59 protein-coding genes and 1 pseudogene (1 of these 60 cut by a window edge) are annotated in these 55,424 nt (G+C 62.8%); 34 read left to right on the top strand and 26 right to left on the bottom strand.

Features of this window, described 5'->3' with window-relative positions:
* The first annotated feature begins 106 nt into the window (after positions 1–106).
* From CQ13_RS30555 to CQ13_RS30545, 3 genes are read left to right on the top strand one after another with little or no spacing between them, the layout of a single operon-like run.
* On the top strand, positions 107–2,368 hold the full coding sequence (locus CQ13_RS30555) for a TonB-dependent siderophore receptor (RefSeq protein ID WP_057846510.1): 2,262 nt from the start codon (positions 107–109) through the stop codon (positions 2,366–2,368).
* A gap of 57 nt (positions 2,369–2,425) precedes the next feature.
* Positions 2,426–3,529: a PepSY-associated TM helix domain-containing protein gene (locus CQ13_RS30550; protein ID WP_245309411.1), complete on the top strand. Its 1,104-nt coding sequence runs from the start codon at positions 2,426–2,428 to the stop codon at positions 3,527–3,529.
* A complete protein-coding gene (locus tag CQ13_RS30545) occupies positions 3,526–3,726 on the top strand; it encodes a hypothetical protein (protein ID WP_057846508.1) in 201 nt (66 codons plus the stop codon). Before CQ13_RS30550 ends, CQ13_RS30545 begins: the two co-directional genes overlap by 4 nt.
* Here CQ13_RS30545 and CQ13_RS30540 read toward each other — a convergent pair.
* Both CQ13_RS30540 and CQ13_RS43570 read right to left on the bottom strand, forming a co-directional pair.
* Positions 3,723–4,427 carry a GrlR family regulatory protein gene (locus CQ13_RS30540; protein ID WP_057846507.1) on the bottom strand — a complete coding sequence of 235 codons (705 nt, stop codon included), beginning with the start codon at positions 4,425–4,427 and terminating at the stop codon, positions 3,723–3,725. The genes CQ13_RS30545 and CQ13_RS30540 overlap by 4 nt on opposite strands.
* Before the next feature lie 84 nt (positions 4,428–4,511).
* Positions 4,512–4,670, bottom strand: coding sequence for a hypothetical protein (locus tag CQ13_RS43570; protein ID WP_171579585.1), 159 nt, complete (start codon positions 4,668–4,670; stop codon positions 4,512–4,514).
* 128 nt (positions 4,671–4,798) lie between these two features.
* Between CQ13_RS43570 and CQ13_RS30535 the strand changes: the two genes are divergently transcribed.
* Positions 4,799–5,242 carry a DMT family transporter gene (locus CQ13_RS30535; protein WP_057846506.1) on the top strand — a complete coding sequence of 148 codons (444 nt, stop codon included), beginning with the start codon at positions 4,799–4,801 and terminating at the stop codon, positions 5,240–5,242.
* A gap of 3 nt (positions 5,243–5,245) precedes the next feature.
* Here the strand turns inward: CQ13_RS30535 and CQ13_RS30530 are convergent, their stop codons facing one another.
* The 3 genes from CQ13_RS30530 to CQ13_RS30520 all read right to left on the bottom strand — a co-directional run bounded on the left by CQ13_RS30530 (position 5,246) and on the right by CQ13_RS30520 (position 7,869).
* Positions 5,246–5,932: a substrate-binding domain-containing protein gene (locus tag CQ13_RS30530; protein WP_057846505.1), complete on the bottom strand. Its 687-nt coding sequence runs from the start codon at positions 5,930–5,932 to the stop codon at positions 5,246–5,248.
* Between the two features lie 6 nt (positions 5,933–5,938).
* Positions 5,939–6,643 (bottom strand): GrlR family regulatory protein, encoded by a 705-nt coding sequence (locus tag CQ13_RS30525; protein WP_057846504.1) that lies wholly within the window; start codon positions 6,641–6,643, stop codon positions 5,939–5,941.
* Between the two features lie 188 nt (positions 6,644–6,831).
* Positions 6,832–7,869, bottom strand: coding sequence for a glutamine synthetase beta-grasp domain-containing protein (locus CQ13_RS30520; RefSeq protein WP_057846503.1), 1,038 nt, complete (start codon positions 7,867–7,869; stop codon positions 6,832–6,834).
* A 569-nt stretch (positions 7,870–8,438) separates the two neighbouring features.
* Here CQ13_RS30520 and CQ13_RS30515 point away from each other — a divergent pair.
* The gene (locus CQ13_RS30515; RefSeq protein WP_057846502.1) at positions 8,439–8,639 is read left to right on the top strand and encodes a DUF2735 domain-containing protein; all 201 of its coding nucleotides are present in this window, start codon (positions 8,439–8,441) and stop codon (positions 8,637–8,639) included.
* 93 nt (positions 8,640–8,732) lie between these two features.
* Here the strand turns inward: CQ13_RS30515 and CQ13_RS30510 are convergent, their stop codons facing one another.
* The gene (locus tag CQ13_RS30510; RefSeq protein WP_057846552.1) at positions 8,733–9,050 is read right to left on the bottom strand and encodes an MliC family protein; all 318 of its coding nucleotides are present in this window, start codon (positions 9,048–9,050) and stop codon (positions 8,733–8,735) included.
* Positions 9,051–9,136: 86 nt separating this feature from the next.
* On the opposite strand from CQ13_RS30510, the pseudogene CQ13_RS30505 reads away from it, so the two are divergent.
* A pseudogene (locus tag CQ13_RS30505) lies at positions 9,137–9,883 on the top strand (tyrosine-protein phosphatase).
* 109 nt (positions 9,884–9,992) lie between these two features.
* Here the strand turns inward: CQ13_RS30505 and CQ13_RS43565 are convergent.
* The 3 genes from CQ13_RS43565 to CQ13_RS30495 all read right to left on the bottom strand — a co-directional run bounded on the left by CQ13_RS43565 (position 9,993) and on the right by CQ13_RS30495 (position 10,944).
* Positions 9,993–10,145 carry a hypothetical protein gene (locus CQ13_RS43565; protein WP_156433992.1) on the bottom strand — a complete coding sequence of 51 codons (153 nt, stop codon included), beginning with the start codon at positions 10,143–10,145 and terminating at the stop codon, positions 9,993–9,995.
* Between the two features lie 60 nt (positions 10,146–10,205).
* The gene (locus CQ13_RS30500) at positions 10,206–10,544 is read right to left on the bottom strand and encodes a hypothetical protein (protein WP_156433991.1); all 339 of its coding nucleotides are present in this window, start codon (positions 10,542–10,544) and stop codon (positions 10,206–10,208) included.
* A 199-nt stretch (positions 10,545–10,743) separates the two neighbouring features.
* A complete protein-coding gene (locus tag CQ13_RS30495; RefSeq protein ID WP_028346392.1) occupies positions 10,744–10,944 on the bottom strand; it encodes a hypothetical protein in 201 nt (66 codons plus the stop codon).
* Positions 10,945–11,194: 250 nt separating this feature from the next.
* Between CQ13_RS30495 and fabG the strand changes: the two genes are divergently transcribed.
* Positions 11,195–11,875 (top strand): 3-oxoacyl-ACP reductase FabG, encoded by a 681-nt coding sequence (gene fabG, locus CQ13_RS30490; protein ID WP_057846551.1) that lies wholly within the window; start codon positions 11,195–11,197, stop codon positions 11,873–11,875.
* Here fabG and CQ13_RS30485 read toward each other — a convergent pair.
* Complete coding sequence (locus tag CQ13_RS30485; protein WP_063800183.1) at positions 11,872–12,585, bottom strand: hypothetical protein; 714 nt, start codon at positions 12,583–12,585, stop codon at positions 11,872–11,874. The genes fabG and CQ13_RS30485 overlap by 4 nt on opposite strands.
* A 192-nt stretch (positions 12,586–12,777) precedes the next feature.
* Between CQ13_RS30485 and CQ13_RS30480 the strand changes: the two genes are divergently transcribed.
* On the top strand, positions 12,778–13,464 hold the full coding sequence (locus tag CQ13_RS30480; protein WP_057846499.1) for a DUF2161 domain-containing phosphodiesterase: 687 nt from the start codon (positions 12,778–12,780) through the stop codon (positions 13,462–13,464).
* Positions 13,465–13,606: 142 nt separating this feature from the next.
* The gene (locus CQ13_RS30475) at positions 13,607–13,909 is read left to right on the top strand and encodes a hypothetical protein (RefSeq protein ID WP_057846498.1); all 303 of its coding nucleotides are present in this window, start codon (positions 13,607–13,609) and stop codon (positions 13,907–13,909) included.
* A gap of 91 nt (positions 13,910–14,000) precedes the next feature.
* Here the strand turns inward: CQ13_RS30475 and CQ13_RS30470 are convergent, their stop codons facing one another.
* Positions 14,001–14,633, bottom strand: a complete 633-nt coding sequence (locus CQ13_RS30470) for a GNAT family N-acetyltransferase (protein ID WP_057846497.1) — start codon at positions 14,631–14,633, stop codon at positions 14,001–14,003.
* A gap of 260 nt (positions 14,634–14,893) precedes the next feature.
* Between CQ13_RS30470 and CQ13_RS30465 the strand changes: the two genes are divergently transcribed.
* The 3 genes from CQ13_RS30465 (at position 14,894) to CQ13_RS30455 (ending at position 18,107) form a co-directional block, all read left to right on the top strand.
* Entirely contained in the window at positions 14,894–15,841 is a 948-nt protein-coding gene (locus tag CQ13_RS30465; protein ID WP_430649723.1) for an AraC-like ligand-binding domain-containing protein, read from the top strand.
* A gap of 174 nt (positions 15,842–16,015) precedes the next feature.
* On the top strand, positions 16,016–17,029 hold the full coding sequence (locus tag CQ13_RS30460; protein WP_057846495.1) for a carbon-nitrogen hydrolase family protein: 1,014 nt from the start codon (positions 16,016–16,018) through the stop codon (positions 17,027–17,029).
* Between the two features lie 28 nt (positions 17,030–17,057).
* A complete protein-coding gene (locus CQ13_RS30455; protein WP_057846494.1) occupies positions 17,058–18,107 on the top strand; it encodes a phenylacetaldoxime dehydratase family protein in 1,050 nt (349 codons plus the stop codon).
* A 2-nt stretch (positions 18,108–18,109) separates the two neighbouring features.
* On the opposite strand, the gene CQ13_RS30450 is transcribed toward CQ13_RS30455, so the two are convergent.
* Positions 18,110–18,508 carry a PaaI family thioesterase gene (locus CQ13_RS30450; protein WP_057846493.1) on the bottom strand — a complete coding sequence of 133 codons (399 nt, stop codon included), beginning with the start codon at positions 18,506–18,508 and terminating at the stop codon, positions 18,110–18,112.
* Positions 18,509–18,632: 124 nt separating this feature from the next.
* Here CQ13_RS30450 and CQ13_RS30445 point away from each other — a divergent pair, with 124 nt between their 5' ends.
* Complete coding sequence (locus CQ13_RS30445; protein WP_057846550.1) at positions 18,633–19,421, top strand: cobalamin-binding protein; 789 nt, start codon at positions 18,633–18,635, stop codon at positions 19,419–19,421.
* 115 nt (positions 19,422–19,536) lie between these two features.
* On the opposite strand, the gene CQ13_RS30440 is transcribed toward CQ13_RS30445, so the two are convergent.
* Both CQ13_RS30440 and CQ13_RS30435 read right to left on the bottom strand, forming a co-directional pair.
* Positions 19,537–20,814, bottom strand: a complete 1,278-nt coding sequence (locus CQ13_RS30440; RefSeq protein WP_057846492.1) for an ArgE/DapE family deacylase — start codon at positions 20,812–20,814, stop codon at positions 19,537–19,539.
* 57 nt (positions 20,815–20,871) lie between these two features.
* On the bottom strand, positions 20,872–21,597 hold the full coding sequence (locus CQ13_RS30435) for a pyridoxamine 5'-phosphate oxidase family protein (RefSeq protein WP_057846491.1): 726 nt from the start codon (positions 21,595–21,597) through the stop codon (positions 20,872–20,874).
* Between the two features lie 75 nt (positions 21,598–21,672).
* Between CQ13_RS30435 and pdxR the strand changes: the two genes are divergently transcribed.
* Positions 21,673–23,178, top strand: a complete 1,506-nt coding sequence (gene pdxR / locus CQ13_RS30430) for a MocR-like pyridoxine biosynthesis transcription factor PdxR (protein WP_057846490.1) — start codon at positions 21,673–21,675, stop codon at positions 23,176–23,178.
* An 87-nt stretch (positions 23,179–23,265) separates the two neighbouring features.
* Positions 23,266–23,526, top strand: coding sequence for a DUF6719 family protein (locus tag CQ13_RS30425; protein ID WP_057846489.1), 261 nt, complete (start codon positions 23,266–23,268; stop codon positions 23,524–23,526).
* Between the two features lie 16 nt (positions 23,527–23,542).
* Here CQ13_RS30425 and CQ13_RS30420 read toward each other — a convergent pair whose 3' ends face one another.
* From CQ13_RS30420 to CQ13_RS44670, 3 genes are all read right to left on the bottom strand, one after another.
* A complete protein-coding gene (locus CQ13_RS30420) occupies positions 23,543–23,992 on the bottom strand; it encodes a nuclear transport factor 2 family protein (protein ID WP_082637720.1) in 450 nt (149 codons plus the stop codon).
* 185 nt (positions 23,993–24,177) lie between these two features.
* On the bottom strand, positions 24,178–24,573 hold the full coding sequence (locus CQ13_RS30415) for a hypothetical protein (protein ID WP_057846487.1): 396 nt from the start codon (positions 24,571–24,573) through the stop codon (positions 24,178–24,180).
* 44 nt (positions 24,574–24,617) lie between these two features.
* Positions 24,618–24,779, bottom strand: coding sequence for a hypothetical protein (locus CQ13_RS44670; protein ID WP_197427488.1), 162 nt, complete (start codon positions 24,777–24,779; stop codon positions 24,618–24,620).
* A 385-nt stretch (positions 24,780–25,164) separates the two neighbouring features.
* Between CQ13_RS44670 and CQ13_RS43560 the strand changes: the two genes are divergently transcribed.
* Positions 25,165–25,458 (top strand): hypothetical protein, encoded by a 294-nt coding sequence (locus CQ13_RS43560; RefSeq protein WP_156433990.1) that lies wholly within the window; start codon positions 25,165–25,167, stop codon positions 25,456–25,458.
* Between the two features lie 50 nt (positions 25,459–25,508).
* On the opposite strand, the gene CQ13_RS30410 is transcribed toward CQ13_RS43560, so the two are convergent.
* Complete coding sequence (locus CQ13_RS30410) at positions 25,509–26,057, bottom strand: CreA family protein (protein ID WP_057846486.1); 549 nt, start codon at positions 26,055–26,057, stop codon at positions 25,509–25,511.
* 400 nt (positions 26,058–26,457) lie between these two features.
* On the opposite strand from CQ13_RS30410, the gene CQ13_RS30405 reads away from it, so the two are divergent.
* From CQ13_RS30405 to CQ13_RS30375, 7 genes are all read left to right on the top strand, one after another.
* Entirely contained in the window at positions 26,458–27,855 is a 1,398-nt protein-coding gene (locus CQ13_RS30405) for a L,D-transpeptidase (protein ID WP_430649722.1), read from the top strand.
* Between the two features lie 73 nt (positions 27,856–27,928).
* Entirely contained in the window at positions 27,929–28,501 is a 573-nt protein-coding gene (locus tag CQ13_RS30400) for a glutathione peroxidase (protein ID WP_057846485.1), read from the top strand.
* Positions 28,502–28,656: 155 nt separating this feature from the next.
* Entirely contained in the window at positions 28,657–29,601 is a 945-nt protein-coding gene (locus tag CQ13_RS30395; protein WP_057846484.1) for a polysaccharide deacetylase family protein, read from the top strand.
* Positions 29,602–29,669: 68 nt separating this feature from the next.
* Positions 29,670–30,179, top strand: coding sequence for a dihydrofolate reductase family protein (locus CQ13_RS30390; protein WP_057846548.1), 510 nt, complete (start codon positions 29,670–29,672; stop codon positions 30,177–30,179).
* 227 nt (positions 30,180–30,406) lie between these two features.
* Positions 30,407–31,429 (top strand): TRAP transporter substrate-binding protein, encoded by a 1,023-nt coding sequence (locus CQ13_RS30385; protein WP_197427487.1) that lies wholly within the window; start codon positions 30,407–30,409, stop codon positions 31,427–31,429.
* 75 nt (positions 31,430–31,504) lie between these two features.
* Entirely contained in the window at positions 31,505–32,098 is a 594-nt protein-coding gene (locus CQ13_RS30380) for a TRAP transporter small permease subunit (protein WP_057846482.1), read from the top strand.
* A 26-nt stretch (positions 32,099–32,124) separates the two neighbouring features.
* A complete protein-coding gene (locus tag CQ13_RS30375) occupies positions 32,125–33,513 on the top strand; it encodes a TRAP transporter large permease (protein ID WP_245309409.1) in 1,389 nt (462 codons plus the stop codon).
* A gap of 6 nt (positions 33,514–33,519) precedes the next feature.
* On the opposite strand, the gene CQ13_RS30370 is transcribed toward CQ13_RS30375, so the two are convergent.
* Together CQ13_RS30370 and CQ13_RS30365 are read right to left on the bottom strand one after the other, a co-directional pair.
* On the bottom strand, positions 33,520–33,972 hold the full coding sequence (locus tag CQ13_RS30370) for a DoxX family protein (RefSeq protein WP_057846547.1): 453 nt from the start codon (positions 33,970–33,972) through the stop codon (positions 33,520–33,522).
* A 285-nt stretch (positions 33,973–34,257) separates the two neighbouring features.
* Positions 34,258–36,567 carry an NADP-dependent malic enzyme gene (locus CQ13_RS30365; RefSeq protein WP_057846481.1) on the bottom strand — a complete coding sequence of 770 codons (2,310 nt, stop codon included), beginning with the start codon at positions 36,565–36,567 and terminating at the stop codon, positions 34,258–34,260.
* Between the two features lie 256 nt (positions 36,568–36,823).
* Between CQ13_RS30365 and CQ13_RS30360 the strand changes: the two genes are divergently transcribed.
* Entirely contained in the window at positions 36,824–38,806 is a 1,983-nt protein-coding gene (locus tag CQ13_RS30360; protein ID WP_057846480.1) for a hypothetical protein, read from the top strand.
* Between the two features lie 12 nt (positions 38,807–38,818).
* On the opposite strand, the gene aspS is transcribed toward CQ13_RS30360, so the two are convergent.
* Positions 38,819–40,594: an aspartate--tRNA ligase gene (aspS, locus tag CQ13_RS30355; RefSeq protein WP_057846479.1), complete on the bottom strand. Its 1,776-nt coding sequence runs from the start codon at positions 40,592–40,594 to the stop codon at positions 38,819–38,821.
* A 193-nt stretch (positions 40,595–40,787) separates the two neighbouring features.
* Between aspS and CQ13_RS30350 the strand changes: the two genes are divergently transcribed.
* From CQ13_RS30350 to rnd, 3 genes are all read left to right on the top strand, one after another.
* A complete protein-coding gene (locus CQ13_RS30350; RefSeq protein ID WP_057846478.1) occupies positions 40,788–42,260 on the top strand; it encodes a protein adenylyltransferase SelO in 1,473 nt (490 codons plus the stop codon).
* A 99-nt stretch (positions 42,261–42,359) separates the two neighbouring features.
* Positions 42,360–42,668 (top strand): HigA family addiction module antitoxin, encoded by a 309-nt coding sequence (locus CQ13_RS30345; RefSeq protein ID WP_057846546.1) that lies wholly within the window; start codon positions 42,360–42,362, stop codon positions 42,666–42,668.
* A gap of 529 nt (positions 42,669–43,197) precedes the next feature.
* Complete coding sequence (gene rnd / locus CQ13_RS30340; protein WP_057846477.1) at positions 43,198–44,346, top strand: ribonuclease D; 1,149 nt, start codon at positions 43,198–43,200, stop codon at positions 44,344–44,346.
* Between the two features lie 166 nt (positions 44,347–44,512).
* Here the strand turns inward: rnd and CQ13_RS30335 are convergent, their stop codons facing one another.
* On the bottom strand, positions 44,513–45,544 hold the full coding sequence (locus CQ13_RS30335) for an AraC family transcriptional regulator (protein ID WP_057846476.1): 1,032 nt from the start codon (positions 45,542–45,544) through the stop codon (positions 44,513–44,515).
* Between the two features lie 236 nt (positions 45,545–45,780).
* On the opposite strand from CQ13_RS30335, the gene CQ13_RS30330 reads away from it, so the two are divergent.
* Together CQ13_RS30330 and CQ13_RS30325 are read left to right on the top strand one after the other, a co-directional pair.
* Positions 45,781–46,365: a carboxymuconolactone decarboxylase family protein gene (locus CQ13_RS30330; protein WP_057846475.1), complete on the top strand. Its 585-nt coding sequence runs from the start codon at positions 45,781–45,783 to the stop codon at positions 46,363–46,365.
* 53 nt (positions 46,366–46,418) lie between these two features.
* Positions 46,419–46,799, top strand: a complete 381-nt coding sequence (locus CQ13_RS30325; protein ID WP_057846474.1) for a rhodanese-like domain-containing protein — start codon at positions 46,419–46,421, stop codon at positions 46,797–46,799.
* A 106-nt stretch (positions 46,800–46,905) separates the two neighbouring features.
* Here the strand turns inward: CQ13_RS30325 and CQ13_RS30320 are convergent, their stop codons facing one another.
* Positions 46,906–47,865, bottom strand: coding sequence for an autotransporter outer membrane beta-barrel domain-containing protein (locus tag CQ13_RS30320; RefSeq protein WP_430649721.1), 960 nt, complete (start codon positions 47,863–47,865; stop codon positions 46,906–46,908).
* 540 nt (positions 47,866–48,405) lie between these two features.
* On the opposite strand from CQ13_RS30320, the gene CQ13_RS30315 reads away from it, so the two are divergent.
* Positions 48,406–48,609 (top strand): cold-shock protein, encoded by a 204-nt coding sequence (locus tag CQ13_RS30315; RefSeq protein WP_028346424.1) that lies wholly within the window; start codon positions 48,406–48,408, stop codon positions 48,607–48,609.
* Between the two features lie 62 nt (positions 48,610–48,671).
* Here the strand turns inward: CQ13_RS30315 and CQ13_RS30310 are convergent, their stop codons facing one another.
* From CQ13_RS30310 to purM, 3 genes are all read right to left on the bottom strand, one after another.
* A complete protein-coding gene (locus CQ13_RS30310; RefSeq protein WP_057846473.1) occupies positions 48,672–49,403 on the bottom strand; it encodes a glutathione S-transferase family protein in 732 nt (243 codons plus the stop codon).
* Between the two features lie 66 nt (positions 49,404–49,469).
* The gene (purN, locus tag CQ13_RS30305) at positions 49,470–50,123 is read right to left on the bottom strand and encodes a phosphoribosylglycinamide formyltransferase (protein WP_057846472.1); all 654 of its coding nucleotides are present in this window, start codon (positions 50,121–50,123) and stop codon (positions 49,470–49,472) included.
* Complete coding sequence (gene purM, locus CQ13_RS30300; protein WP_057846471.1) at positions 50,120–51,193, bottom strand: phosphoribosylformylglycinamidine cyclo-ligase; 1,074 nt, start codon at positions 51,191–51,193, stop codon at positions 50,120–50,122. Before purM ends, purN begins: the two co-directional genes overlap by 4 nt.
* Positions 51,194–51,342: 149 nt before the next feature.
* On the opposite strand from purM, the gene CQ13_RS30295 reads away from it, so the two are divergent.
* From CQ13_RS30295 to ppx, 4 genes are all read left to right on the top strand, one after another.
* On the top strand, positions 51,343–51,885 hold the full coding sequence (locus CQ13_RS30295; protein WP_057846470.1) for a CDP-alcohol phosphatidyltransferase family protein: 543 nt from the start codon (positions 51,343–51,345) through the stop codon (positions 51,883–51,885).
* 110 nt (positions 51,886–51,995) lie between these two features.
* The gene (locus CQ13_RS30290) at positions 51,996–52,673 is read left to right on the top strand and encodes a P-loop NTPase family protein (protein ID WP_057846469.1); all 678 of its coding nucleotides are present in this window, start codon (positions 51,996–51,998) and stop codon (positions 52,671–52,673) included.
* A 146-nt stretch (positions 52,674–52,819) separates the two neighbouring features.
* Positions 52,820–55,018: an RNA degradosome polyphosphate kinase gene (locus CQ13_RS30285; protein ID WP_057846468.1), complete on the top strand. Its 2,199-nt coding sequence runs from the start codon at positions 52,820–52,822 to the stop codon at positions 55,016–55,018.
* 12 nt (positions 55,019–55,030) lie between these two features.
* Positions 55,031–55,424, top strand: the 5' end (the start) of a protein-coding gene (gene ppx / locus CQ13_RS30280; RefSeq protein WP_057846467.1) for an exopolyphosphatase. Its footprint extends 1,109 nt past the window's final position; the window shows 394 of its 1,503 coding nt (coding positions 1–394); its start codon is at positions 55,031–55,033; its stop codon lies off the right edge, out of view.

Below are 55,424 nucleotides of genomic sequence, written 5' to 3'. Positions count from 1 at the left end.
AGGAATCGTAATACCTCGCGTATGCGTCACCGCGTTGCGCTGGCCGACTTCCTGAAGGCGCGGCGTGAGCGCTCGCAGGTTGGGGTGAACCTTGAAGTCTCGTGATTTGTTCCGGGTCGCCGCGTTGGCGACCGTGTCCGTATTGGCGCTGTGGCCGCAATCGACGTTCGCACAGTCAAGTTCTTCGTCGCAATCCGGGGCGCAGTCGTTACCTCCCGTCGTCGTCGCCTCGCCGGAGGCTCGCCGTCGCGCCGCAGCGCCGCAACGGCGCCAAACACGGCGTGCAACGCAGGCAGCTCAATCCAACAGACCGCAGCCGCAGCGCGGCGTCGGCTTCGTCGAAAACCCGCGCGGGGCCGTCCAGGGTTATGTCGCCGGCCGCTCGATGGCGGGCACCAAGACCAACACGCCGATCATGGAGACGCCGCAGTCGCTTTCGGTGATCGGCAGCGAACAGATTCGCGACCAGAAGCCCGGCAAGTTCGACGAGATCCTGCGCTACACGCCGGGCGTCGTCGCCGGGACGTTCGGCGCCGACACCCGCAACGACTGGTTCCTGATCCGCGGCTTCAAGTCGGAGGACGTCGGCCTGTTCCTCGACGGGCTGCAGCTCTTCTACACGTCGTATGCGAGCTGGAAGCTGCAGCCGTTCAACCTCGCACGCGTCGAGGTGCTACGCGGCCCCTCCGCCGTGCTCTATGGTGGCTCCAGCCCGAGCGGCATCGTCAATGCGGTCAGCAAGCTGCCGCCGGCGGAGCCGATCCGCTATCTCGAGACCGGCGTGAACAATTTAGGCAACGCCTATCTATCTTTCGATTTTGGCGGCCCGGTCGCAACGCAACCGGAGAACGGAAAACTGTTCTATCGTGTGGTCGGCCAAGTCCAGAACGGCGGCACGCAGGTCGATTTCACGCCCGATAACAACTACTTCATCGCGCCATCCGTCACCTACAAGCCGGATGCTGACACGACATTCACCGTGCTGGCTTCAGCGTCGAAGACGGATACGCGAGGCATTAATTTCCTGCCCTATGTCGGAACGGTGGTCGATGCACCCTTTGGGCGGATCCCGACAAAACTGTTCGTCGGCGACCCCGGCGTCGATACGTTCAAGCGCGAACAGGAGATGATCGGCTATCAGTTCGAGCGCAACCTCTCAGACAGCGTCACATTCCGGCAGAACGCCCGCTACGCGCACGTTGACATCACCTATCGCGGTTATGTCGGCAACAGCTATACCAACATCGCCACGGGCGACATTGGTCGCTACAATTGGTACGCAAAAAATACTGCCAACCAAGGCAATCTAGACAACCATTTGGAGTATCGTTTTGACACCGGCCCCGTGCAGCACACGATGCTGTTCGGACTCGACCTGAAAAGCTATCGGATCGACGACTATCAGATCTTTGCCTTTGGCGGCGTGCCCTCGATCAACGTGTTCAATCCGGTCTACGGTGTCGGCGACATACCGTTCACGGGCGCGCCGTTCCGCAATTTCCTCCTGACCCAGAATCAACTCGGCACCTATATTCAGGACCAGATCAAGTTCGGCGGCTTCACGCTGGTGTTGAGCGGCCGCAATGACTGGGTATCGACCAGCCAGGGCGATCGTCCGACCGGCGCCACGCTGACCAACCGCGAGGACAGCAAGTTCAGTGGCCGTGCCGGCTTGATCTACAATTTCGCCAACGGGCTCGCGCCCTATGTCGCCTACGCGACAAGCTACAATCCGATCATCGGCCTCAACGCGTCGAACCAACTGTTTCTGCCGGAAACCGGCGAGCAGGCCGAGATCGGATTGAAGTTTCAGCCCAACGGCTTCGACGGCCATTTCAGCATTGCCGTGTTCGATCTGAAGCGGCAAAACGTGCCGACGACAGTCCCGGGCATCACGCCGGTTCTTCAGAACCAGACCGGTGAGGTCACCTCGCGCGGTCTCGAGCTGGAGGCCGTAGCCGATCTCGCACCCGGCCTGAAGTTGGTTGGCGCGTTCACCACCTACGATCTCTTTATCAGCAAGGACGCAGATCCGGCGCTGCTCGGCCTGACGCCGACCAACACGCCACAACAAGTTGGATCCGTCTGGGCTGACTACACCTTCCAGGAGGGACCGTTGAGGGGCTTTGGCTTTGGTGGCGGCGTGCGCTACGTCGGCAAGTCCTTCGCCAATGCCGCGAATACGCTTGTGGTTCCTTCGGTCGTGCTCGGTGACGCGACGATCCATTACGAATGGCAGAACTGGCGCGCAGCGCTGAATTTCATCAACATCGCCGACAAGACTTACGTCGCAAGCTGCGCGTCCGATACGTCCTGCTTCTACGGCGATCGCCGCCGCGTAACGGCCAGCCTCGCCTACAAATGGTAGCGCGGGCGCAATCGGTAGGAGGCAGCCCTGAAAGCCAGAACCGTTCGCATCTGGTCGGTGGTCCACACCTGGAGCAGCCTGATATCGACGCTGTTCCTGCTGCTGCTGTGCATCACCGGCCTGCCCCTCATCTTCCATCATGAGATCGATGAGCTGCTCGGCTACGATCCGAAGCCCGAGATCGCACAGCCGGGCGCGGTGAAACGGAGCATCGACGAGATCGCCCGCACGGCGCTTGCGAACGATCCCGGTCGCGTCCTGCAATATATCTTGTGGGACAAGGACGAACCGAACACGGTGGTCGCCTTCACCAACAACAAGGTCGACGGCGATCCGGATGCCGCGACGCTCAGGGCGTATGATGCACACACCGCCAAGCCGCTCGGCTCGGTCGGTGGCGGGCCGATGCTGATCTTTCTGAAGCTCCACGTCGATATGTTTGCCGGCCAGCCTGGCAAGCTGTTCCTCGGCGCCATGGGATTCCTATTCCTGGTCGCCATCGTCTCCGGCGTGGTGTTGTACTGGCCGTTTACGCGGCGGCTGAGTTTCGGCACCCTCAGGGACAAGTCGCGCCGCATTGCCTGGTTCGATTGGCACAATCTTCTGGGCGCCGTAACCATCGCATGGGCGCTGGTGGTCGGCGCTACCGGCGTCATCAATACACTTGCGGAAGTGATGCTGAGCCAGTGGAAAGCCAACGAAATCGCCGACATGGTCAAGCCTTACGCGGGCAAGCCGCCGCCGGTTCATCGAGCTTCGCTCGATACAACGATCGAAAGAGCGCGGACGACGGCGCCGGGCATGAACATCTCCTTCATTGCCTTTCCCGGCACCCCATTCACGAGTTCGCATCATTTCGCGGTGTTCATGCGCGGCGACACGCCGTTGACATCGCGCCTGCTCAAACCAGTGCTGCTCGATGGCGAAACCGGAGAAGTCTCCGACGCGCGCGATCTTCCGGTCTATCTCAAGGTACTGCTCGTGTCGCAGCCGCTGCACTTCGGTGATTATGGCGGCATGCCGTTGAAGATCATCTGGGCCCTGCTCGACATCATGACCATCGTCGTCATCGTCAGCGGGCTCTATCTGTGGATCGTCAAACGCCGCAAGCATCGCAGCCACGCGATAGCGGGGCAGCCTTCCCTGCAGCCGTCGCGATGACCGTCGCCCGCAAATCGCGATCCAGCGGCAATTGGTGGACCGTATACGGCGGTCCGCTGCTGATCGGCGTGCTGTCGGTCGCTGGGCTATTAAGCGCGCTATTGTCCGAGGGACCCGGCCGCTATTTTTCCTGGCTCGCGCTCGGCGCGCCCGTTGCGCTCACCGTGTGGTTTTTCGCGCGACGCAAGCGTGACTAAGCGGGCCGCATCAGCTTGAGCGTCGCGGCCAGCCGCAAGCTGCGCTTTCCGGCCAACGCAATGGCTTCGAGTTCAGCCCCCGCTTCGTCGCAGGTGCCGGTAAAGCCGATGCCCACCTCATGGCCGCCGAACACAGGGTTTTCGCCCTTCGCCGGCGTATGCTCCTGGTTCAGGATCTCACCCTTCCAGCGGCCGTCGGCCGAAGCATAGGACCCAAGGTAATAGAAAAAAGCGTCGCCGCCGAGAATGCGGCCGTCCAGCAGCAGCATGACGCCGGACAGACCGGCCTCGATACCGTCGAGCGCGCGGAGCTGGAGGGAATAGAGGCCATTGACAATGCCGCCCGGCCCGACGGTGCCGACCGGCGGCAGCGCTTCGTCGTCGAGCCGGGTCAACTCGGCCCAGAACAAGGCGCCAGGCCGCGGCGCGGCGCTGCCTTCAAAACGAATCTTGTTGCCCTGCAGCCTGCCACGCACGCTGATGGCGGCGACGTCGGTGTCCATCAGCGGCTTGTAGTGAGGGTCGTCATTGTGACGCTGGGTGATGACCTCGCCGATAATTTCCCCAGCCGTCTCCTGATAAGTGCCGAGATGGGCAAAGGCGGAATTGCCGCCCAACAGCTTGCCATTGTGCATGCACATGACGCTGCGGCCGAACGCGTCGTTCACGCCGTACTCGACCTTGTAGAGCCCGTTCAGCAACGAAGATGTCCTGCACCTATCGAATCCGTCCGCCGGGCTTAGCACCGCCGCCGCAATGGAACCAGCGCGCGTTTTATCGCAGTTTCAATGCCGTTTGAAATACTGCACGGCGCGTTCGTGCTTTTCCGCCGCCGCACGCGATTTGAAGGTTCCGAGGTTACGGCGCTTGCCGGTTTTCGGATTGATTTTGCGGGAATAGAGCCGGTATTCGCCCGATTGCAGTTTTCGGATCATGGCCAGCACCACTTTTCCTGCGAGCCTCGTCCGCAATAATGACGCCACCGGTCCCCTTGTTCCGCTCCGGCTATTCGCGTTGTCTGGCCCTGCAATGCCGGGATCGTTCGGCTGGATGGAATGAACGGGGGGATCACGTGCAACATTTCTTCCTCTATCTCCTTGCGCTCGGGGCTGGCGTCAGCGTCGCGACCCAGCAGGTGCTCAATGGCAGTCTGCGCACGGCGCTGGGCTCGCCGGCCTGGGCGGGGCTGATCAGCTATGCGGGCGGCCTCATCACCATGATCGTCGCGGTGATCGCGCTCGGCGAGCGCGTGCCGTCCTGGAAAACAATGGTCGATGTGCCGTGGTATGCGTGGTCCGGCGGCGTGTTCGGCGCTGCCTTCATCCTGCTGGCGATCCTGTTGTTGCCCTCGCTCGGCGCAGCGACGCTGTTTGCGCTGGTCATTGCCGGCCAGGTGCTCGCTGCGGTCACGCTCGACCATTTCGGCGCGTTCGGGCTGACGCCGCATCCCGTGAGCGCCGCGCGGTTCGCAGGCGCAGTGCTGTTGATCGCCGGTGTCGTCTTGATCCGGGATTGAAATTCAGGGCTCGAGCCCGCTCTCGCGCAACGCCGGTGCGACCGCAGGCGACGCAAGAAATCGCAGCAGCCGGTCCGCTTCGGCCGGCTTGTTGCTCGCCACCATACGCCCCGCGGAAAACACCGCGGGCGTTTGCAGTTGGCGTGGAATGGCTCCAACCACCTCGATGCCGCCGACCTGCTTCAACTCGCTGATCTGCTGGACAGCGAGATCGGCCTCGCCGGTCACCAGCTTTTCGGCGGTAAAGCCCTGCTGGATGATCTGCGCCCTCGCATTGACCTCGGAGGCAATGCCGAGTTGCTCGATCATTTTTGCGAACAGAATGCCGCTGGCGCCGAGCCGCGAATAGGCCACCGAGCGCGCGCCGAGTAGCGCCACGCGCAGCGCCGTCTCCGTCGCGATATCGGGATGGGCCGTCCCGGCCCTCACGGCGATGCCGACAAAGGAGCGGGCCAGGTCCACGCAAGTCTCCGGGACCACCCGCCCCTCGCGCGCGACTTCGTCCAGCCCCTCACGGGTCAGGATGACGACATCCGCGGCCTCGCCCGCGCGCAGCCGGTCCAACAGCGCCAGTGTGGGCGCGAAATCGGCGTCGATGCGTGCGCCTCCGGCCGCCCGATACTGGCCGGCCAGGCTTTGCACGGCGCCCTTCAACGCCAGCGTCGAGAGCATGCGCACGGTATCAGCCATCGGCCGCTATACCCGGCGCATCAGCTTGAGCACCGCGGTCATTCGAAGGCTGCGCTTGCCGGCAAGCGCGGTCGCCTCCAAGAGCGCGCCTTGCTCGTCGTAGGAGCCGGAAAAGCCGATGCCGACTTCATGGCCGCCGAAGATGGGGTTCTCGCCCATGGCGGGCGTGTGCTCCTGATTGAGAATCTGGCCTTTCCAGCGGCCGTTCTCCGAGGTGTACGTGCCGAGATAGTAGAAGGATGCGTCGCCGCCGAGGATGCGCCCGTCATTGAGCAGCATCACGCCGGTCAGGCCGCCCTCGACGCCGTCGAGCAGGCGTACGTGGATGGAATAGAGGCCGTTGACGATGCCGCCTTTGCCGACGCTGCCGGCGATCGGGATGGCCTCCTGCTCGATCGGCGTCATCACCGAACGGAACGCCACGCCGGGCAACTCCTTCAAGCCCCCTTCGAAGCGGTAGAGATTGCCGTCCGCCCTGCCCTTCGCCAGCAGCGTGGCATCGTCGGTGCCGGCCATCGCGCGGTAATTCGGGTCCGGGTTGTGGCGCACGGTCTGGATCACGATGTCGACGCCATCGTCCCGCGTTTCGTAACTGCCGATATGGGCAAAGGCGGAATTGCCGCCCAGCATCTTGCCGCCGCGCGCATACATCACGCTGCGGCCGACCGCCGCGCCAAGCTGAAACCTGACTTTGTAAAATCCCTCAAACAATGCCGTCACCCCGGCAAACCCGGCTAGTTGTCTAGCGCGGTTCGTGACGCAGGGGAACGGCCTTGAACGGTCGTATTTGCGTCAAACCCATCAAGACAGCGGTGTCATCAAAACGCAATGATCCGCCAAGGCGGTACCCTGGCGGATCAGCTTTGCAACCGGGAAGCCCGGACTGTATCGTCGGTCCCTTAGGCCGCGGCGGCCTTGGCGCCGGTTGGGACTTCCGCGATCGTCTTCAAGATCTGGGACGCGATCTGGTAGGGGTCGCCCTGCGAGTTCGGGCGGCGGTCTTCCAGATAGCCCTTGTAGCCATTGTTGACGAAGGAGTGCGGAACGCGGATCGAGGCGCCGCGGTCAGCCACACCGTAGCTGAACTTGTTCCAGGGCGCGGTCTCGTGCTTGCCGGTCAGACGTTTGTCGTTGTCCGGGCCGTAGACGGCAATGTGGTCCATGAGATTCTTCTCAAAGGCAGCCATCAGCTTCTCGAAGTATTCCTTGCCACCGACTTCGCGCATGTACTTGGTCGAGAAGTTGGCGTGCATGCCCGAGCCGTTCCAGTCGGTATCGCCGAGTGGCTTGCAGTGGAATTCGATGTCGATGCCGTAGCTCTCGGTCAGGCGCAGCATCAGGTAGCGTGCCATCCACATCTGGTCGGCAGCGGTCTTGGAGCCCTTGCCGAAGATCTGGAATTCCCACTGGCCCTTCGCCACTTCGGCGTTGATGCCTTCGTGGTTGATGCCGGCGGCTAGGCAGAGGTTGAGATGCTCTTCCACGATCTTGCGGGCGACATCGCCAACGTTCTTGTAGCCAACGCCGGTGTAGTACGGGCCCTGCGGACCCGGATAACCGTCCGAGGGAAAGCCGAGCGGACGGCCGTCCTTGTAGAAGAAATATTCCTGCTCGAAGCCGAACCAGGCGCCTTCATCGTCGAGGATGGTTGCGCGCTTGTTCGAGGGGTGCGGGGTCTTGCCGTCGGGCATCATGACTTCGCACATCACCAGCGCGCCGTTTTCCCGAGCTGCATCCGGATAGACGGCGACCGGCTTCAGCACGCAATCGGAGCTGTGGCCTTCGGCCTGCATGGTGGACGAGCCGTCGAAGCCCCACAGCGGAAGCTGTTCGAGCGTCGGGAACTTGTCGAATTCCTTGATCTGCGTTTTGCCGCGCAGACTCGGCGTCGGCGTATAGCCGTCGAGCCAAATATACTCGAGCTTGTACTTGGTCATTGAGCCTCTCTTGAGTTGCTATGAAATGCGGAAAACCGAAGCCTTGAATTCTGGATTTTGACGCCCAGCCCCCGGAGGTCTCCGCATACGTGTACCCGGCCACGTCAGGCCACTTGTTTCTAAGCATTTAACGTGCCAATCGCTGCAGTGCGGCAACGGTCATCCACAGCGCGGGCCGGCGGCCGCCCAAAATAGAAGCTGCGACATAGGAGCGCGGCCGGCTCCCAAATCGGGCGGTCTAGGGGCGGACTTGCGAACTGAATCCAGCCCATTTTCCCGGCATTTTCGCTTCGCTGCCGCCAAACGCTTAAAGGTGCGGCATCCTTTTGAGGCGCCCACGTGGGATGCCGACTCCGCCGAGCAACCATCCTGCCGGCCAACGCGTTAGGCACGCGGTCGCTGCCTCGCAGGAAGCAGCATCGAAAGTGCCCACAAAATAGCCAGCACCTGCCGTTCTCTTGGTCACTTGCACCCGCCCGGGACACCGACAATATCGCCTTACGTAACCACTAGAGAACGAGTCGGGCGCACCATGGAGGCTCGCGCGTCGATAGAAGGAGACTGCAACGATGCATCCGAGTTTGAATCACGGGTCAGCCACGATCTACCAATTCCCAGCCGGGGGCCGGGCGGCTCTCGGGGGACGTCGCTATGGCGAGACCAAAGCCGTGACCGAGTTTGCGGCCCAGCCGGTCAACCTCGCGGACTGCTGCGATAGCTGGTACCACGCCGCGGCGATCGAGGATGCCAAGAGCGAGCGGGATCACTGATGCCTGGGAGGTGTTTGGCAGGGACGCGCCGGACAAACGAGGCGCGGACGGAGAACTAGAAGAGGGTCGGAACGAAATCGTTTCGGCCCTTTTTCATGTCTGCTGGCACGTCGTGGTCCGCCGCCTGGCGTGCTTGAGGGTGGTGATGCCAGCTTTGGTGATCCGTAAGGTCACGCCCTTCCCCTGGTAACGCGACCCTGACAGGGTCCAACGCTTGGGCAGCGTCACCGCCTTGCCGTCGAGTTGTAGATGGGCACGCTTGTCGTATTGAAAAAATCCAACCGTGAACTGCGAGCCGTCGGCGCAACGATAATTCTGGAAGCTGGACTGCGCCGATGCCTGTGAGGGCATGGTTGCAACCGCGGCGAAGCCTAGCGCCGCGCCAAAAATCGTGATGTTCCGCCGATTCATGCTTCGCCCTCTTGCGAGTTCAGTATAGACGAGACGGGGCCGAACGAAACCCATCCCTTGTTCTCCGTCCGAACCCTTGCTGCACGATGTCAGATCCCCCTGCCCGCCATTTCAATCTTGCCGGCGCCAGCAACTTTCGCGATCTCGGCGGCTATCCCACAAGCGACGGCCGGATCGTACGCTGGCGACAGATTTTTCGCTCCAACCATCTTGGCCATCTCACCGAAGGCGATGTCTCCGTCCTGCGGGAGCTGGGCGTCCGCAGCGCGTTCGATTTTCGCGGCTCCGAGGAGCGCGCCGCCGCCCTATGCGGCATGTCCGAGATATCAGTTCATTCGCTGCCGGTTGAGCCGACGGTGGTCGCGGCGCTGCGCGCCATCGCGGCCGCCGGCACGCCGCTGTCGACGGACCACGCCGTCGAGGTGATGCGCGATTCCTATCGCAACTATGTGCAGAAGAATACGCAGCACTTCCGGACGCTGTTCGCGCATTTGCTGGAAGATCGCGCGCCGCTGGTGATCCATTGCACCGCCGGCAAGGACCGCACCGGCTTTGCGTGCGCGCTGATCCTGCATACGCTCGGCGTTTCCGAAGACATTATCTCGGAAGACTATCTGCTGACCAACCGCTTCTACCGCAGGGACCCCAATCACAGCAGCGACCTGCCCGAAAACGTCAAGCAGGTGCTGGGCTCGGTGCAGGCCTGATTTCTCGCCGCCGCCTTCGAGGCCATCGACGCCGACTACGGTGATCTCGAAAGCTATCTCCGCGATGGCCTTGGTCTCGGCAAAGCTGAACGCGCCCACCTCGAAGCGCGCTATCTGCAGCGCTGATTTCATAGCGTTTTCGGGCGAAGTGGATTCCGGTTCGCGTGAAGAAAACGCGTCAAAACAAAATGAGAGCCCGGTTCTGATTCAATCAGAACCGGGCTCTCATCCGCCTTCACCTCACCCGCTGCATCGACACGACCTGCGCGGACAGCTTGCCACCTCTCGCCCTGACGTTGACCTGCACCTTGTAGTCGTTGCTGGTTTCGCCCTTGGGCGCATAGAACATCGCGGTAAAGCGCACGCGGCCGCGCGCATCAAGTGTCACCGGCAGATCCATGCACTCGGAATGAATTGCCCTGGCGGTTTCGCGGCGGCAGCCTTGCCGTCATGACAGGCTCGACCAAGGCAGATCGAGCTTGGTCGCCGCCGCACCGTGTATCAGGTAATAGGCAAAGGAATCGCTCTCCCAACGACTGTTCGCCACCTCGACGACGGCCCGGCTGTCCGGCGACCAGGCCGCAATCAGTTCGTAGCGGTTCGCCCGGATTTCACCCGTCTCCCAATGGGTACCGCTGAGTGTGGTCAGCACCGCGCCATCGGTGACACGGATCAGGACGTTTTCGACGTCGGCGGGAACATCCTGGCCGGATGGCAAGCCCTGCGCGCTGCGCCAGGCAAAGGCGTAATTCTTCGAGGGCGAGATGGTGTCAGCGAAGACGCGCATCGCGTCCTTCCCCCCGCCGCATACGAGGCTGCCATGTTGATCGGCGACGCAGGCCTGCGCATAGGCGCCAGCCATTGGCTGAACGCACAATGCGAGGAGCGCGAGTCGAAATGCCAGATCGCGACGCATGGCGCCATCTTATCTGGTAGACGCCCGCCGTAAAGCGAGCCGGAGCGGCCCGGAAGGCGGCGCTTACGGCTCAGGCCGCCGCTTCCATTTCCAGTTCGGCGTCGAGATCGGCGATGACGTCCTCGAACGCCGAGATTGCCTGCTGGATCGCTGCGATCTGCATCAATTCCCAGCTCGAGACCGGACCGCTGCGATTCTGCAGCGCTACAACGAGGTCGCGCCGCTGCTCCTTAAGCTGAACAAGCGGTAAACCGTGATCCGGCAAACCCATGACAAATCCCCCTGCCTTCTTGTTGGAGTCCTGTTGTACCGAATGGATTCTGCAATCGGCTTACAGAACTCCGGCAAATTTTATCGATTTTCACCCTATTCCGCCGTCGTACGTAGCTCGCCACCTCCGGCCAGACGTGGGCCGCGACAATTTGGGCTGGCGAGACCAACGGTCATGCAGAAATTCGCCGCATTGGAATTGAGAATCTCCTGATAGGGTGCGCTCCCTCATCCGCATGCGGAGGCCCTTCATGGACGGAAAAGTCATTGTCGTGACGGGCGCGCTCGGTGCGCTCGGCCGCGTGGTCGTGGACGAAGCGCTGGCGTTGGGAGCAAGAATTGCGAGCGTCGACCATGCCCCGACGCAAGTCCCGGCCACGGCGGACCTGTTCGAACTCGGCGGCGTCGACCTCACCGATGCCGCGGTAGCCAAAAAAGCCATCAACGCCGCCGCCGTGCATTTCGGCAAGCTCGACGCGCTGATCAACATCGCCGGCGGCTTTGCCTTCGAGACGGTGGCGGAGGGTGATCCCAAGACCTGGCAACGGATGCACGCGCTCAACGTCATGACCGCGCTCAACGCCTCGCGCGCGGCGATCCCGCATCTCGCCGCATCGGGCGCGGGCCGCATCGTCAATATCGGCGCGATGGGCGCGCTGCAGGCAGGCAGTGGCATGGGCGCCTACGCCGCCTCAAAAGCCGGCGTACACCGCCTCACCGAGGCGCTCGCCGCCGAGCTCAAGGGCAAGATCACGGTCAATGCCGTGCTGCCGTCGATCATCGACACCGCGGCCAATCGTGCCAGCATGCCGAACGCCGATTTCACCAAATGGGTGACGCCGAAGGAACTAGCCGACGTGATCCTGTTCCTCGCCAGCGACGCCGCAAGCGCCGTCACCGGCGCGCTGCTGCCGGTGAACGGGAGGGTTTAGCCCTCCACATCCACCAGTTTTCGCAGCACCGCCTTGAAGCGGATGCTGCGCTTACCGGCGAGCGCGGTGGCTTCGCCTTCCGCACCGTCGCGGTCATACGTGCCGGAAAAGCCGATGCCGACTTCATGGCCGCCAAACACCGGCCGTTCGCCCTTGGCCGGGGTATGCTCGCGGCTGACGAGCTCGCCCTTCCATCTGCCGTTCGCCGACGTGTACGCGCCGACATAGTCGAAGAACGCGTCGCCGCCCCTGATGCGGCCGTCCTGCAGCATCATGACACCGGTGCTGCCGGCATCGATCCCGTCGAGCATACGGATGTGGATGGAATACAGTCCGTTTCCGATCCCGTCAGGGCCGACCGCACCGGGAGGTGGCGCGTCGGTATCATCGATAGGGCTCAGAACCGTCGTGAAATGGATGCCGGGCAAGGCCGCGCTGCCGCCCTCAAAATGAAACTCCTCGCCGCGGGGCGCGCCCCTGAAATTCATCACGGCATGTTCAACTTCGAACATCGGAACGTATTTGGGATCGTGATAGTGGCGCGACATCGTAACCTCGCAGGTGACAATGCCATCGGCTTCGGTGAAGTGACCGACAAAGGAAGAGCCGGAATCGCCGCCATACAGTCTGCCGCCCGAGGTCGCAAACATCACGCCGCTGCCCGTGCCGCGCGCCGTGGTGAAGCGGAATTTGTATAGCCCTTGCAACACGCCTACTCGCTGTGGGAGCGGCAAATGCCTGTTGACCCGCGAACGATCAATTCGCAGGTTCCCTCAAATTGCCGCTGGCCTTGTCCCCGCTCCGACAATAGCCGCTCCGGGGCTATCCGATCAAACGCTTTGCCGGAATTGGGCTAGGCTCGGCGTGTTGAGTCGCGGCAGCCAGCGCCGCCGGAGCCTGCCTTGGAAACCGCACTTTATCTTCCCGTCAAACGCTTCCTCGAAAAGCTCGGCTTCACCGTCAAAGGCGAGGTCGGCGGCTGCGATCTTGTGGGGCTGAGTGGCGACGATCCGCCGATCGTGGTGATCGGCGAACTGAAGCTCTCCTTCAATCTGGAACTGATCCTGCAGGCGGTCGATCGCGCCGGCGCTGCCGACGAGGTCTGGCTTGCGGCTAAATTATCCGCCCGCGGCAAGGGCCGCGAAAGCGACGCGCGGTATCGTAACCTGTGCCGCCGGCTTGGCTTCGGCATGCTCGCTGTCACCAATACCGGCGATGTGGAAGTACTCGTCAAGCCGCCGACATCAGCGCCCCGCCGCGATCCCAAAAAGCGCTCGCGGCTGATCGCGGAGCACCAGAAGCGCAAGGGCGATCCCGTCATGGGTGGATCGACGCGCGCGCCGATCATGACGGCGTACCGTCAGCAGGCGCTGGCCTGTGCCTCCGCGCTGTCAGGCGGGCCGCGGCGCGTCAGGGATTTGCGGGCGGAGATTCCCGATGCCGGAAAAATCCTCTTGCATAATGTTTATGGCTGGTTCGATCGCGCCGAGCGCGGCATCTACGTGCTGACTGATGCCGGCCATGCCGCGCTGAAGCGCTGGCCGCAACAGCCGCTGGATCTGGCTGTCGCCGGCAATCCCTCGCCATGATGGCAAGCACGGTGACGCCGAACCGTACAGCGCTACCGGACTTGAAAGATGTTAGACGCATGGCTGTATTGCCGAGCGAAATTCATATTGCAATGCAACATTAGGGCACCTAGGTATCTCCGCAATCAAATGCGAGGCGCCTATGAGCGAAGACTGGAACACGAAATACGGCACACGACGTGTTCGGCGGGATCCGCCGACGCTAGAGGAGGCAATCTTCGCCGCGGTGGGGATCACCGACGATCAGCAGCAGCAGGCGGAAATCGCCGCCGCGCTGATGGGCCTGCCTTATGAGGAAGTGCTGGCTGAAGTGAAGAAGACCGGCCGTGCGCTGGCACGATCGGCCACCCGCGTCATCACAGGCGAGCAAGGCGCACAGCGTTCGGTCGTGGTCGAGCGCCGCGTCGTCAGGCGTTTTGGCAATGACAAGCGTACCGGCACCTGACAAGCCGGCGATTATCTGAATTGCGCCGAGAATTGCCCAAGGAATTGCCCAACGCTTTGGGCAATTCTCGAGATTGAACGTACGGATCGCCCTAAGACGCCCCCCACTCGGACGGGGCGGTCCCGGCCATACGAAGCAACATTCGCCGATAAGCGCGGTTGAAAGCCACCACCCCTCGCGTTGCATTCAGCACGCTCTCGATCCAGGACGTCGCAAGTTCGGCCTGATCATACTTCGTCAGATCGATCGTGCCGGTGGATTCGCCGTGGCGGAACACAAGCTGCGCGCCAAACTTGCTGGCGAGCGCGCGCATCGCCTCGTTCTGCGCGCCGGTAGTGATCCGCAGGCTTTTATAGCCCTTGGCGCGTGCTTCCTTGATCAGCTTGCGGAACAGGATGCTGCCGACGCCGCGACGCCGCACGGACGTTTCGACGCTGAAAGCGATCTCGGGAAGCGAATCCGGTGACTGGTCCGGCGGATGCAGCTCCGCCGCTCCGCGAACCACGCCGTTTTCAAAGAAGGCGATGATCGTCGTGCCGTCATCGGCGCATTTTTCGGCGTAGCGCTCGATGAAGCTGTCGTCCATGAAGCCATGGAAACGATCGCGGCGGCTGGTGCGGTCGAGCCGCAGCAGGTGATCGCGCAATAGCGGCAGTTCTTCCTGCTGGCTCAGCGTGCGCACGCTGCTATCGGCAAGCGCAGCCGCAATAACGGTGAGGTACATAGTCCAAAACTCCTCTGAGAAAACCCTCGAGGAGGCGTCGAATCCCTAGGCCACCTATATTGTGCGGCGCAGCATCGAATTCAAGACCGGATCGCTCCGTATACTGCCTTAAATAACGGCAGCATTTCCAGCAATTTAGCCGGCCGACCATTAACCAATTGTTAAGGTTCGTCACCCGGCGCAAAGTGGGCATGGACCTTGCTTATTTTTGAATACGCCAAGCCCAGGCAACGCACCCGGATGGTTCGTGGAGACCCATTGTGGCTGTCATGCTCGACACGAGATCTTGCCTTCCGGAGCGCCGGCTTGCGGTGTGGCAGGACATCGTGTGCGACACCTTCGTCGGGCTCGACTGCAAATCGGACATGCGCGGCGCGTTTTGGGGCTCGGTGTCGCAATCCAGAATTGGACAGATCGCGCTCACGGAGGTCGATTCCACGGCACAGCGGGTATTCCGCACGCCGTCGCGAATAGCCCGCGCCAGCGAAGATTTCGTGCTGATGGCGCTGAGCAACAATGGCGTGAACGGCGTTTTCCAGGATGGCCGCGAGGCTGTCGTCTCGGCGGGACAATTCGTCATTTACGACACCACCCGCCCCTACGAGCTGCGCTTCGACGACAGCTTTTCGCAGACGATATTTCAGATGCCGCGCAAACTGCTGCAACAACGCGTCGGCTCATTCGATAGTCTGACCGCGACGACGTTTGCAGGCGATCGTCCGCTCGAACGGCTGACATATGATTTCGCGCGCAATGTGAGCAAGACCATCGAGCTCGTTGATCCCGCCGCCGCAACGCGCCTGCTCGACCAGGCGCTCGACCTGCTCGCGATGACGCTTGCCGAAAGGCTGCATGCCCGCTTGCCGGACCAGTCCGCCCACCGGTCGGCGCTGCTCTATCGCCTCAAGAACCATATCCTGACGCATCTTTCCGATCCCGAATTATCGCTGCCGCGCGCTGCTGCGGCGGTCGGAATCTCGCCGCGTTATGCCAGCGATCTGATGGCCGCCGAACAGTCCTCGTTCCGCAGCTATGTGCAGGCGCAACGGCTGGAGCGCTGCAAGCGAGATCTTGCCGACCCCGCCTACCAGGCCCGGCACATCGGCGAGATCGCCTTCGCCTGGGGCTTCAACGACCTCGCCCATTTCAGCCGCATCTTCAAGCAGCGCTTCGGCATCTCGCCGCGCGAATGGCGCGAGCATAAATAACGCCTCCCGCCCCTCTCCTTCCCCGTCGCGCGCACGCATCTGACGCTGCCGCGCGCGCTGTCCGCCTGCCGGTTTAGACAAGTTTTCGTTCCGCCGCGGACAAGCGGCACGCGCTGCCATGGCTGTAGGCTCGGGGTCAGCGAGTGTCAGTCATCACTGCGGGAGGATGATGCGATGGGTCTGGTTCATCAGAAATACAAGGTGGCGGTGGTCCAGGCGGCGCCGGTTTTTCTCGATCTCGACGCAACCGTGGACAAGACGATCGCGCTGATCGAAGAGGCCGCCGCGCAAGGCGCCAAGCTGATCGCGTTTCCCGAGACCTTTATTCCCGGGTACCCATGGCAGATCTGGCTCGGTGCGCCTGCCTGGGCGATCGGCCGCGGTTTTGTGCAGCGCTACTTTGACAACTCGCTCGCCTTCGACAGCCCACAGGCGGAAAAGATCTGCCGAGCCGTCAAGCGCGCCAAGCTAACGGCCGTGCTCGGGCTGTCCGAACGCGACGGCGGAAGCCTCTATATCGCGCAATGGCTGATCGGGCCTGACGGCGAGACCATCGCCAAGCGTCGAAAGCTGCGGCCGACCCATGCCGAACGTACCGTGTTCGGTGAGGGCGATGGCAGCGATCTCGCCGTCCACGACCGCACCGACGTCGGACGGCTCGGTGCCTTGTGCTGCTGGGAGCATCTGCAGCCGCTGTCGAAATACGCGATGTACGCCCAGAACGAACAGGTCCATGTCGGCGCCTGGCCGAGTTTTTCGCTGTACGATCCGTTCGCGCATGCGCTCGGCCATGAGGTCAATAACGCCGCCAGCAAGGTCTATGCGGTCGAAGGCTCGTGCTTCTTCCTCGGCCCCTGCGCTGTCGTTTCGCAGGCCATGATCGACGAACTCTGCGACACCCCCGAAAAACATGCCTTCCTGCACGTTGGCGGCGGTCATGCCGTGATCTACGGGCCGGACGGTAGTTCGCTGGCCGAGAAACTTCCGCCCGACCAGGAAGGCATTCTGTACGCCGACATCGACCTCGGCATGATTGGGGTAGCGAAGAACGCCGCCGATCCGGCCGGGCATTATTCGCGGCCCGACGTCACGCGGCTGCTGCTCAACACTACGCGCGCCAACCGCGTCGAGCATTTCTCGCTTCCTGTCGATGCCGAGGTCATGAGCGAAATCAGGCTGCAGGCCTGACGCATTCATTCGGATAAGGAGCAGGCCGATGGAATCCGCGATCCCTGCACATCTGCAAACCGCACGAACCCGCCACCGCCGCGTCGGCGACGATTATGCGCCGCCCTACCCGTCCTTCGTGGCGCGGCACAAGCCGAGCGTGACGCGGGTGGTGATGGCCTATTTCGGCCTCCAGACTCGCGGCGCGCCCTCGACCGCCGCAGAGCAGGCGCTGATCCGGCTTGCATCGGAGTTCTCCGCCGCGGACGGCCCAACGCACTGGGACCGCGCGAGCTATATCGACGAGGCCGGCTTCACCAATCTCGTCACCGTGGCCTACTGGGACGACCGGCAAAAATTCGATCGCTGGTTTCCCACCATGCGCGAGCGCTGGACCGGCGAGCAGCGGACCAATAACGGGTTTGGTACCTTCATCGAGGCGCTTTACCCATCCGTCGAGGGCTATGAGACGCTGTTCTCTTCGCTCGGAAGGCCCGAAGGCGTCGCCGTTCTCGCCGACGGCATGAGCGGCGAGGTTTTGGAGCATGCCTATTGGGGCGGCATGCGCGATCGCATCCCGTTGTCGCAAACCAGCGAGATGGCGGCGTCGGGCTCGGCATGCGCGATCCGAGACGGCACGCGCATCCGGATCATCCCGCATGACAATATCTGCCTGATCCGGTCGGGCCAGGATTGGGGCGATACCGAAGCCACTGAGCGCAAGATGTACCTCGACGATGTCGAGCCGGTGCTGCGCGAAGGCATGGATTTCCTCCGCGACCAGGGACGTTCGATCGGCTGCTACGCCAACCGTTACATGACGGTCTTAGGCCCCGACGGCGTAGCGACCGAAAAGTCCTACGGCATGAGCTGGTGGAAGAGCCTGTCCGCGCTGGAGCGCTGGGCTGAATCGCATCCGACCCATGTCAGGATATTCGGCGCCGCCATGAAGTACCTGTCGGCCCTGGGACCGGCCGCAAAACTGCGGCTGTACCACGAGGTCACCGTCGCCCGCGCCGACGAACAGCTTTTCGAATATGCGGAGTGTCATCCGCAAACCGGAATGCTGAACGCCGTGCAGACGGTGGAGATGGCCTGAGGCTACAGCACCATCTGGGTTTGCGTGACGACCGCAACCAGCCTGCCGTCCTCGGTCTCCAGTCGCGTCTGCCAGACTTGCGTGCGCCGTCCCCGATGCACTGGCGTCGCGGTGGCGATCACCGTCGAGCCTTCCTTGGCGCCGCCGATAAAATTGGTTTTGCTCTCGATCGTGGTGGTGCCCTTGGCATCCTCGGGCAGATTGATGACGGTCGCGGCAGCGCCGACTGAATCCGCAAGGGCCATGATCGCGCCGCCGTGAATTGTGTTCCGCAGCGTACAGAGGTCCGGCCGCACCAGCATCCTGGCGACCACCCGATCCATTCCGGCTTCCGTGAAGGTTACTCCCTTCAGTTCCGCAAACGGCATCTTCATCGACTGGATTTTTTCGAGCGGCGTCATTCGTCCTCCGGCTTTTCTTTGAAGTGATTTCCTGAACAGAATGGAGGCTGCCGGTAAATCAGGCAATGACCTCCGAGGTAATGGCGGCCGTGACATGGCGCGCGGAATTCGGCATACCGTCGGCATGCGCTACTTCCCGCCCCGCCGGATCGTCTGCCTGACCGAGGAGACCGTGGAGACGCTGTACCTGCTCGGCGAGCAGGACCGCATCGTCGGTGTCTCCGGCTATGCGGTGCGCCCGCCGGGCGTCCGTCGCGAGAAGCCGCGGGTCTCGGCCTTCATATCGGCAGACATTCCAAAGATTCTGGCGCTTGAGCCCGACCTCGTCCTCGCCTTCTCTGATCTGCAGGCAAACATCGTTGCCGACCTCGTGCGCGCGGGCGTCGCCGTCCATGTCTTCAACCAGCGCGACATCGCGGGCATCCTCGCGATGATCCGGACGCTGGGGGCTATGGTCGGTGCGGCGGAGCGTGCCGATCAGCTCGCCAGAAGTTTCCAGGAGCGGCTCGCGCGGATCGCAGCAGCGCCCCGCGCCTCGCCCAGGCCGAGGGTGTATTTCGAGGAGTGGGACGATCCGCTGATCTCCGGCATCGGCTGGGTTTCCGAACTGATCGAGATCGCCGGCGGCGAGGACGCGCTGCCGAAGCTGCGGTTTCAGCAGGCGGCCAAGGACCGGATCATTTCGCCTGATACGGTGCGTGACGCCGCGCCCGAGGTGATCCTCGCGTCCTGGTGCGGCAAGAAAGTCGTGCCCGACCGCATCCGGCAGCGTCCGGGCTGGGGCGGGATTCCGGCGGTGCGCAACAATCGCATTGTCGAAATCAAGTCGACGATAATCCTGCAGCCGGGACCGGCGGCGCTGACGGACGGGCTCGATGCCATCGTGAAGGCGTTGTGGGCGGAGCAGCCATGAACTCTCCGCAGTCATTGCGAGCGAAGCGAAGCAATCCATCGGGCCGCGCACGCTGAAGCATGGATTGCTTCGTCGCTTTGTTCCTCGCAATGACGGGGTGAGGCCGGCAGCGCGGCTACACCTTCTCCACCCCGCACCATTCCGCAATGAACAGCGCGGTGGCTTTGGTCGACTTTCGCAGCGAGTCCAGCTCGACATACTCGTTGAAGCCGTGCATCGCGGCGCCCTTCGCGCCGAAGCAGAGGCTCGGGATGTTGTAATTCAACCCGTAGAACCGGGTATCGGTCAGCGCGGTGAACGCGCGATCCGGCACCGCGCCGCCATAGACAGCGTCGAACGCTTTTGCGAAAGCGGCTTCCGGCTCAGTCGAGTTCGTCAGTTCATAACCCTCCGACAAAAAGCCCGACCATTCGACCTGAGGCGGGTTGTTGGAGAGGAATCGGTGATCGCGCGCCGCCGCCGACACGCAGGCCAAAATCTCCTTCTGGCATTCGGCGATCGACCAGCCCGGCAGGACCGCGATGCGACAATCGACGTCGCACCAGGCCGGTACGCTGGAGGCCCAGTCGCCGCCCTTGATGATGCCGGGGTTGAAGTTGAGCGGATGGGCGAGCGCCTTGAAATGGCGGTCCGCCTTGGCGCGCTCGTTCCAGTCGGCCTCGAGCTTCTGCAGCGCGTGGATCAAATGATACGCCGCCATGATTGCGTTGGCTCCGGCGCCGGCCTCGAACACGTGCACTGGGAAGCCGCGCACCTTCAGGCGAAACCAGATCACGCCGACCTGCGAGCGCACCATGGTCTCGCCCGTCGGCTCCGGGATGAAGCATGCGTCCGCGCGATAGCCGCGCTGCAACGTCGAGAGCGCGCCGACGCCGGTCGACTCCTCCTCGATCACCGACTGAAAGTGGATGCGCGCCGTCGGCTTCAGCCCTGCGGCCTTGATTGCATCCAGCGCATAGAGCGCGCCGATGGTGCCGGATTTCATGTCGCAGGCCCCGCGGCCGTACATCTTGCCGTCCTTGATGGCGGGCGAGAACGGCGGCGTCTCCCACATGTCGAGGGGACCTGCCGGCACCACGTCGCAATGGCCCTGCAGGATCAGCGATTTGCCGGCATTGTTCGCGGGACGATACGTACCCACCACCGTGCGCGCCTTGGAAAAATCATGCTCGATCGGACCGAAGCCGCGCAGATTCTTCAAATCCTCGACGTCGATATGCCAATCGTCGACCTCGTAGCCACGTTGGCGCAGGAGATCGCCGATCATGTCCTGACACGGCCCCTCGGCGCCGCGGGTCGAGGGGATCGCAACGAAATCCTTTGTCGTCGCCAGTTGGGCATCAAAGCCGGCGTCGACGGCGTCGAGGATTCTTTGTTGCGTATCGGTCGTCATGCGGCAGCTCCAGTAAAGGAATTTCAGGAAGTCGGGAGTGCGCACCCTACCCCGATCTCAGCCGCCGGCGTAATGCGCAAAATGCGCATCCCGCAATGCATCTTCGAGCAGGCGGCCTTCTGAATAGCCGCTCAGCGAGGTCGGCCGCTCGACGCCGTCGAGAAGCCGCGGACAGGGTTCCGGCCGGCCCAGCACCGTCCGCACCGGAATACGCTCGGCATAAACAGGCAGCTCATAGTCCTCCTCGTCGTCGGCGACACCCTTTGACCTGATCTTGGCGGACGCCTGCTCGATTTCCATCGCGATCACCGATGTCGCCTTGATCTCCTGCGCCGTGCTTTGCCTTAACGTCGCGGTCCGATCGGGAAAGAATCGGTCGACCATGGCGACGAGCGCGCGCTCCTTCTCCACCGGATCGGTGACGAGATAGGCGGTGCCGAAGGCCATCACGGCGCGGTAGTCCGCCGAATGGTTGAATCCGCAGCGGGCCAGCACCAGGCTGTCGAGATGCGCAACCGTGAGGCAGACCCTCTCGCCCTCGGACTGGTTTCGCAGCATGCGGCTGGCGCTGCTGCCATGCCAGTACAGCCTGCTCCCTTCCCGCCAGAAGAATGTCGGCGTGCAATAGGGCTGGCCGTCGATCACGTAGGAGACGTGGCACAGCATCGAGGCGTCGAGCAGGCTGTGCACCGTGGCGTGGTCGTAGAAGCCGCGATCATGACGGCGCTTCACCTGGTTGCGCGGCGATAGCGGATACACATCGGCAGTCACGGCTTCGGTCACGGCAGCTCCTGTTGGATCGGTGAGCGATCGTTGAGAGTTGTACCGGCCAATTTGGTCTGCGATAGTGCCAATTCCATGCGAAAAATTCCGACCAATTCCCCTCCGGCGCGACGCAAGCCCGAGCTCGCCCTCGATCTCTCCGGCGCCCACGTGACGCCGCACGCCTCCTCCCAACACCGGCTCTATCAGGCGCTGTGCCACGCCATCACGGGCGGAACTGCAAAGCCCGGCGAGCCGCTGCCGCCGTCGCGCACGCTGGCCAAGCAGACCGGCTTCCGCCGCAACGCCGTCACGTCGGCCTATGAGCGCCTGATCGCGGACGGATTTGCGGTAGCCACCGTCGGCTCCGGCACTTTTGTCGCCGCGCGCATTCCCGCCCGCTTCCACGACGCTCGCAGGACGAAGATCGCGATCGAGCCGCCGCAACAAGGCCCGCTGGCGCTCGGCTGCACGCACATCGACGAACGGGCGCTGCAGCGCTTCCGGGCGTTTGCCGGCCGGCGCATGCGCGCCTTCGGTGCCGAGCACCTGCAGTACGGCGACCCCAGGGGCAGCCGCGAACTCCGCGCCGCGATCGCCGATCATTTGCTGTCGGCACGTGGTCTGCGCTGCGACCCCGACCAGATCATGCTGACATCGGGAACGCAGCATAGCTTACGGATCGTGCTGGGCGCGATCCTGAAATCCGGCGATCAGATCTGGTGCGAAGACCCCGGCTATCCCGCCGCACGAAGGGCGATCGAGCATTGCGGCCTGCGCCCCATCTCGGTGCCGGTCGACGCTTCGGGCCTGATCGTGGCCAGGGGCCGGGCCCTCGCTCCTTCGGCTGGCGCGGCCTATGTGACACCGTCGCACCAATTTCCCCTCGGCGTGCAGATGTCGATGCCGCGGCGGCTGGAATTGCTCGACTGGGCCAGGGATGCGGACGCCTTCGTCATCGAGGACGACTATGACAGCGAATTTCGATATGACGGCGCGCCGCTGCTGTCGCTCGCCGGCATCGATCATCTCTCGCGCGTCATCTACATGGGCACGTTTGCAAAGACATTGTTCCCCGGATTGCGCATCGGCTACTGCGCGCTGCCCGAGCGGCTCGTCGGGCCGGTGACGACAGCCCGTGCCGCGCTCGACCGCTTTCCCGGCACGCTGCTCGAGGGCGCCGTCGCAGACATGCTGAATTCCGGCGCGTTCGCGGCCAACCTGCGCCGGGTGCGAGGGATCTATCGCGAAGCGCGGGACGTGCTTGCTTCGACCCTCTCGGCGGAATCGCAGGGAAAACTCTCGGTGCCGATGCCCTCGCAGGGCCTGCATCTGGTCGCGCAGTTCGATCCATCCGTCGATCCGCGTATCGCCGCACAGGCAAAGGCCGAAGCCGGCGTCGCAGGTTGGCTGCTGGCGGAAACTTGTTTCCGCACACGTCCGCTTCCAGGCTTTGTCCTCGGCTTTGCCGGCCACAAGCTGCCACAACTGATCGCGTCGGCCGAGCGACTCGCGAAGTCATCGCTGGCCGCCTTGCAGGCAAACGGCAAGCCGAACAAGGCTGGAACTGGCAAGGTCAAACGGCTGAAGGCCGCCACCTGACCACTCGCGCCGGCCCGCGCTCTATCAGAATCGCGGCCACGTCACTAAGCTCGATGCTCAAATCAACTTCACGAACGGAAATACCCAATGCCCGGCCATCGCAACGTCTCGTATCTCATCACCGGTGCGTTGATCGTAGGCGTACTCGGCTATGCAACGATGGCCCTTGCTCAGGCGGTCTCGCGCGAACAGGACATTGTCGACCTCAGGCTCGGCCAGCGCGTCCTGGTCGATGATGGATCGTGTCCGACGGGACAAATCAAGGAAGTCCAGGGCTCGCAGATGACGACGTCAGGCGTGCTTCGCACCCGCAAGTGCATTCCGCGGCTGGGGACCAAAAAGCGCTAGCGGCGGCCGCACCAGCCTAGAACATGCCGTTGGTGTTGGCGGCCTTCTCGGGAATTTCCTGCACGACATCCCAATGCTCGACGATCTTGCCGTTCTCCAGCCTGAAAATGTCGACGATGGCGCGGCCGCGCGTGCCTTTCTCGCGCACGCTGTGGACGTGGACGATCACGTAGTCGCCATCGGCAAAAGCGCGCTTGATCTCGCTGCGGGAGTCCGGAAATTTCTCGCGTAGGAAGCCGAGGAAGGCCTTGAAGCCCTCGATGCCATCCGGCGCCGTCGGATTGTGCTGAATGTAATGCGGCCCGAAAAACTTCGCCGCGGCATCAAAATCCTTCCGATTGAGAGCCGCATCGTAAAATTCGAGCACGGCCTTCTTGTTGGCTTCCTGTGTCGCAGCGTCGGCGGCGACCGCCGGAGATATGGCCAGCGACAATAGGCCGATCAGGCCGACAAAAAGAGATTTCATAACAGCTCCTTTGTGCAATCGGTCTCGATACCGAGCCTAACCTACCAGCTTCCGTATCGGCCGACGACCCCGCGCCACAGCGCATCACGTTCGCGCGCTGGTGCGCCAGGAAGTCGTCGAGCGAATAGCTCTGGGCAGCTATGACGCAGTAGAACCAAGGGGCGGAAAATATTTGCGAGCCGCGCTTACTGGTTCGTCGCCGGCTCGAACATGCATTGCAGCGTCGGCTTGGCGATCTTGGTGAAGGTCGGGCCGATCTCGGATCGCTTCGATGCCGGCACCCATGCGGTCTCGATCGTCGGCACCCCGGTCTCGCTGATGCCGCGCAGCAGCGCTTCGCGCAGGTCGGCATCTTCCACGGTCGCGACGGCGTAGTCGTGCAGACAGCCGCAAACGCTTTCGGGATGCGCCCAGCGTCCGACCATGCGGGGCGCGCAGAGCCGCACGAACTCGCCGCGCGGATCGGGCACCTTGAGGAGCGAGCGGAACGAGGTCTGCGGCGGCTGAAACTGGACTTGAGCCTGTGCCGCGCCGCTGAGAAGAGACGCAAAGATAACAGCAGAACAGATGCGTACGAACATACCGAGCCTTTATCGGCGATCTCGTTGCAAAGGATCCGCTACGCTCAGTTGGCGGCCACGACCATCGGTAGCGGCACCTGGGCCGCAACCGGCGAGCCATTATAGGCGAAGGTGCCAACCCCCGGCAGGCCCTGATCCGAAGAACCAGCCATCGAGGAACCAGCCAGAATGACGGCCAAAGCGAGGATGAAGCTGATGGTCCGCATCTGACTGTCTCCGGTTATCAGTGGCCGGCGGTGCCCGCCGTCTCGTTGGCCACCTGATATCTGTCGGCTGTTTCCAGACATCTGCGCCAAAAACGAAAAATGGTTTCGTCGCGCAGGAGAATTGTGTCGTCGGCCCTGTCGGACGAAGCAATAGCGGGAAAAACCCAATGAATTCAGCCGGGACGCTCGGACTTGAAATGCTCAGGCTGAACTCCGCAAGCTGGCCGTTGCGGCCACTATGGGCCCTCGTCCAATGGACGAGAACCGCCCTCGCTCGCTGGCAGATCGGATGAACCGAGACTTCGATCCAGCCGACTCAGCGAATGCCACGCAACCTTCCGCGTGCCTGTGCGTTGTGACCCTTCCTCAACAAAGGACAGCAGTCGTGGGCAATGGCAACAGTGCAACCCCGACCCGCAAACCTGACAGGCCGGTGGGTGAAAATTTGTCTGGAAGTAACGGCCCCGAACAGCGGATCAATCCTTCGCTGAAGACAGAGCGCCACGGAAAAGCCTCAGAGAGTCCTGTGAGCCTTTGTGGCGCGATGTCGCAACAAGGCGGCGAATTTCGCGGCAATGTGTCTGCGCCGCAGAAGTTCGTGCATCTGGTCGGCTGCCGCGACCGCAAGGTCGGGCCCGGCCAGGAGGCCCGCCAATATTCCAATCCGCTCAAGCGGTAAGCTTGATGCCCTCATCCCGGATCCGATCTCGGATCCGGGCGGTATCGGACTTACTGGATGAATTCACCGCATTTCTGAACCGCGGCCTCAGTGGCACCCCAGGGCATGATCGGCACTGAGGAGGTGGAGTTTTTGGGTGAACCTTCGATCAGCTTGTCCGAATAGACCATGTAGACCAGTACGTTGCGTTTGGCGTCGCAGCCGCGAACGATCTGCATCTTCTTGAAGAACAGCGAGCGGCGTTGCCGGAACATATCGTCGCCCTGCTCCAGGCTATGCTTGAACTTGATGGGACCGACCTGGCGGCACGCCAGCGAGATGTCCGAGACTTCCTCGGCAAGGCCGAGCCAGCCCTTGAAGCCGCCCTTTTCCGGCACCGTGAAGTGACAGGCGACGCCTTCAACCTCGGGGTCGTCGACCGCGTAGGTCGCGAGCTTGTCGTTGGGGCTCAGCCATTTGAAGACCGTCGAGCGACGGAAGATCAAGTCGGGCTCTTCTGCGGCCGATGCCGGGCCCGCCTGCCACAATGTCAGCGCGAGCACCACCAAGGCCAGACTTCTCCACTTCTTGTCACGCTTAACGATGGCCTTGGATGTCATTGATATCTCCGCTGAAGGGCTCGCCGCTTATGTAGTGGCAGAAAACCGCACAGGAAGGCTGCTGGAGGCTTTGGACGGCCGCAGTACCGCCTTATCGATGGCGTCAGATCAAGCAGGCGCGGTTTAACGGAATGTGAGGCTTTTTTGCTACGATTGGGTCGAAAAGCGCTGCAATTAGAAGGCCTATGCTGGTGAACGCTTTTCGCCTTAGCGACAACAAACGAGTAGACAAGACAGTGGATTCGAGTACCCGGATTTGAGGATTATGCGCGTGAGCAGGCATCGAGCGTTCAGTGCGAGGATTGCGGGCGCGACGATTTCAAAACTGCGATTTTGGCAGATTGCGATAATGACCGCGGCCGGTTCCTTAGCGGCCGCTTCCCAGGCGGATGCCGCCGCCATGTTCTACTGGCACGATTCCGACGCCGGCTATTATTACCGGCCGATGCCGCCGGCGCAGCCGCGCAAGCCGAAGGTGCGCCGGCCGTCAGCCAAGACCGAGGCGGCCATCAAGGAAACCAACGCCAAACCGCAGGGGCCGCTGATCATCGCCGTCTCGATCGAGCAGCAGAAAGTCCGCGTCTACGACGCCAACGGGTTGTTCGCCGAAAGCCCGGTGTCGACGGGCACGAAGGATCATCCGACCCCAATGGGGGTATTCAGCATCATCCAGAAGCACAAGATGCACCGCTCCAACATCTATAGCGGCGCGCCGATGCCTTACATGCAGCGCATCACCTGGTCGGGGATTGCGCTGCATGCCGGCGTGCTGCCGGGGTATCCGGCGTCGCATGGCTGCATTCGTATGCCAACCGCCTTCGCCGTGAAGATGTGGAACTGGACCAGGATGGGGGCGCGCGTCATCATCACGCCCGGCCAGATCACGCCTGCCAGTTTCTCGCACCCCTTGCTGGTGGCGCAGAAAGTCCCGCAGCCGCTCATCGCCGACGATCCCACGACCGATGCGCCCGCGGCGAAGGGCGACAAGGGCGCGGACGCGGGCGGCGCGGGCCCAAGCCTCGAACTCCGATCGACCGTCGGCCACGCGGCGCCGTTGCGCGAACAGACCCACACGGCGGATGCCGGCAGCGCTCTGCCGACGAGCGCCGTCGTTACCATGTCCGACGCAACGCCTGTCAGTGACACGTCGAGCGCGGAGGCAAAGGCCGACGCGCCGAAATCCGAGCCAACTATCCCGGCAGCCGGTGAGCCCACGAAGGCGATCGCTGATACACCGGCTGCCTCGGTTGTTGCGCCTGAGGTCAAGAAGGATACCGCGCGCCTGCCCGGCGCGGACAAGGCTGCCAGGGTCGAACCGCCCAGGCGTCCCGGCCAGATCGCGGTGTTCGTCAGCCGCAAGGATTCCAAGCTGTACGTCCGCGAGAGCTTCAAGCCGCAGTTCGATTTGCCGGTGACGATTGCGCCAAGCGACCGGCCGCTTGGCACCCATGTGTTCACCGTCGAGGCCGATAAGAACGATCCCAACCTGTTGCGCTGGTCGGTAGTCTCGCTGCCGGTCACGGCCCGCAACGCTGCGCGGATCGATAACACTACCCCCGCTGCGCGGCGCGGCAGGATGCCCGGCGCAGCGCCCGTCGAGGCAAAGCTGCTGCTGGCGGCGAACAGTCCGGCCGAGGCGCTGGACCGCATCGCCGTCGCTCCCGAGGCGATTGCGCGGATCGCCGAGATGCTGACCACTGGTAGCTCGATCGTGGTGTCCGATCACGGCATCAACACGGGCGGCGAAACCGGCGAAGGCACCGACTTCATCGTCCCGCTGCGCATGGTCCAGCCATAACGGCTTGTTGAGCGGCGAAGGCCCGTTCGTTGCGCTATGCTTGGCACGGTTGGACCGCAGCCCGAGGCTTTTCATGATGGACCGCAGGAGCGTGATGACCGCGGCGTTGGCCGCGATCGCAGGCATGGCCTCGAGCAGGCAATCCCTGGCGCAGGCCGCCATGAGCCGGATCACGGCTTACGCGTTTTCGTTTCCGGGATTGGCCAGTGGCGACATCAAGCTTTCCGAATTTGCCGGCCGACCGATCCTGATCGTCAACACCGCTTCGCTCTGTGGCTTCACGCCGCAATATGGCGGCCTGCAGGAATTGTGGACCGAGTTCGGCAGCCGCGGCCTGATGATCGTCGGTGTTCCCTCCAATGATTTCGGCGGTCAGGAGCCGGGCGGCGCGACCGAAATCACAGCGACGGCGCAGAACCACCACGTCACGTTTCCGATCGCCGCGAAAGCCGTTGTCAAGGGACCGAACGCGCATCCGTTCTACAGATGGGCGGCTGAGGCGCGACCGAAGGAAGTTCCGCGCTGGAACTTCCACAAATACCTGATCGGCCGCGACGGCTACATCGCCGATGTCTTTCCGGAATCCGTCGAACCCGTAGATACACGGGTGAAAACCGCGATCGCGCGGGCATTGGCCGCTTCCTGAATTAACCGGTTCGGGGACAAATCCGCTGCGCGTGATCGCAACGGTTGCATTGGCGCGCCTGCTCCAACTAGGCTACTGTGCGTCGGGGATGGAGGCAGACCGGACGACGGCAACGCCGCCGACCGGGCGCGGGATTGGAATTTGGGGAAAGCAAGATGCGTATTGGGGCGGGGGTGATCTTTGCCGGCGCGGTTTCGCTGTTGGCATCAAGCGTTGCGTGGTCGCAGGTTCCACCCGCCAAAGGCGTGACCGCGCCTCAGGCAGCAGCGGCACCAGTTCCCGCTCCGCCGCCAGCGCCTGTCTCGGTTCGTCCGCCTTGCAACAATCCGAACGCGCTTGGCATCGGCCGCACGGTCGAGATCGACACGACCGGCGGACCCGGCTTCGGTTTCGAGCATTTCAAGGAGCTCGACTTCCTTCGCGACAAGGAGGTGGTGCTGACCTTCGACGATGGCCCGTGGCCGGTGAATACGCCTGCGGTACTGAAGACGCTCGCGGAGGAATGCACCACCGGCATTTTCTTCCCGATCGGCAAGCACGCCACCTACTATCCCGAAATCCTCAGGCAGGTGATGGCCGCCGGCCATTCGATCGGATCGCACACCTGGTCGCATGCCGCCCTCGTCAACAAGAAGCTGAACGAGCAGCAGCGCAAGGACGAAATCGAAAAAGGCTTCAGCGCCGTGAAATGGGCACTCGGCAAGGCGCCGGCGCCGTTCTTCCGCTTCCCCGCGCTGCAGCACCCGCCGGAGATGGTAACCTATCTTGGCGACCGCAACATCGGGATTTTCTCCTGCGACCTCGATTCCTTCGACTTCAAGGCGAGCAAGGCGCAGACGATCATCGACACCGTGATGCGCAAGGTCGAGAAGAACGGCAAGGGGATCATCCTGATGCACGACTTCCAGAAGCACACCGCCGAAGCCCTACCCGAGCTTCTGAAGAAGCTGAAGGCCGGCGGCTACAAGGTCGTTGCGATGCGCGCCAAGACACCGGTGCAGACCATCGCCCAGTATGACGAGGACATCGTCAAGGATCTGAAGCTGCCGACCGTGAGCTCGCGCCCGGTTTCCAGCGTCGTCCAGACGATCTCTGAATAATAGCGGCGCGACGCAGGCCCGTGCCGGCGCTCCGCATCGAAGGCTATGTCATCGTCTCGGCGGACGGCATGCTGGCGGATGCCCGCAACGTCATGCCGGACGAATTGAAGTTCGAGGGCGACAAGGCGTTTTTCACCGCAGCCCTCGACCGCGCCGACCTGATCCTGCACGGCCGCAATTCCTATGAGGATCACCCGAATTCGCCGCGGCGCAAGCGGGTCATCCTGACGCGCAAGGTCGAGGCGATTGCGCCCGACCCGTCCCATCCGAAAGCTAGGCTGTGGAATCCCGCGGGCGCTTCGTTCGAAGCCGCCTGCCATCATGCAGGCGTGGATACCGGGACCGTCGCCATAATCGGCGGCCCCGGCGTGTTCGGCATGTTCATGGACCGCTACGACGTGTTCTGGCTCTCGCAAGCGCCGCATGTCCGGCTACCCGGCGGCGAACCCTGCTTCCCCGGAGTCCCTACCCGTTCGCCGCAGGAAATCCTTGCCGCGCACGGACTGCGCGCCGGCAAGCCGCAGATGCTTGATGCAGCGCACGAGGTCACCGTCACACCGTGGCGGCGCGGGGCGTAGGGCGTCATCCTTTCGTCCAATCGATCTCGCCGTAAGCCAGCCCGTGGCCAGAGATCGCTTGACAGCACGCGGGCGCGGTTCCAACCTGAAAAGAAAAAAGCAAACATCATCATCGGGAGGACCACAACATGTTGAGGCGCGCTTCAACTATGCTTGCAGCGGTGACTCTTGGGTTCGTCACTGCTTTGACCGGGCCGGCTCAGGCCCAAACCACCGAAAAGCCACTAGTGCTGAAGGGTCAATCGACCCACCCCGCATCCTCGAACTTCCATCTCATCTTCAAATTGTGGGCCGAGACCGTCGAAAAGATGACGGCCGGACGCCTCAAGATCGAGACGCTGCCGGCGGGAGCGATCGTGCCGCCGTTCGAGGTATTCGACGCCACTTCCAAAAACGTTCTCGATGTCGGCATGGGACCGTTCGGCTACATCCTCGGCCGCAACACCGCGACGATTCCGATGTCGCATGGTCCGCTGTACGGCATGGACGGCTCGGACTACTGGGCCTGGTACTATGACGGCGGCGGCATGAAGCTGCTCGACGAATTTTATCGCGACGTCCTCAAGCTCAACGTCGTCGGCTTCCCGATCCCGACCGATTACCCGCAGGGAATGGGCTGGTTCAAGAAGGAGATCAACAGCCTCGGCGATCTCAAGGGCCTGAAGTACCGGATCTACGGCATCGGTGCGGAAACCTACGGCAGGCTCGGCGTGTCGGTCGTCACCATTCCCGGCGGCGAGATCGTGCCCGCCATGGAGCGCGGCGTGATCGAGGGCGCCGAATGGATCAATTGCGAAGAAGACAAGAAACTCGGACTGCACCAGGTCGCCAAGCATTACTACACGCCGGGCATGCACGAGCCGGTCACCGGCGGCCAGTTGATGATCAATAGTGACGTCTGGAAGAAGCTCACGCCGGACTTGCAGGAGATCATCAAGGTGGCGAGCGTTTACGCCACGACGCAGCGCAACTTCGCCTTCAACCGCGAGACGGCGCATGCTTGCCAGGAACTGATCAAGATGGGCGTCCAGATGCATCGTACGCCCGACGAGATCCTGAAGAACTTCCTCGACGAGTGGGAGAAGATCCAGGCCGAACACGCGGCAAAGAACCCCTTCTACAAGAAAGTAATCGACAGTCAGAAGGCCTACGCCGAACAGATCGTGCCGTTCAAGCTCTCCTGGTTCCCGCCGTACAACTTTGCCGGCGAGTATTACTGGAAGAACAAGATCTACCTGACGAAGAAATGATCTCTCTTGCCGCATGAAGCGGAGTTGCTGGCGTCCGCACCGCCGGACGCCAGCATGGTCTAAAGAGGAGTGATCATGTCGGCGGACACCAGCAGCGCTTCGGTGCCGGGCGATCCGGGCGGCGAATTCCCGCGCGCTTTTTACGGGATCATTCGGGCGATCGACCGCTTCACCGATGTGACCGGCAAGCTCATCGCTCTTACGATGCTGTTTTTGATGGTGACGATTTCGTACGAGGTCGTCATGCGCTACGGCTTCAACGCGCCGACCGTTTGGGTTTATGAGTCGAGCTTCATGGCCAATGGTTCGGCCTTCATGCTCGGAGCCGCATATGCGCTGTTGAAAGGCGCACACGTTCGCACCGACATCTATTGGGAGAACTACTCGGAGCGAAAAAAGGGCGTCGTCGACCTGATCTCCTATCTGCTGTTTTTCTATCCGGCCATGATCACGTTCATGCTGATCAGCATTGACGACGCCTTGCACTCCTATGACACCGGCGAACGATCGCAGGAAAGCGTTTGGCGCGCGATCATGTGGCCTTTCCGGGCCACGATCCCCCTGGCAGCCCTTCTTCTCATGATCCAGGGCGTGTCCGAGGTACTGAAGTGCTGGTACCAGGTCCAGTTCGGGCGCGAGTTCGTGCACAGAGAAAAGATCGAGATATGACGGGACTCGAACTTCTCGGACTTGTCATGCTCCTTGTGATGCTAGGAGCGATCTTCATCGGCCTGCCGATCAGCTTCACGCTGCTATTTCTGGCGCTGATGTTCGGCTACGTCGGCATGGGCGAGCGGGTCTTCAATCTCGCCTACCTCCAGACCATTGGCCTCATGAAGCAGGATGAGCTCGTCGCGGTACCCATGTTCATTCTGATGGGGTTCATCTGCGATCAGGCCGGACTGATGGCGCGACTGTTCAAGGCGTTCCGCGACCTGTTTGCACCTATCAATGGTGCGCTCTACGTGGTCGTCATCCTCACGGCCACGCTGTTCGGCATCGCCGCCGGAACCGTCGGCGCGACGGTTACACTCCTCGGCATCATGGCTGGGCCGATGATGATCCGGGCGGGTTATGACGTGCGCATGTCGGCCGGCGCCATCGCGGCCGGCGGCACGCTCGGCATCCTGATCCCGCCGTCGGTGATGCTGGTCGTCATGGCGCCCGTGCTGGATATCTCGATTATCGATCTCTATGCGGCCGCCATCGGCCCGGGCTTCCTGCTGTCCGCCATGTTCATTGCCTACACCCTGATACGCTCTCACTTCAATCCGAAGCTCGGCCCGCCCGTGCCGATCGAGGACCGGCCCGATTCGATGCGGATCGTGCTGTGGGAATGTCTGGTCGGTCTTGTGCCGGTTACAGTGCTGACGATAGTTACGCTCGGTGCCATCCTCGCCGGAATCACAACGGCCGCAGAAGCAGCGGCGTTCGGCGCACTGGGGTCAATCGTCCTCGTCATTGCCTACGGCCGGTTCTCGTGGCGCGGGTTGCTGGATGCCTGCTACGGCACACTTGCAACGACCAGCATGGTGCTCCTCCTCGCGGTAGCCTCCAACGTGTTCGGTTCGGTTTTCTCATGGCTCGGCACGGCAACCTGGATGACCAATGCTCTTCTGGCCTCGCCGTTGCCTGCGTGGGGCACGATGTCCCTGCTCCTGGGACTGGTATTCCTGCTCGGCTGGCCATTCGAATGGCCGGCCATCGTGTTCATCTTCCTGCCGATGCTGGCACCAGTGGCCAAGGGGCTGGGCTACGACATGGTCTGGTTCGGTTGCCTCGTCGCGATCGTGCTGCAAACCGCTTTCCTGTCTCCGCCGGTCGCGATGTCAGCCTATTATCTCAAGCAGGTCGTCAAGGAATGGAACCTGAGAATGATCTACCGCGGCATGGCCGACTTCATGGTTATCCAGTGCGTCTGCGTGGTCCTGGTGCTGGCCTTCCCTGCGATCGCGATGTGGTTCCCGCAATGGTTGCAGGCGCGCAGGCTGGCGGCACGAACCGCACAGATCGAATATGTCGCGCCGCCGCAGAATGCGGCCGCAGCACTCGATGGCCCACGCGTTGCGATCCGGAATTTCTGACCGCGGTTAGATGTCCCCGTAGGCCGGCTCATTCGGCCGCGGACCCTTGCCATAGCCCGCGATCATGAACAGGGCACCGATGATCGACAGGTTCTTCAGAGCCTCGATCAACGTCTTGGCATTTTCGGGCGCCGGCTGATTCCAGAAATCGTGGAAATAGAAGGTCGTGGCGAGCACGAAAAAGATCAAGAGGATCGCGAAGAAGCGCGCGCCGAAATTGACCGCGATCATCAGGCCGGCGAGGATTTCGAAACCGCCAACGCCGACCGCCAGCAACTGCGGCAGCGGCATGCCCGCCATGGTTTCGAGCTGCGAGGTATAGGGCGCAAGCAGCGTCGGAATCGTCACCTTGGATGCGATGAAGTCTGCCGTCTGCTGTATCGCGAAAAGCTTGGTCGCTCCCGTGTACATGAAGAGCACGGCGAACAGGACTCGCCCGAAGGTAACTAACGCTGGCATGGGATCGGCCTCACTGAATGGCATGCAAAGATAGCAGGCGGCGCGAAACGATTATGGGCGTTTCGTCTCCGCTTTTCAAACGCTCAAATCGAAACCATCCGCGCAGCGGCCTGCGCGCGCCCCAACCAGACCTTCCGATAGAAGCAGAACCAAGGCGCTTTCTTGATCATAGCTTTTCAAGCGAAGCATGCCCCCGGCCTGATCCGGGGGCCGGTAGTGCCCGTGTGAAGAAAGCGCGTCAGAACAAAAGGCTGGATTCCGGTTTTGAATCGTCTGAAGGCGGATCTATCCGAACAAGGTCGGCTGCTGGCGGCCGGCGCGTTCTTGGGCTTCGACGGCGGCGACCGCCGTCATGTTGAGGACGCCGCGCGCCGTTACTCCCGGGGTGAGGATGTGCGCCGGGCGCGCCGGGCCGATCAGGATCGGACCAACGGGAAGCGCATCCGCCAGCGTCTTGATCATCTGGTAGGCGACGTTGGCGGTGTCGAGGTTCGGCATGATCAGGATGTTGGCATCGCCTTCCAGGTTGGAATGCGGCAGCACGAGTTTTCGCGCGGCAGCCGAGAGCGCGGTATCGCCCTGCATCTCGCCGTCAGCCTCGAGCTCCGGATGCTTTTCCTTCAACAGCGTGGTGGCACGGCGCATCTTGCGCGAAGATTCCGTATCATAACTGCCGAAGTCGGAATGTGACACGAAGGCGACGCGTGGCTTCATGTTGAACCGCTGGACGTGGATTGCCGCCAGCGACGCCACCTCCGCCAGCTCCTCGGCGCTCGGATTCGGACGCACCTGGGTATCGGCAATAAAATAGGAACCCTTGCTGGTGATCATCATCGCCAGCGCCGCGAAATCGCTGACGCCGGGCAGGAAGCCGATGATCTCGCGAACATGGCGCAGATGGCTCATATAGCGGCCTTCGACGCCGCAGATCATGGCGTCAGCCTCGCCGCGCACCACTGCCAGCGCGGCAATCACGGTGTTGTTGGTGCGAACCACGGTGCGCGCGGCCTCGGGCGTCACGCCGCGCCTTCCAGCCACGTCGATATAGGTCTGCACGTAGGAGCGGTAGCGCGGATCGTCTTCCGGGTTGACGAGGTCAAAATCCTGCCCGGCCTTGATCGAGAGGCCGAACCGCTTGATCCTGGCCTCGACCACGGAAGGCCGCCCGACCAGGATCGGCCGCGCCAGCTTCTCTTCCAGCACGACCTGCGTCGCGCGCAGCACGCGCTGGTCCTCGCCCTCGGCATAGATCACGCGGACCGGCTGGGTCTTGGCCTTGGCGAATACCGGCTTCATGACGAGGCCGGAGCGGAAGGCGAAGCGTTCCAGAAGCGCGGTGTATTCCTCGAAATTCGTGATCGGGCGCGTCGCCACGCCGGATTCCATCGCGGCTCGCGCCACTGCCGGCGCGATGCGCAGGATCAGCCGCGGATCGAATGGGCTCGGGATCAGCGACCCCGGCCCAAAACCCTGCGTCTCGCCGCTGTCAAAACCCTGCGCCACCGCATCCGACGGCGGATCGCGCGCGAGCTGCGCGATAGCGTCGACGGCGGCATGTTTCATTTCCTCGTTGATCCCGGTGGCGCCGACGTCGAGCGCCCCGCGGAAGATGAACGGAAAGCACAGGACGTTGTTGACCTGGTTCGGAAAGTCGGAACGTCCGGTGCAGATCATCGCGTCGGGGCGCGCTTTCCGGGCTTCGTCCGGCATGATCTCCGGAGTCGGATTGGCCAGCGCCATCACCAGCGGCTGGTCCGCCATCGACTTGACCATGTCCGATGTCAGCACGTTGGGCGCGGATAAACCTAAGAAAATATCCGCGCCGCCGATCACGTCCGCCAGCACGCGCGCACTCGTTTTTTGCGCATAGACCGCCTTCCAGCGGTCCATTAGCGTGTTGCGCCCCTCATGCACGACGCCATCGATGTCGCAGACCCAGATGTTCTTGCGCTGTGCGCCCATCGACACCAACAGATTGAGGCACGCGATCGCCGCAGCACCGGCGCCGGAGCAGACGATCTTCACATCGGGCAATTTCTTGCCGTTCAGCAGCAACCCATTGACGATGGCGGCTCCCACAATGATGGCCGTGCCATGCTGATCGTCGTGAAACACCGGGATCTTCATGCGCTCCTTGAGCTGCGCCTCGATCTCAAAACATTCCGGTCCCTTGATGTCCTCGAGATTGATGCCGCCGAAAGTCGGCTCCAGCGCCGCCACCGTCTCGACCACGCGCTCGATGGTGTCGGCGGCGATCTCGATGTCGAACACGTCGATCCCGGCGAATTTCTTAAACAGGACCGCCTTGCCTTCCATCACGGGCTTGGAAGCCAAGGGACCGATGTTGCCGAGCCCCAACACCGCGGTACCGTTGGAGACCACCGCGACCAGATTGGCGCGGGAGGTCAGCGACGCGGCTTCGGCCGGATTGTTGGCGATTTCGGTACAGGCCGCCGCCACGCCCGGCGAATAGGCCAGCGCTAGGTCGCGCTGGTTGGCGAGCGGCTTGGTCGCCTGGATCTCGAGTTTACCGGGCCGCGGCAGCCGATGATACGCCAGCGCCGCAGAACGCAGATCTTCAGAATAGGACGACATGTAGGCTCCCGCGTTTCCGGTCCCGAACTCTTGTCTTATTGATACTTCCAGATCAGGGTCAGTTTGCCGGCAAAATGAGGGGGATGTGAAGCACGGGCGACCACTTGGATGCAACATCCGAGAACGCCGCCGTCAACAGGGGCTCATCGACGAAGAGCGGCAAATCCGGTAGCATATTCGTCTCCCTACCCCATCCCCCCTAGCCGACAATATGGCAAATTTGCCTCCTGCAACGTCGGTGTCCGGAGCACAACTAATGGTAAAGATATTGCTGGGTCTGGTCGCCGCGGTCGTGATCGCGGTGGGCGGCTTCTTCGGCTTCGAGTACTACACCCAGCATCGAATCAAGGGCGAGGTCGAGGCCGCGTTCGAGCAGATCAGAGCCAGCGGCGGCAAAGCCACCCACGGCAAGGTCTCGTTCGACCTGAAGAGCCGAACGCTCAGGATTGACGATATCGCCACCGAGTCGGCATCGCAGCCCCCAGTTCGCGTGAAGGTTGCCGGCATCACAGCCTCCGGCGTCGGTCAGCCGGATGCGACGCGCTTCTCGGCCGATGCGATCGAGGCGATCGACCTCGAAATCAATGCCAGCATGCCGGCAGGAGCAGATTGGCAAGTCACCTACAAGGTGCCGCGGATCGCGGCGAAGGATTTTTCCGGTCCGGCAAGCCTGCCGCGGCCACCGGCGTCCTCGTCGACGATAGACCTGTATCGATTGCTTATCGAACAGTTTGGTGCACTCACCGCCTCCTCGATCACCGCACCCAGTATTGCCGGCACCATGAACTCCGGAAACCTGGCGCTGGGGAACGGAGAATTCGCCTATTCCAATCTTGCGCTGCGCGACATCAAGGCCGGCAAGATCGCCGCTGCTACGATCGATCGAATGACGTTCACAGCGACCTCGCAACCGAAGGGCAAGCCCGAGAAGGTGACCGGAGACCTGGCCAATCTCGCTGCGCAGGACGTCGATACGCTAGCCGCCGCAGTCATCCTCGATCCACAGCGCGCCAATGACGACCAGTACTACCGCGTCTACCGGCAGATTAGCGCCGGCGCCTATACGATCACGTCGGGGCAAGGTCCGGTGGTGCGTATCGAGGGACTGACGGCCGACGATATCGGGGCGCGGCCCTCGCGGCTGCAGTTGGCTGCGCTGCTGGCAACGATACCGTCCGGCACGGCCCAGCCCACGCCGGCGCAGGCGCGCGAAATGATGGAACGGGCCGCCAAAATCTACGAGGGCGTGCGCATCGGAAACGCCGAGATACGTGGCCTTTCGATGGATATGCCGGAGGGCGGCTTCAAGCTCGCGTCGCTGCGCTTCAATCTGGAGAACGGAAAGACGGGCGAATTCGCAGTCGAGGGTTTTGACGGCCGTTCGCCGCAGGGTCCGATCAAGCTCGACCGCTTTGCTCTCAAGGGGGTGGATGTCGCCGGCCTGTTGCGCATGACCGCGCTGTTCTCAAATCCGGCGCAACCGCCGCCGCCCGACCAGGCGCTCGGCATGATCGCCCTGCTCGAGGGTGCCGAACTCAAGGGCTTCGCTGCTCCTTACAAGAACACCGGCAAGCCGATCAACGTTGACCTCGTCCGCTTGGATTGGGGGCAGTTCGTCGGACCGATTCCGAGCAAGGCACGGCTGATCGCGAAGATGTCCGGTCCCCTCGACACGACGCATCCCGGACAGCGAATGCTGATTGCCACGGGCCTCGACAAGTTGGCGCTCGATCTCGATCTCGGCACGGTGTGGACCGAAGCATCACGCTCATTCGTGGTGGAGCCGGCAACGGTCGAGCTTGGCGGCATGCTGAAAGCGTCGGCAAGAATTTCGCTCGCAAACGTGCCGCGCGAGGTTTTCTCGATCAATCCGCTTCAGGCAGCCGCCATGGCGACGCAAATCGAGGCCGGCGGAATCGAGCTCACGGTGCGCGATCTCGGTGTCGTTGATCGCGCGGTCGCCCACTATGCCCGGATGCAGAATATCAGCCGCGACGCGGCGCGGCTGGCGATCGTCAAGGACGTCAGGGACAGCGGCGCCAAAACAGCGGCCAGTAATCCCGATGCAGAGGCGGTGGTGGATTCGCTGGCGCGCTTCATCGAGACGCCGGGGACAACCCTCACGATCAAGCTTACGCCGCTCGGCAAGGTACCGGCTATTCAGCTATTCCATCTGCTTCAGACCGATCCGCTCATTGCCTTGTCGCAGTTTCGGCTGGAGGCCGCGACGGCGCTTTGAGCCGTCGCGTGCCTACCCCTTGTCCGGCAGGTTGAGCCGGATGTGGAGCTCGCGGAGCTGCTTGGTCGTGACTTCCGACGGCGCGCCCATCAAGAGGTCGACGGCCTGCTGGTTCATCGGGAACAGCGAGATTTCGCGCAGGTTCGTGGTGCCGCACAGCAGCATCACGATGCGGTCGACGCCGGCCGCCATGCCGCCATGCGGCGGCGCGCCGTACTGGAATGCGCGATACATGCCGCCGAAACGCTCGACGACGTCCTTCTCGCCATAGCCCGCGATCTCGAACGCCTTCACCATGGCTTCCGGCTTGTGGTTGCGGATGCCGCCGGAGGCAATCTCGTAGCCGTTGCAGGTGATGTCGTACTGGAACGCCTTGATGGTCAGCGGGTCCTGCCCGTTGAGCGCGTCCAGTCCACCTTGCGGCATCGAGAACGGGTTATGCGAGAAGTCGACCTTCTTGTCTTCCTCGTTGTACTCGTACATCGGGAAGTCGACGATCCAGGCGAGCTCGAACCGGTCCTTGTCGATCAGGTTCAATTCCTCGGCCACCTTCGTGCGGGCCAGGCCTGAGAACTTCCAGAATTTTTCCGGGTCGCCGGCGACGAAGAAGGCAGCATCGCCTTCCTTCAATCCCAACTGCGCGCGGATCGCCGCGGTGCGCTCCGCGCCGATGTTGTTGGCGAGCGGACCCGCGCCCTCGCCGCCCTCGCGCCACATGATGTAGCCGAGGCCGGGCTGGCCTTCACCCTGCGCCCACGAGTTCATGCGATCGCAGAACGCGCGTGATCCGCCGCCCACGCCGGGGATCGCCCAGACCTGGTTTTTGGGATCTTCCAGCATCCGCGCGAACACCTTGAAGCCGGAGCCGCGGAAATGCTCGGACACATCCTGCATCACAATCGGGTTGCGCAGGTCCGGCTTGTCGGTGCCGTATTTGCGTAAGGCTTCCGCAAACGGAATCCGCGGCCAGCCTTTGGTGACCGGCTTGCCCTTGGCAAACTCCTCGAACACGCCGGTGACAACCGGCTCCATCGCCGCAAACACGTCCTCCTGCGTGACGAAGCTCATCTCGACATCGAGCTGATAAAACTCGCCCGGCAGGCGATCGGCGCGCGGGTCCTCGTCGCGGAAGCACGGCGCGATCTGGAAGTAGCGGTCGAAGCCGCTCATCATGAGGAGCTGCTTATACTGCTGCGGCGCCTGCGGCAGCGCATAGAACTTGCCCGGATGAATGCGCGACGGCACCAGGAAGTCGCGCGCGCCTTCCGGCGAGGACGCGGTCAGGATCGGGGTCTGGAACTCGAAGAACCCCTGCTCCTTCATCCGCCGGCGCATGGAATCGACGATCGCGCCGCGGGTCATGATGTTCTGGTGCAGCTTCTCGCGACGAAGGTCGAGGAAGCGGTACTTGAGCCTGATGTCTTCGGGATATTCCTGCTCGCCGAACACCGGCAGCGGCAGTTCGCCGGCCGGTCCCAGTACCTCGATCTCGCTGACGTAAACCTCGACCCTGCCGGTCGGCAGTTCCGGATTGTCGGTGCCCTCGGGACGGCGGCGCACCTTGCCATCGATCCGCACCACCCATTCCGAGCGGAACTTTTCCACTTCCTTGAACGCCGGCGAGTCCGGGTCGGCGACGCATTGGGTGATGCCGTAGTGGTCGCGTAAATCGATGAACAGCACGCCGCCATGGTCGCGGATGCGATGGCACCAGCCGGAAAGACGGGCGATCTGCCCGATGTCGCTCTCACGGAGCGCGCCGCATGTATGTGACCGGTAGCGATGCATGGAAGTCCCAAAAAACAGATGTCGGAGGTTGAGAATCGGGGGGCCAAAGCCAGTCCGAAGTTGCGGAGGGTTTACCCGACGCAGCCGGGGGCGGCAACCAATGGCGGGGCTGTTTTCGGCTGAAAAACGGCCATTTCGGCAGGCCGGCGTCTGGAGCGTTTGCCTATTCCGGGGCTGCGCCTATCTTTAGGTCATGACCATTCATTTCCCGTTCCAGAACACCTATTCGGCCCTGCCGGCGAACTTTTTCGCACGCGTCGCCCCTACCCCGGTCGCTGCCCCGCGGCTGATCAAGCTGAACCGGGCCCTGGCCATCCAGCTCGGCCTCGATCCCGATGTGCTGGAGACCCCCGAAGGCGCGGAAATCCTCGCCGGAAAGCGCCTGCCTGAGGGCGCCGATCCGATTGCGATGGCCTATGCCGGCCACCAGTTCGGCCAGTTCGTGCCCCAGCTCGGCGACGGCCGGGCGATCCTGCTCGGCGAGGTCATCGACAAGGACGGCGTCCGCCGCGACATCCAGCTCAAGGGTAGCGGGCCTACGCCATTCTCGCGCCGGGGTGACGGCCGCGCCGCGCTTGGGCCGGTCTTGCGCGAATATATCGTCAGCGAGGCGATGTTTGCGCTCGGCATCCCCACCACCCGCTCGCTCGCCGCCGTGATGTCAGGTGAGGACGTGATGCGCGAGACCATGCTGCCCGGCGCGGTGCTCACGCGTGTCGCCGCAAGCCATGTCCGTGTCGGCACCTTCCAGTTTTTCGCTGCGCGCGGCGACACTGACGGCGTGCGAGCGCTCGCCGACCACGTCATCGCGCGACACTATCCCGATGTCGCGAAAGCCGAGCGTCCCTATCACGCGTTGCTCGAAGCCGTCGTCGCCCGCCAGGCCGACCTCGTCGCGCGCTGGCTTCTGGTCGGCTTCATCCATGGCGTGATGAACACCGACAACACCTCGATCTCCGGCGAGACCATCGACTACGGCCCCTGCGCGTTCATGGACGAATACAACCCCGCGCAGGTGTTCTCGTCGATCGACGAGATGGGCCGCTACGCCTATGCCAACCAGCCGCGCATCGCGCTGTGGAATCTGACGCGGCTCGCCGAATGCCTGCTGCGGCTGTTTTCCGACGACCAGGACAAGGCGATCGAACAGGCGCAACCCATCCTCAGCGAATTTGCCGACAAATTCACCGCCGCCTATCAGTCAGGCCTGCGCAAAAAGATCGGCCTGTTCACCGAGCGCGACGGCGACGAAGCCTTGATCCAGGATCTGCTCGACTCCATGGCGAAGAACACGGCCGACTTCACCCTCACGTTCCGCCGCCTCACCGATGCCGCCGGCGATCCCGCCGAGAACAAGACGCGCGATCAGTTCACCGATCCCGCCGCTTACGACGAGTGGGCCGCACGCTGGCGCCAGCGCCTCGCCGACGAACCGCAATCCGCCGCCGAGCGTCAGGCCGCGATGCGCGCGGTCAATCCCGCCTTCATCCCGCGCAACCACCGCGTCGAAGCCGTGATCGCAGCGGCCGTGAATAACGACTACGCGCCATTCGAGGAATTGCTGACGGTGCTGTCAAAGCCGTACGATGATCAGCCGGAGTTCGCGGCCTACACAGAGCCGCCGCTCCCCGACCAGCGCGTGCTGCGGACGTTTTGCGGGACGTGAGGCGCTGATCTTTCCACGTCATTGCAAGCGAAGCGCATAGTTGACTGACTATCACTCGTGAAGTCAGGCATGGCCTTCGCGCCAAAGGAGAACCTTATCATGGCTAAGAAGCTTTCCCCCATGCATCCGGGAGAAGTTCTTCGTGAGGAGTTCTTGTTCTTGTTGCCGCTCGGGCTGTCGCCCGGCGCGGTGGCAAAGGCATGCGGCGTTCCACGGACGCGCATCGAGCGATTGTCGAATGAGGAAGCTGGCGTAACGGCAGACACCGCACTACGCCTGTCGAAGGTCTTCGGCACCTCGCCCGAACTCTGGCTGAATCTTCAGACCGATTACGACGTTCAGATCGCGAAGCGACAGATCGGCAGGGACCTCGCGAAAATCGGGCCAATTCGCACAAAAGCGGCCTAGACTTCGATGAGGATCAGTCGCGGCTTCGCACGACGGCTATTGCCGTTAACCCCGATCCTTAAGAGCCCATCCACCATCCGCCGACGCACTTTGCCCCAGGTTCCAGGAATTAAGAAAAGCTCAATGCACTCCCCACAATTCTATCGGTTTATCGGGGGAGAATTGCTGTGGACGCCTTTGCTTTCGAACTTATGGGAATGGTGATGATTGCGCTCTGCCTCGTCGTGCTCGCGATCCCGTCCGGCCGGCGCCGGCCGCGGCACGTGCGCTACGAGTGATCGACTTCCAGGCAGCACCGTCATACCGCGAAGGCGGGTATCCAGCACGTCGCGGCCTCTCGATTAATCACCAGCGCCTCTGGAATACTGGGTCGCCCCGTCGAGCCAGGCGATGACGTTCCGGGTCCAGCCCCCAAGCCGACGCAAAAAAGCCGTGCTCAGGCTCAAATGCAGGGCTCAAATCCTCCGCGACACCCTTGACATATCAGCGTTTTCGGCAGAACGCCTGTCCGACGCGTCATGGATTGTTCATGGATCTGATTACCACCACTTCCGACCTCGCCGCCGCCTGCTCCCGGCTCGCCCAACACAAGGTCATCACAGTCGATACCGAGTTCCTGCGGGAAACGACGTACTACCCCCTGCTCTGCGTCGTGCAGATGGCAAGCGCAGACGAAGCCGTCGTGATCGATACGCTGGCGCCCGGCATCGACCTCAAGCCGTTCTTCGGCCTGATGGGGAACGAGGCGGTGCTGAAAGTATTCCACGCCGCCCGCCAGGACATCGAAATCGTCTGGCACCAGTCCGGCACCATTCCGCACCCGATCTTCGATACGCAGGTCGCGGCGATGGTGCTGGGCTATGGCGACAGCATCGCCTATGACCAGCTCGTCGAGCGCGTCACCGGCCACCGACCGGACAAGACCCACCGCTTCACCGACTGGTCGCGCCGGCCGCTGACGCCGGAGCAGATGCATTACGCGATCTCCGACGTCACCCATTTGCGCGACGTCTTTGCCGCCCTCGATGCCGACCTGAAGAAGCGCGGACGCAGCGACTGGGTCAGCGAGGAGATGGAAGTCCTGACCTCGCCAAGGACCTACGATTTCCACCCCGAGCGCGCCTGGGAGCGGCTCAAGAGTAGGGTCCGCAAGCCGAAGGAGCTTGCCGTGCTGATGGAAGTCGCGGCCTGGCGCGAGCAGGAAGCGCAAAGCCGCGACGTGCCGCGGTCACGCGTGCTGAAGGACGACGCAGTCGGCGACATCGCCACCCACGCCCCGACCTCGCTCGAGCGACTCGCCAGCCTGCGCTCGTTGCCGAAGGGCTTTGACCGCTCCAAATGGGGCAGCGACATCATCGCGGCCGTGCAGCGCGGCCTCGCCCGCGATCACGCCACGCTGCCGAAGATCGAAAAGCCGCGCGGCGGTTCGAATGGCGCCGCGACCGTCGAGCTCCTGAAAGTGCTGCTGCGGATGACGTCGGAGCGCCACGCCGTCGCCAGCAAGGTGATCGCGACCGTCGACGATCTCGACCAGATCGCCGCCGACGACCACGCCGACGTCGCTGCCCTGCACGGCTGGCGCCGCGAATTATTCGGCGAAGCGGCGCTGGCGCTGAAGCACGGCAGGCTGGCGCTCGCGATCGAAAAAGGCAGGGTCGTCCGGGTCGATCGGACGTAAGTAACGACTTCCGAGAACGTTCGCCGGATGCTGCTCACGTAAGCCGCCAGGTGGGCGGCTTCCGACTCAAAGCGTCAATCGGCGGCACGATCGGCATCGAGATTCCGAGACCGCACTTCTGCGGCTGCGCACCGCGCCATCCTTCGATCGTCGCCGAACGCCTACCTCATGCACTGGCCTGCGACAGCCCCTTGCTCTGCCGCCATGTGCCGGGAGGCGCGCCGACGAGGCGGCTGAAGGCGCGGTTGAAGGCGGCTTCGGATTCGTAGCCGACACGGGAAGCGATCTCGGCAAGATTGAGGCTGCTATCACGAAGCAGTCGCCTGGCGAGGTGCATCCGCCATCCGGCCAGATACGTCATCGGCGCCTCGCCGACCAGCTCGACGAAGCGTTTGCCCAGCGCGGCGCGCGAGATCGCCGCGCAGTCTGCCAACTCCTCGACGGTCCAGGGCCGCGCCGGCTCGGCGTGAAGCAGCGTCAGCGCCCGGCCGACATGGGGATCGTTGAGGCCCGCCAGCCAGCCGCGACGCCCCTCGGCGACATGGATCAGCTGCCAGCGCACGACTTCCATGAAGAGCAGCTCGGACAGGCGCGCGAGCATGGCGCGGTTTCCGGGACCTGGCCGCATCGCTTCGGCGATGAGCTGACCGGTCGCAGCCTGCCACCAGCCGGCCTCCTGATCGAGCGTGACCGGCTCCGCATAACGCGCGGTATCAGAAAATGCGTCGAGGATGACCTTGCCGTTGCGCAGGCGGACGCAAATGAATGCCGGCATCGCATCGAGCAGCGGCCCGAACCGTTGGTCGGAATGCAGGTAGCCGCAAACAAAGCGCGTCTCCTCCCCGCCCCCGCCATGCTTCACCCAGGTGATCTGCTCGGCCGACGCCTTAGGGAAGATGCTGGCAATCGTGACGGGAGAAAGCCCCGGGTCGCTGGTCATGACGTGCTGATCGCCGCGCGGAAACACCAGAACGTCGCCGGCCTCAATCCTGATCGGTTCGAGCTTGCCGCATGTGACCCAGCAGCCGGCGTTCATTGCCAGATGAAACAGCGTGATCGCTTCCGCGCCCGGCATCAACCGCGAAGCCAGCAAGTCCGGTGGGGAGGTCACGACCGACCATGGCCGCGTAAATCCGGCATTGAAATGAACGGCGCCCGACACACGGATGACGCGCAGAACCTCGGACAAAACGTCCATTTGGCCTCCAGGGCTGGATCACTAAACGGTGCGTAGCGTCTCGGCAAAGAATCTGAGCGCCCCGATCATTGTGTCAACGCTGGCCCGGCTTTAGTTCACCGTCCGGTTCGGTTGAAGCGAGCTTTCCCGGCCCGCCCGATGCGGTCGACCAGGCCATAGCCGGTCCGTCGCGGCAGAACCGGCCGGGTTTATTACGGCACTGGCCGCGGAAATTGTTTCACGAACGGAGATTTTGGATGTTTCTCAAGACGGTTGACGAAACTGAGGCGACAGGCCGCATCGCCGAGCTCTACGCGGCGCAGAAAGCCCAAAGCGGCTTCGTAATGTCCGCGACGCGCTGCTGGACCGCGCGGCCGGATCTTCTGCCGATCTACCAGGAGTTCGCCGACAAGATCCGCACCGGCTTCTCGCTAAGTCCGCGCGACTGGCGGCTGATCACATTCGTCGCCGCAAAGCAGGTGCCGTCCACCTACTGCTCGCACGTGTACGGCAAGCAGCTTCTCGCTGATCTCGGCTCGAAGGAAGCGGTTATTGCCGTGCGATGCAACTTCGCCTCGGCGCGACTAAGCGAACGGGACGTCGAAATGCTGCGCTATGCCGAAACGATCGCAAGCGACGCGTCCCGCGTGACGGCGAAAGACATCGAGCGGCTGCGGGCGGTGGGCTTCACCGACGTCCAGATCTGCGACATCGCGCTCTGCGCCGCGTTCCGCTGTTTCGTCGCGCGGTTCTTCGATGCGGTCGGCGCCGGCCCGGAGCCGACCTTCATCGACGCAGACGCCGATTTTCGCAAGGCGATGACGGTCGGCCGAGCGATCTGATGAAGAGATTTCTTCAACCCAGGACTTTCAACCGAGCATAAGAGGAGATGACTATGGTCGCCAGCGTCAAACAGATGATGGAAGCCGCCAACGCAGCGGTGCCGCGCATCACGCCCGCGCAGGCCAAGGAAATGATTGCGAAAGGAAACACCCTCGTCGTCGACGTGCGTGACGCGCCAGAAGTGGAGAAGAGCGGCAAGGTCGCAGGAGCCATCCATGTCTCCCGCGGCATGCTGGAGTTCCGCGCCGATCGTGAGACGCCCTACCACGACAAGAATTTTGCCAAGGACAAGACCGTCATCCTCTATTGCGCATCCGGCGGACGATCCGCACTTGGCGGCAAGGTGCTCAAGGATATGGGGTACCCCAACGTCTACAATCTCGGCGCGTTCAAGGACTGGGCCGAGAGCGGCGAGGCAATCGATAAGCCATAATCGTCATCACTTGAACGAGCGCGAAATATCCGAGCCGCCCCCAGAGTGGCGGGCCCGGCCGTGCATGGCGCGGTGGGGCCGAACTAGTACGAACTAGTACCGTTCGTTACCACTTCAACTCAATGCCCACCGTGCCCTGATGCGACTGCATCGCGGCGCGGAGTTTGGCGTCGTAGTTGACGTAGAGCCGTGCGGTATTGGTCAGGCTCAGCGAGGCCGAGGCGCCGGCGTCGGCGCCATACCGGCTCTCGCCGATGCCCTGGAACGTAATGCTCTGCACGCCCTGGCTGACGGTGATGTCGGAGAAATTCTGCACGACATTGTCGACGAACTTGCCGTAACCCGACAGGTCGAAAATCTTGCCGTCGAAGATCCAGTAATGGCCGATCTCCGCGCCGATCAGCAGCCGCGCGCGCTCCACGGTGGCGCCCGTTGCCGCCACGGGATCGAGGCCACCAATCTCCTGCAGTGATCCGGTCCGGGCGCGGACATATTCGAACGCGGCCTTGGGCACGATGCGGCCCTGGTCCTTGGACCAGTAATAGCTGATCTCGCTCAACACGCCGTCGAGCCGCGCATTGTATCCGGCGCTCGCAATCCCGAGCCCCGTGTCTCGGCGCGAATTGATGTTGCCAAAGCCGTGCACGACCGCGCTGGCCCAGGTCCACGGCCCGCTGTCGACGGAGGCCGTGAAGCCGATTTGCGTGAGGTCGATCGTAGCCGACTGCAGCGCCAACGGAATGTCGATCGCCGAACGGCTCTGGTCGACCGAGAAGCCGATATTGACGCCCGGCATCACCCGCGCGCCGATGCCGGCCACGCCGCCCGAGGTCTTTCTGCTGTCGCCGACGAAATCGCCGACGGCGCCGTTCTTGGTCCAGTTGCCGTAGCCTTCGAACCAGGTCCGGTAGCGCGGCGCTTCCGTGCTCTCGGAGGCGCCGCCGCCGCCCGGATTGGTCCGCTGCAGGCGGTTGAAGCCATTGCTCGACTGGCTGCCCAGCCGTTCCAGGAAATTGCTGCCGAGATTGGTCAGTGTCGCGCCCGATGAGACCGTCGAATTGATCACGGTCGGGGTCGGGCTGGGCGTCGGCGAAGGTGTGGGTGTCGGGGTGGGCGTGGGCGTCGGCGATTGCGCGTGGGCGGCGGGCACGGCGCTGATGAGAGCGAACGCAAGGGCGGCCAGACATGCAAGCGCGTGCCCGGTTCCGATTTTCCATGCTCGCGAAGGCCGCCGTGAGCCGCGCATGCAGTCCATTCCAGAGGGCGAAAGTGCGAGCCCGAAAAATGCGCAAATGCCGATAAACCGTAACGATTTGCCCCTAGTTCGCGCAAACGGTCAATCGGCGCGCTGCCGAATACGCGCTATTGTGGTTCGGCTGCCACAGCCGGCGACACCAGAACGAATTGCGGGGAGCGCGCCAGAACCTTGCGAACGCCCAAATTTCGTGTTGCAATCCCAAGCGCAATCGGATTCAGGCCGTTCGACTGTGCGTTTCGCGAGCAGGAAATCTAGCAGCTACCGGAAAGCCCGTTTGTGGCGTGGCACGTGGAAAACGTGGCCGCGTCTTTTTTATATCTAGACCAAACTTGGAGACAGGCGATGGCGATGCACAAGGGCAGCGTCAAGTGGTTCAACCCCACCAAGGGGTATGGGTTCATCAAGCCGGCGGTCGGCGAGAAGGACGTGTTCGTCCACATCTCGGCCGTCGAGCGTGCGGGGCTCACCACTCTCAACGAGAACCAGCACGTCGAGTACGACCTTGTCGAAAACCGCGGCAAGACGTCCGCGGAAAACCTCAAGGTCACGTAGACTTCGTCCACGCAAATTGCCCCCGGCCTCGCCGGGGGATTTTGTTTGCCCTGCCCTGGAATTCAGGCCGCCGCCTCGCAGCCGGCGATCTCGCTGAGTTCCGGATAGAATCGCGCGGTCATCCGGCCGACATAGCGCCGCAGGTTGGCATGGCTTGCGGCCGCCCGCTGCAAATCCGACTCGAACAGCGGACAAATCGCACTGACCGCGAAGGCGAACATCGTGGCGTCGATGCCCGCCGGCTCCCTGCCCATGAAAAACGGCTTGTCGCCGAGATAGGCCGCCATCGCGTCGATCGAGCGGATCCCGATCGCGGTGATCTCGTCTTTGGAGTGACGGCCGATTCCCTGGCCGTGCAACGTCTTGCGCAGGCGGCGGCGGATCATCGAAACGACGACCGGCCGGACCGGCGCCGGCACGCCCTTGAAGAAATTCATGGGACCTTTGCGGAAATTGTCATCGATCATCCAGCGGAAGTAGACGCTGGCCCAGTAGAGATTGTCCTCTGCCATCTTCTCGAACGCCCAGGAGATGGCGAGTTGCTCGGCGGTGAGTCCCTCATCGAAATCGATGCCGTATTTCTTTTCGAGATGCCAGCGGATCAGCGTGGAGTCGCCGAGCAATTGGCCGTCGTCCTCGATGTAGGGAATTTTGCCCTTGGGCGCCTTCGAAAAGCTCATCGGCGCTTTTCTGAACGGCAGTTTCGACATTCGTAGCAAGGTCTCGGCCTTGGTCACGAACGGGCTTGCGTCGGGAAGGCCGAAATTGGGCCCGGAGCCATAGAGCGTGATCATGGAAACCTCGATGGATTTTGCGGAGCGCGGTCGCCGCGCTCGTTCGTGCACACCTTGCGGATAATATCAGATCGTCCGCGGCGAAATCAGGGTGCCATTGCGGTCGGCCCCATGGGCGACCTTGCAGATGTCGCCTTCGAGGCGGAGCTTTCCGCTCGCGAGCAAGCGCAGCGCCTCGGGGTAGATGCGATGCTCGATGCCGAGAATGCGCTGCGACAGCGTCTCTGCCGTATCGTCGTCGGCCACTGTCACCGCGCCCTGCATCACGATCGGGCCGGCGTCGGTTTCGGGAATCACGAAGTGCACGGTCGCGCCCGAGATCTTGACCCCGGCCTGCAGCGCCTGACCGTGCGGATCGAGACCTGGAAAGGATGGCAGCAGCGAGGGATGGATGTTGAGCATTTTTCCGTACCAGCGCTGCACGAATTCGGCGGTGAACAGCCGCATGAATCCGCCGAGGCAGATCAGTTCGACCTGCTTTTCATCCAGCGCCCGCTGCAGGACGGCCTCAAAGCCGGCGCGGTCCTTGCCGAACGGCTTGCTCTCGACGACCAGTGTCGGGATGCCACTCGCGGCTGCCTTCTCCAGCCCAGGCGCATCGGCCCGGTTGGAAATGACGGCGACGATTTCGGCCGGAAAATCCGCAGCCTTCGCCGCATCGATCAGCGCGGCCATATTCGAGCCGCGCCCCGAGATCAGGATGGCGACCCGGCTCTTCATTGCGCGAGATCGAGATGGCCGTTGTAGGCCACGCGATGTTCGCTCGCAGCCTGGATCACTTCGCCGAGCAAGGCGACGGTCTCGCCGCTTTCAGTCAGGATCTGCGTCACCTTCTCGACCGCATCCGGCTTGACGATCGCGACCATGCCAATGCCGCAGTTGAAGGTGCGCAGCAATTCGAGTTCGGCGATGCCCCCCTGCTCCGCCAGCCACTTGAACACCGGCAGCACCGGCAGCCGCGCCAGATCGATGCCGACGCCGAGGTGCTTTGGCAGTACGCGTGGGATGTTGTCGGTGAAGCCGCCGCCGGTGATGTGAGCGAGCCCCTTGATCGCGCCGGTTTCGCGGATGGCGCGCAGGCAGGATTTCACATAGAGCCGCGTCGGCGTCAGCAGCGCGCCGCCCAGTGTCATGACCGGCGAGAACGGCGCCGGCGCATCGAAAGCCACGCGGGATTGTGCGACGATCTTGCGGACCAGCGAAAAGCCGTTGGAATGAACACCGGATGAGGCCAATCCGATCACGGCGTCGCCCACGGCAATGTCCGCGCTCGGCAACAGCGTGCCGCGCTCGGCAGCCCCCACCGCAAAGCCCGCCAGATCGTAGTCGCCGTCCTTGTAGAGCCCCGGCATCTCGGCGGTCTCGCCGCCGATCAGGGCGCAGCCGGACTCCCGGCAGCCCTCGGCGACGCCTGCCACGATGGCCGCCGCGGCGTCGGGGTCCAACTTGCCGCAGGCGAAATAGTCGAGGAAGAACAACGGTTCCGCGCCCTGCACAACGAGGTCATTGACCGACATCGCCACCAGGTCGATGCCGATACCGCCATGCAGGCCGGTCTCGATCGCGATCTTGACCTTGGTGCCGACGCCGTCGGTCGCCGCCACCAGCACCGGGTCCTTGAAACCCGCCGCCTTGAGGTCGAACAAGCCGCCAAAACCGCCGATTTCGGCGTCGGCGCCGGCCCGGGCGGTGGCGCGCACCATCGGCTTGATGAGATCGACCAGGCGGTTGCCCGCATCGATATCGACGCCCGAATCCGCGTAAGTCAGCCCGTTTTTGCGGTCGTTCATGCCCAAATTCCAGTATGATGACGGCTGGTTACGAGGAATTCCGCGATCCTGCAATGGCTCGCAAGCGCTTGGCGCATATACTATGTAGATAAGAGCCGGCTGTACCCGCCAGGGGCCGGATTTAGGCCGGAAGCCGGGAAGCGACCGAGTTGAGCATTCCAAACATCATTACGCTGGGGCGCATCATTCTGGTGCCGGTTATCGTCTGGGCGATCGTTTCCAGCCAGATGGAAATCGCGTTTGCGATTTTCGTCATTGCCGGGGTCAGCGACGCTGTCGATGGCTTTCTCGCCAAGCGCTTCAACATGTCGAGTGAACTGGGCGCCCTGCTCGACCCGCTTGCCGACAAGGCACTTTTGGTTTCGATCTTCGTGGCGCTCGGCATCTGGGGTGCGGTGCCGCGCTGGCTCGTCATCCTCGTGGTGTCGCGCGACATCATGATCGTCACGGCCGTGATCGTGTCATGGCTGTTCGACAAGCCGATCCCGATGAAGCCCCTGATGGTATCGAAGCTCAACACGGTGGCGCAGGTGGCGTTCGCTGCACTGGTGCTGGCGTCGCTCGGTTTCAACTTCCAGCCGGCGCCCTATGACGTGATCCTGATGGGTTTTGTTACGGTCTTTACTTTGGTTTCCGTCTCGCTCTATCTCGTCGAATGGGTGCGGCACATGAGCACGATCGAAGCGCGCTAGGTTGATCTTTTGTTTTTACGCGTTTTCTTCTCGCAAAGCCGTGCCTGCCCCGGACAGGCTTTCGCTCGAAAGCGCCATGAAGGCCCGAAGATCCCGGCCTGGAGATTTGCGTGGTAGTTCGCGTTCATCCTCGTCAGCTTGCCCTTGCGCTGCCGCATGCGGAGAGCCTGACCCGCGACAATTTCCTCGAGGGTCCGGCCAATGAAGCCGCACTCTCGCTGATCGAAAGCTGGCCGGACTGGCCGAACCGCATCATGCTGCTGGTGGGGCCAGAGGGCTCGGGCAAGAGCCATCTCGCTGCGATCTGGGCCGAACAGGCCGGCGCGCGCTCGATCTCGGCGCACGCGCTTAGCGCCGCTGCCGTCCCCGGCGCACTCGCCACCGGGGCACTGGTGGTCGAGGATCTGAGGCCCGCCGACTTCGACGAACGCGCCTTGTTTCACCTCCTGAACCTGGCGCGCGAGGACGGGGCCTTCGTCTTGATCACGGGACGCGTTCCACCGGCGGCGTTCGAGATCGAACTGCGCGATCTCCGGTCGCGGCTGCGCGCCGCACCCCTCGTGTCGCTACTGCCGCCGGATGACCTGTTGTTTCGTGGCCTGATCGTCAAATTCTGCGCGGACCGCCAATTGAGCATCGACGAGACGGTCGTGAGCTACCTCGCCACCCGAATCGAGCGCTCCTATGCCGCTGCCCGCCAGGCGGTCGAGCTCCTGGATACCGAGGCGCTGCGGCTCGGCCGGCCTGTCACCCGGGCCCTGGCCGCGGAACTCTTGCGCAACGCCTGATCGGGCAGCTCTCCTGCTGCGTCCTGCCGCCTTGACGCCGGCTCTGCGCGGAACATCAATGTCATCGAAACGTCATCGGCGTATCACATGCTGTGGGCCGCATTCCCTTAAAGTCGGCCCTGCCTCGCTCGCGATGGATAAGCCTTATGGAATTGGTACAAGCTGTTGAAATAAAAGAAAAAGAGCCGATTACCGAGGCGCCGCCCACGATTGCCGCGAGCCCGGAGCGATTCATCAATCGGGAACTCTCCTGGCTGCATTTCAACCGCCGGGTGCTCGAGGAATCGGTCAATCTGGGCCATCCGTTGCTGGAACGGGTGCGATTCCTGTCGATTTCCGCCAATAACCTTGATGAATTCTTCATGGTTCGCGTCGCCGGCATCAAGGCGCAGGTCCGTGAAGGCATCGCCGAACGCAGCCCCGATGGCCTGACGCCGTCCGAGCAGCTCACTCTCATCAACAGGACGGTTTCGGAACTCGCTTCCGACCAGCAGGCAATCTGGCGCGATCTGCGCACCGCCCTGTCGGATGCCGGCATCAAGCTCGTCGATGGTCACGACTTCACCAAGGCGGAGCGCGGCTGGCTTGAGGATCACTTCCTCCGCAACATTTTCCCGCTGCTGACGCCGCTGGCGATCGATCCCGCGCACCCGTTCCCGTTCATCCCGAGCCTCGGCTTCACCATCGCGCTGCAATTGTTGCGAACGTCCGACGGCAAGGCGATGAACGCGCTGATCCGCATGCCTGGCAAGATCGATCGCTTCATCCGGATGCCGGCGACCAAGGACGGCGCGGTGCACCTGATCCCGCTGGAGCAAGCCACCGGGATGTTCATCGGCCGCCTCTTCCCCGGCTACACCGTCAAGGGCCAGGGCGCCTTCCGCATTATCAGGGACTCCGAACTCGAAATCGAGGAAGAGGCCGAAGATCTGGTTCGCCTGTTCGAGACCGCGCTGAAGCGGCGGCGGCGGGGTTCGGTGATCCGCCTCGAGATGGAAGCCAAGATGCCGGAAGCGCTGTGCGGCTTCGTGCGGCAGGCGCTTTCGGCGGCCGACGACGAAGTGTTTCTGGTCGACGGCGTGCTGGCGATGAACGAGCTGTCGCAGCTCACCCGGCTCGACCGTCCCGATCTCGAATTCGTGCCTTATGTGCCGCGCCATCCCGAGCGGGTGCGCGACCACGCCGGGGACATCTTCGCGGCGATCCGGCAAAAGGACCTCATCGTCCATCATCCTTACGAATCCTTCGACGTCGTCGTGCAATTCCTGCAGCAAGCCCTCCGCGACCCCGACGTCGTTGCCATCAAGCAGACGCTCTACCGCACCTCGAGCAATTCGCCGATTGTGCGGGCGCTCGCCGAGGCCGCGGAAGCCGGCAAATCGGTGACCGCACTGATCGAGCTGAAAGCGCGGTTCGACGAGGAAGCCAACATCCGCTGGGCGCGCGATCTCGAACGCGCCGGCGTGCAGGTCGTGTACGGCTTTCTCGAACTGAAGACGCACGCCAAGCTGTCGATGGTGGTGCGGCGCGAGGGCGGTAACCTGACGACTTATGTGCATACCGGCACCGGCAATTATCATCCGGTCACCGCGCGCATCTATACCGACCTTTCCTATTTCACGTCGGACCCGATCATCGGCCGCGACGCGGCGCGGGTATTCAACTACATCACCGGCTATGCGGAGCCGAGCGACATCGAGCGGATGGCGGTGTCGCCGTTGACGCTGCGCAAGCGCATCCTCGAACACATCAAGGGTGAGATCAACCACACCCGGCACGGCAAGCCGGGAGCGATCTGGATGAAGATGAATTCGCTGGTCGATCCCGATGTCATCGACGCGCTGTACGAGGCGTCACAGGCCGGCGTGTCGATCGAACTGGTGGTACGCGGCATCTGCTGCCTGCGGCCAGGCATTCCAGGGCTTTCCGAGAACATCCGGGTCAAGTCGATCATCGGCCGCTTCCTGGAGCACGGCCGAATCTACTGCTTTGGTATGGGGCAAGGCCTGCCTGGCCCGAAAGCGGCTGTGTATATCTCGTCCGCCGACATGATGCCGCGAAACCTCGACCGCCGCGTCGAAGTCCTCTGTCCATTGCAAAATCCCACGGTACATCAGCAGGTTCTCGAACAGATCATGGTCGCGAACCTGAAGGATAACGAGCAGAGCTGGCAATTGTTGCCGGATGGGTCCTCAACGCGTATGAAGGCCGCGAAAGGCGAAGAGCCGTTCAACCTGCACAACTATTTCATGACGAATCCGAGCCTGTCTGGACGTGGAAAGTCTCTCAAGGAATCTTCGCCGCGCCGCCTCACGCGCCGTACCGAACGTCAGCAATCATCATAAGGGAGCGCCGCTGTGAAGCGGCCGCGCAAGCGCGCTTCCAGCGTCGCCGTCATCGACATCGGCTCGAACTCGGTTCGTCTCGTCGTCTATGAGACGATGGCGCGCAGCCTCGTCACCATCTTCAACGAAAAGGCGCTGTGTGGGCTCGGCCGCGAGGTGCAGAGCACCGGCCTGTTGGCCGAGGATGCGGTTACCAAGGCGCTGACGGCGCTACGGCGATTTCGCGCGCTGTGTCGTATCCAGCAGGTGGAGCGCATCTTCGCCATCGCCACCGCCGCCTGCCGCGACGCCAAGAACGGTCCCGACTTCATCGCCAAAGCGGAGCGCATCTGCGGCGCGCCGATTCAGATCCTGTCCGGTCCGCGCGAGGCAAAACTGTCCGCGCTCGGCGTCATCTCCGGCATCC

The organism is Bradyrhizobium retamae, from assembly GCF_001440415.1.
Lineage (GTDB): Bacteria > Pseudomonadota > Alphaproteobacteria > Rhizobiales > Xanthobacteraceae > Bradyrhizobium > Bradyrhizobium retamae.
This window is presented reverse-complemented; position numbering and strand designations above follow the sequence as displayed.

Coding starts and splice junctions, on each gene's coding strand:
- CQ13_RS30420 (WP_082637720.1), bottom strand. CDS start 23,992: ATGAAATCTCTTTTTGTCGGCCTGATCGGCCTATTGTCGCTGGCCATA.
- CQ13_RS30470 (WP_057846497.1), bottom strand. CDS start 14,633: ATGTACCTCACCGTTATTGCGGCTGCGCTTGCCGATAGCAGCGTGCGC.
- CQ13_RS30440 (WP_057846492.1), bottom strand. CDS start 20,814: ATGACGACCGATACGCAACAAAGAATCCTCGACGCCGTCGACGCCGGC.
- CQ13_RS30495 (WP_028346392.1), bottom strand. CDS start 10,944: ATGGGTTTGCCGGATCACGGTTTACCGCTTGTTCAGCTTAAGGAGCAG.
- CQ13_RS30365 (WP_057846481.1), bottom strand. CDS start 36,567: ATGTCGTCCTATTCTGAAGATCTGCGTTCTGCGGCGCTGGCGTATCAT.
- CQ13_RS30370 (WP_057846547.1), bottom strand. CDS start 33,972: ATGCCAGCGTTAGTTACCTTCGGGCGAGTCCTGTTCGCCGTGCTCTTC.
- CQ13_RS30310 (WP_057846473.1), bottom strand. CDS start 49,403: ATGATCACGCTCTATGGCTCCGGGCCCAATTTCGGCCTTCCCGACGCA.
- CQ13_RS30400 (WP_057846485.1), top strand. CDS start 27,929: ATGATGGACCGCAGGAGCGTGATGACCGCGGCGTTGGCCGCGATCGCA.
- CQ13_RS30345 (WP_057846546.1), top strand. CDS start 42,360: ATGGCTAAGAAGCTTTCCCCCATGCATCCGGGAGAAGTTCTTCGTGAG.
- CQ13_RS30500 (WP_156433991.1), bottom strand. CDS start 10,544: ATGCGCGTCTTCGCTGACACCATCTCGCCCTCGAAGAATTACGCCTTT.
- CQ13_RS30460 (WP_057846495.1), top strand. CDS start 16,016: ATGGGTCTGGTTCATCAGAAATACAAGGTGGCGGTGGTCCAGGCGGCG.
- CQ13_RS30425 (WP_057846489.1), top strand. CDS start 23,266: ATGCCCGGCCATCGCAACGTCTCGTATCTCATCACCGGTGCGTTGATC.
- CQ13_RS30315 (WP_028346424.1), top strand. CDS start 48,406: ATGCACAAGGGCAGCGTCAAGTGGTTCAACCCCACCAAGGGGTATGGG.
- CQ13_RS30445 (WP_057846550.1), top strand. CDS start 18,633: ATGCGCTACTTCCCGCCCCGCCGGATCGTCTGCCTGACCGAGGAGACC.
- CQ13_RS30350 (WP_057846478.1), top strand. CDS start 40,788: ATGACCATTCATTTCCCGTTCCAGAACACCTATTCGGCCCTGCCGGCG.
- CQ13_RS30450 (WP_057846493.1), bottom strand. CDS start 18,508: ATGACGCCGCTCGAAAAAATCCAGTCGATGAAGATGCCGTTTGCGGAA.
- CQ13_RS30415 (WP_057846487.1), bottom strand. CDS start 24,573: ATGTTCGTACGCATCTGTTCTGCTGTTATCTTTGCGTCTCTTCTCAGC.
- pdxR (WP_057846490.1), top strand. CDS start 21,673: ATGCGAAAAATTCCGACCAATTCCCCTCCGGCGCGACGCAAGCCCGAG.
- CQ13_RS30325 (WP_057846474.1), top strand. CDS start 46,419: ATGGTCGCCAGCGTCAAACAGATGATGGAAGCCGCCAACGCAGCGGTG.
- CQ13_RS30335 (WP_057846476.1), bottom strand. CDS start 45,544: ATGGACGTTTTGTCCGAGGTTCTGCGCGTCATCCGTGTGTCGGGCGCC.
- CQ13_RS30455 (WP_057846494.1), top strand. CDS start 17,058: ATGGAATCCGCGATCCCTGCACATCTGCAAACCGCACGAACCCGCCAC.
- CQ13_RS30395 (WP_057846484.1), top strand. CDS start 28,657: ATGCGTATTGGGGCGGGGGTGATCTTTGCCGGCGCGGTTTCGCTGTTG.
- fabG (WP_057846551.1), top strand. CDS start 11,195: ATGGACGGAAAAGTCATTGTCGTGACGGGCGCGCTCGGTGCGCTCGGC.
- CQ13_RS44670 (WP_197427488.1), bottom strand. CDS start 24,779: ATGCGGACCATCAGCTTCATCCTCGCTTTGGCCGTCATTCTGGCTGGT.
- CQ13_RS30390 (WP_057846548.1), top strand. CDS start 29,670: ATGCTGGCGGATGCCCGCAACGTCATGCCGGACGAATTGAAGTTCGAG.
- CQ13_RS30510 (WP_057846552.1), bottom strand. CDS start 9,050: ATGAATCGGCGGAACATCACGATTTTTGGCGCGGCGCTAGGCTTCGCC.
- CQ13_RS30405 (WP_430649722.1), top strand. CDS start 26,458: ATGTTCTACTGGCACGATTCCGACGCCGGCTATTATTACCGGCCGATG.
- rnd (WP_057846477.1), top strand. CDS start 43,198: ATGGATCTGATTACCACCACTTCCGACCTCGCCGCCGCCTGCTCCCGG.
- CQ13_RS30475 (WP_057846498.1), top strand. CDS start 13,607: ATGAGCGAAGACTGGAACACGAAATACGGCACACGACGTGTTCGGCGG.
- purM (WP_057846471.1), bottom strand. CDS start 51,193: ATGAACGACCGCAAAAACGGGCTGACTTACGCGGATTCGGGCGTCGAT.
- CQ13_RS30285 (WP_057846468.1), top strand. CDS start 52,820: ATGGAATTGGTACAAGCTGTTGAAATAAAAGAAAAAGAGCCGATTACC.
- CQ13_RS30375 (WP_245309409.1), top strand. CDS start 32,125: ATGCTCCTTGTGATGCTAGGAGCGATCTTCATCGGCCTGCCGATCAGC.
- CQ13_RS30530 (WP_057846505.1), bottom strand. CDS start 5,932: ATGGCTGATACCGTGCGCATGCTCTCGACGCTGGCGTTGAAGGGCGCC.
- aspS (WP_057846479.1), bottom strand. CDS start 40,594: ATGCATCGCTACCGGTCACATACATGCGGCGCGCTCCGTGAGAGCGAC.
- CQ13_RS30515 (WP_057846502.1), top strand. CDS start 8,439: ATGCATCCGAGTTTGAATCACGGGTCAGCCACGATCTACCAATTCCCA.
- CQ13_RS30410 (WP_057846486.1), bottom strand. CDS start 26,057: ATGACATCCAAGGCCATCGTTAAGCGTGACAAGAAGTGGAGAAGTCTG.
- purN (WP_057846472.1), bottom strand. CDS start 50,123: ATGAAGAGCCGGGTCGCCATCCTGATCTCGGGGCGCGGCTCGAATATG.
- CQ13_RS30545 (WP_057846508.1), top strand. CDS start 3,526: ATGACCGTCGCCCGCAAATCGCGATCCAGCGGCAATTGGTGGACCGTA.
- CQ13_RS30380 (WP_057846482.1), top strand. CDS start 31,505: ATGTCGGCGGACACCAGCAGCGCTTCGGTGCCGGGCGATCCGGGCGGC.
- CQ13_RS30520 (WP_057846503.1), bottom strand. CDS start 7,869: ATGACCAAGTACAAGCTCGAGTATATTTGGCTCGACGGCTATACGCCG.
- CQ13_RS30360 (WP_057846480.1), top strand. CDS start 36,824: ATGGTAAAGATATTGCTGGGTCTGGTCGCCGCGGTCGTGATCGCGGTG.
- CQ13_RS30330 (WP_057846475.1), top strand. CDS start 45,781: ATGTTTCTCAAGACGGTTGACGAAACTGAGGCGACAGGCCGCATCGCC.